Source organism: Pseudomonas sp. Irchel s3b2 (genome assembly GCF_900187445.1).
Lineage (GTDB): Bacteria > Pseudomonadota > Gammaproteobacteria > Pseudomonadales > Pseudomonadaceae > Aquipseudomonas.
Window position 1 is genome coordinate 1 of sequence record NZ_FYEB01000018.1, and the last position, 54,778, is coordinate 54,778.

The window sequence follows — 54,778 nt, forward strand, 5'->3', positions numbered from 1 at the left end:
AAGGCCAGTTTGAAGTGAACCTCGAAGACGACATCGTCGCCGCGTGCCTGATGTGCCGCGACGGCCAAGTCATCCGCAAAAACGCCTAAGCAGGGATTCAGACGATGGAAGAGCTTATCTCCCCCGGTATCTACAACCTGATCATCTTCGTGCTGGCGATTTATGTCGGTTATCACGTGGTCTGGAACGTGACACCTGCACTGCACACGCCGTTGATGGCGGTGACCAACGCCATTTCGGCGATTGTGATCGTCGGCGCCATGCTGGCGGCGGCGCTGACCGTGACCCCATTGGGCAAGACCATGGGCACCCTGGCCGTCGCACTGGCAGCGGTCAACGTGTTCGGTGGCTTCCTGGTCACCCGTCGCATGCTTGAGATGTTCAAGAAAAAAGCCCCGAAAGCCGTAAAAGAAGAGGCGCCCAAGTAATGAGCATGAATTTGGTAACGACGCTCTACCTGATCGCGTCGATCTGCTTCATCCAGGCCCTCAAAGGCCTGTCGCACCCCACCACGTCGCGGCGCGGCAATGTCTACGGCATGCTCGGCATGGCGTTGGCGATCCTCACTACCGTGGGCCTCATCTATAAGCTGGGCGCTGAGCTTGCTACTGCCGGTATCGGTTACGTCATCGTGGGTCTGCTGGTCGGCGGCACTGCCGGCTCGATCATGGCCAAGCGCGTTGAAATGACCAAGATGCCGGAACTGGTCGCTTTCATGCACAGCATGATCGGTATGGCCGCAGTGTTCATCGCTATTGCGGCGGTGGTCGAGCCGCAATCCCTCGGCATCGTTAAAAACCTGGGCGATTCGATTCCGGCGGGCAACCGTCTAGAGCTGTTCCTCGGCGCGGCCATCGGTGCAATCACCTTCTCCGGTTCGGTGATCGCGTTTGGCAAGCTGTCGGGCAAGTACAAGTTCCGTCTGTTCCAGGGCGCACCAGTACAGTTCAGCGGTCAGCACAAGCTGAACCTGCTGCTGGGCCTGGCGACGCTGGCACTCGGCATTACTTTCATGCTGACCGGCAGTCTCAGCGCTTTCGCGCTGATGCTGGCTCTGGCCTTCGTGATGGGCGTGCTGATCATCATCCCGATCGGCGGCGCAGACATGCCCGTCGTGGTGTCGATGCTCAACAGCTACTCCGGCTGGGCAGCGGCGGGTATCGGCTTCTCGCTGAACAACTCGATGCTGATCATTGCCGGCTCGCTGGTGGGCTCGAGCGGTGCGATCCTCTCGTACATCATGTGCAAGGCGATGAACCGCTCGTTCTTCAACGTGCTGCTCGGCGGTTTCGGCAACACGGCAGATGCCGCTGGCCCGGCAGGCTCCAAAGAAGCTCGCCCGGTGAAATCCGGTTCGGCTGACGACGCCACCTTCCTGCTGACCAACGCCGACACCGTGATCATCGTTCCGGGCTATGGCCTGGCGGTGGCTCGCGCGCAGCATGCCTTGAAAGAGCTGACCGAGAAGCTGAGCCACCGCGGCGTGACCGTGAAGTATGCCATCCACCCGGTTGCGGGTAGGATGCCTGGTCACATGAACGTGTTGCTGGCCGAGGCCGAAGTGCCTTACGACCAAGTATTCGAGATGGAAGACATCAACTCCGAGTTCGGCCAGGCCGACGTGGTGCTGGTACTCGGCGCCAACGACGTGGTCAACCCGGCGGCCAAGAACGATCCGAAATCGCCGATTGCCGGCATGCCGATTCTCGAAGCGTTCAAAGCCAAGACCATCATCGTCAACAAGCGCTCGATGGCCAGCGGCTATGCCGGTCTGGACAACGAGCTGTTCTACCTGGACAAGACCATGATGGTTTTCGGCGATGCCAAGAAAGTCATCGAAGACATGGTTAAAGCCGTCGAGTAAAACCCTTCGGCAACCTGAACGCCCCGACTCGTCGGGGCGTTTTTGTTTGTGGCTGTTACCGATCCTGTAACGGTGTTTTGCTTGAAAGGCCCAGAATAGACGCCTCAAATGCGACCTTGGTAGCGGGACGGAGGCTCATCAAATTCACTAGACTGCGCACCTTGCTTCCGTTGCCCCGAGAAAACAATTATGTACCGTGACCGTATTCGCTTGCCTTCGTTGTTGGACAAGGTGATGAGCGCCGCCGACGCTGCCGCTCTGATTCAGGACGGCATGACCGTCGGCATGAGCGGCTTTACCCGAGCCGGCGAAGCCAAGGCCGTACCTCATGCACTGGCCGAGCGCGCCAAGGTCACGCCGCTGAAAATCACCCTGATGACCGGTGCCAGCCTGGGCAACGACCTCGACAAACAACTGACTGAAGCCGGCGTACTGTCGCGACGCATGCCGTTCCAGGTGGACAGCACCCTGCGCAAGGCGATCAATGCCGGCGAAGTCATGTTCATCGACCAGCACCTGTCGGAAACCGTAGAGCTGCTGCGTAACCAACAACTCAAGCTACCGGACATCGCGGTGATCGAAGCCGTGGCAATCACCGAGCAGGGCCATATCGTGCCGACCACCTCGGTAGGCAACTCGGCCAGCTTTGCGATTTTCGCCAAGCACGTGATCGTCGAGATCAACCTGGCTCACAACCCGAATCTCGAAGGTCTGCACGACATCTATATCCCGACCTACCGGCCGACCCGCACGCCTATTCCGCTGGTGAAGGTCGACGACCGCATCGGCAGCACCGCCATCCCGATACCGGCAGAAAAAATCGTCGCGATCGTGATCACTAACCAGTCCGACTCTCCATCCACTGTCTTGCCACCCGACAGCGACACACAGGCCATCGCTGACCACCTGATCGATTTCTTCAAGCAAGAAGTGGCTGCTGGGCGCATGACCAACAAGCTCGGCCCGCTGCAAGCCGGTATTGGCACTATCGCCAATTCGGTGATGTGCGGCTTGATCGACTCGCCGTTCGAAGAACTGACCATGTACTCCGAAGTGCTGCAGGATTCGACTTTCGATCTGATCGATGCTGGCAAGCTGAGCTTTGCTTCGGGCAGTTCGATCACCCTGTCGAGCCGGCGCAATGCCGATGTATTCGGGAACCTGGAGCACTATAAGGACAAGCTGGTGCTGCGCCCTCAGGAAATCTCGAACCATCCCGAAGTGGTGCGGCGCTTGGGCATTATTGGCGTCAACACTGCCCTGGAATTCGACCTGTACGGCAACGTCAACTCCACCCACGTCTGCGGCACGCGGATGATGAATGGCATCGGCGGCTCCGGCGATTTCGCGCGCAATGCGCACCTGGCGATCTTTGTCACCAAGTCGATCGCCAAGGGTGGCGCGATTTCCAGCGTGGTCCCCATGGTCAGCCACGTCGACCACACAGAACATGACGTCGACATTCTCGTGACCGAGATAGGTTTGGCCGACCTGCGTGGCCTGGCACCGCGTGAGCGCGCCCGGGTCATCATCGACAACTGCGTTCACCCGGACTATCGACCAGCCTTGAATGACTACTTCACTGCCGCTTGCGCAGTCGGCGGGCATACCCCGCACATTCTTCACGATGCCCTGAGTTGGCACATAAACCTGGAAGAAACCGGGCGCATGCTGGCGGAGTAATTGATACAGATTGCAGCTGACGCAAACACAGTTTCGTCAGCTCGCGGTGATAACACTCCACCACGCAAAAAACTGTACTGCTGTACCGGTCTTTTCCTACGGCATCTGCCTACCTTTTTCGTTGAAATGATCAAAAACGCACCTAATCAGTGCGAACAGGTACAGTTGCCTCAATTTCGACCAGTACACCGCCATTTAACAGTTAACTGGTCTCTCACAATACAGGTGAACTGTATCTACAGAGACTGGCCAAACGAGAGGATCATTGGCATCAGTTAAACCACTACCTAATCCCGCCATAAGCGGAAGGATGAAAACCATGGAACGTACACTCAGTTCCGAACTGTTCTTCGAAGACACCGCTGCAAAAACCCAGGCTTCCATGCCCCTGCGCGTTCTCGCCAACCTGATGCTGTGGCAGCGCCGCATTACCAGCCGCCATCAACTGGCTCGTCTGGATTCGCGTCTGCTGGCTGACGCCGGGATTAGCGAAGCACAACGCTACGAAGAGCTGAGCAAGCCGTTCTGGCGCTAAGTTAGCGTCGCTGGCTCTGATCCTCCGGATCCACCGCCAGCACCCCGAATTGAACAAACAAAACCCGTCGTGGGAAACCACGACGGGTTTTGTCATTTTGGAGCTTCAATTGAGTCGTACAGACGAGACAGTCACAATATAGGTACAGATTCAAAATAACCAATATTTAACCAGTACAATTTTATTGGACTGTTCTAATCGATATGCACAGGCCTAATATCCAGATAGAACGTGGCGAACGCTTTACAACAGGCGTCTGATCCTGTGCCACTTCTCAATCGGTTTATCCAAAGGAGCTTCTCTATGTCCCGTCTTCGTCTGCTCAGCGCTGCCGCCTTGCTTATCGTGGCTGCCAATGCCCATGCCACCAGTTTCATCGTGACCACCGATTCCATTGTTGGTGGGCTGAAGTCCTCTTCCGACGCTACTTCGGACATCTCGTCTTCCTTTCGCGACGACAAAATCGTCCGTGCTGCTCGTGACGATGCCGCCAGCTTCGTCGCTAGTGAAGGTGCCATTCGCGGTGTGAAACTGGAAAGCGCACTCGACCACATCCGCCAGCAGACTCCACAACTGAATGCGACCGACGCACAGCTGGCCCAGGCCATCCTGACGATCTAAGCGACAGCTTTGACGCGGGACACGCCCGTCGTGTCCCAATGTTTCGGCGCTGGCTCTAGCCCGGGCATTGCGCTAGCCTTGGGACTCGCTTTCAGCTATCGAGTCTCATGCGTTTTCTTTCCAGTCTTTCGATCACTGTGGTTTTTCTTGCGGCTTGCTGGTCGGGTTCGGCCCATGCCTTCGATGCTTTCAACTTGTCTACGCAAGGCACCGTAGCCAGTGGTTATGCCACCAGCATGGTGACCTCCGCGCCCTTCGACCATAAACTGCTGATCGCCGCCCGGGATGACGCTGCCGCGTTCATTGCCAGTGACGGCCAACTGCGAGGAGCGCAACTGGAGTCCGCCTTGATTTACCTGCGCCGGACCCAGCCGAAACTTCATGCCAGCGACCTTGAACTGGCACAGGCAATTCTCGTCCAATAGTTATCCCTTGTTCCTCCGGAGTCGTTCCATGCGTAGCCCGCTGATTGCTGCCACCCTTGGCCTGCTGTTGTTGGCCGACGTGGCCCAGGCGCACACCCTGGTAGCCACCAGTAACATCATTATTCGTGCCTCCGAGCGCACGCTCGATTTCACTTCCGACACCACCACGTCCATTCGCGATTCGAAGATTGTCCGTGAAGCTCATGACGATGCGGCCAGTTTCGTCGCCAGCGACGGTGAAATCCGTGGCGCACACCTGGAAGCGGCCTTCGACACCTTGCGCACCCGCGTACCGGAAGCCCGCGACGCCAGTGATCAGGTTCTCGCCGAAGCCATCCTCGCACTGTGAAGTCCCTAGGCGTCTGGTTGCTGGCCGGGGTCGTGTTGCTGCTTGGCAACACGGCTCAGGCCGGCCTGCAATTACGGCTCAAGACCGACGGTCTGAGTCCCGCGCAACAACAGGCTAGTCAGGCGCTGCTCGATGAAGCCATGCAGGCGTTACCGCCGCGTTTCATCGAGCAACTGGACCGGCGCATTGATGTCGGCTGGACCGACGACATGCCGAGCGATGCTTATGGTCAGGCGTCGCTGGTGTCCGAGCTCGACCTGAATCGCAATCTGCTCGCCAGCCTCACCAACGGCAGCGCCGCGACCCAAAAAACGTATCGTCCCCACGGCACCGTGCGCCGGGAAATGCTCGCCACAGTGTTGCACGAGCTCACCCACATTTATGACCGTGCGCGCCTCTGGCCAGCCGCCGAGCGCACGCTGATCCAGCGTTGCAAGCAACGCAACAGCAGCTCCGGGCTGATAGGCATCCCCGATCAATGCCGTGGGCAGACGGAGCGACGCTGGACCCTCAGCGATGACCCTCGTCTGCTGGATTTGGCCGGCTGGCCGCAATACGTCGGCCGGCGTGGCGAGCGCGAACAGCACAACCGGCAGATTGCCCGCAGCCCGGACATTTACGAGACGAGCAGCCCGAAGGAGTTCGTCGCGGTCAACATGGAGTACTTCCTCCTCGACCCAAGCTATGCCTGCCGTCGTCCTGCGCTGTATCGCTACTACAAAGAACATTTCGGCTGGGCGCCCGCCGCCAAAGACACGTGCACCCAATCATTTGCCTTCCTCAATGCGGGTAACGATTTCGCCAAGCAGCCCTTGGGTCAGGTCGATCCGGAACGGGTTTACGCTGTTGATTATCTGCTGGCTGAAGCCAACCAGAACTGGGTCAGCCGCTGGGGCCACAGCATGTTGCGACTGGTGATCTGCGCACCAGGTCGGCCTCGTGGGCCGGATTGTCGACTGGATCTGGATCAGCATCTGGTGCTGTCCTACCGCGCCTTTGTCGGTGACGTACAGCTGTCGAGCTGGGATGGGCTGGTGGGCAAATACCCGTCGCGCCTGTTTGTCTTGCCATTGGCCCAAGTGATCGACGAATACACCAAGACTGAATTGCGCAGCCTGGCCTCGGTGCCGCTGAACCTGTCGCGCAACGAAATCGAAAACGTGGTGGAACACGCCGCTGAGATGCATTGGGGTTACGACGGCAACTATTTTTTCCTGTCCAACAACTGCGCGGTAGAAGGCCTGAAATTACTGCGCAGCAGCACCAACAATGCGCAATTGGTCGGCCTCGACAGCATCATGCCCAACGGCTTGCTGGAAGTGCTCAAAGGCCGCGGGCTGGCAGACACCAGCGTGCTCGACGACCCTCGTGAAGCGTTGCGCCTGGGCTATCGCTTCGACTCCTTCCGCGAGCGTTATCAAGCGATGTTCGATGTGCTGAAGAAGCACTTGCCGATCAAGCAGGACAAGGTCGAGGACTGGCTATCCTTGAAAGCTGAAGAGCGCCGCAAATGGATTGACCAGGCTGACTTGCGCACCAGCGCGGCGTTGCTGCTGCTGGAGCAGGCCAGTTTCCGTCAGCAGATGGTGTTGGCCCAGGACGAAGTGAAGCAACGCTATCTGGGCGCTCGGGAATTGAACAAGGGTGGTATGGACAAGGCCAATGCCACCTTGCAGCAGATTCTCGCCAATAGCGGCTTCCTCAGCCGCCCGGCGGAACTGCTCGGCACCACTGGGGGATATGGTTTGCCGCAACCGAACGAGTGGACGCGTCTGGAGTCGGAAAGCAACCTGCGCCAGAAGCAGCTGCAGGCGCTGACCGGGGATCTCGACAAGGAAGTGAGAGCGTTGCTCGAACCGAGTCGTGCCGCCGAGATGGCCGCCAACGAAGCCAACCTGAAGCAGGTTGGCGAACATTTGCGCAAGTTGCACAAGGCTGCGGGTGGGTTGGAATTGCCCTGAAGCATAAGACCCCGAGAGAGCAAAATCCTCTGTGGCGAGGGAGCTTGCTCCCGTTCGACGGCGAAGCTGGCGCGATAGGGTGCCTGGTCGATTTTGGGGCCGCTTCGCGCCCCAGCGGGAGCGAGCTCCCTCGCCACAGTGGGTCGCCTGATTGCTTAGCTGTGGGTCAATACAAAACCCCATCAAGAATCTCATAAACAATCCCGGTGCCTACGGCGATCAGCACCATATCGCCGCCCGCACGACGCCACTCATAACCCGGGTAATACGGCAGCCGGCCCAACGCGCGGTTATCCAGGCGTTCGCCGTAATAGCCGTGAGGCAACGGCCGGCCACGAACCAGATGAACGCCTGGAGGTGGCGGCGCACCGCGTACGAAATAACCATGGTTATCGTGGATGGTCTGGCGCACCGGGCCGAAGTCCCGGGGTGGACCGCCGCGACGATTATCCTGCGGGCCACGGTGATCGTCGCCACGATTGTCACCGCGGTTATCGTAATGGCCCTGCTGCGGCCCGCCGCGATCGTGATCGTCGCGCTGATCGGCGCTCACATGCAGCAACGGGGTCGCACTGAGCATCAGCACGCCCAGGCTGGCAATTAGACGTTTCGGCATTTTCATCAGATCTTTCCTCACAGCCATACAGCAAAAAGGGCTTCAGAACGTAGTCCTGAAGCCCTCGGTCTTGCTGTTTAGTCTGTGCCGCGAAGCTCTAATTCCTCTGTATCAGGATCTTTACCTTCAGCTGACCCGCGCTTTACGTACGCCGTCAGACAAGGCTGCGCACAGGCTGAGTACACCCTCCACAGCCTGATCCGGCGTCGAGGCATTGGCGATGTGATCGATCAGTGCCGACCCCACCACCACACCGTCAGCCAGACGCGCGATGGATGCTGCCTGCTCCGGTGTACGAATACCAAAACCGATGCTGATCGGCAGATCGGTATGGCGACGCAGACGGGTGACGGCTTCTTCGACATGTTCCAGAGTCGCCGCGCCCGCACCGGTCACACCCGCCACCGACACGTAGTAAACAAAGCCGGAACTGCCGTTCAATACAGTCGGCAAGCGCACGTCATCAGTCGTCGGAGTGGTCAGACGGATGAAGTCCAGCCCCGCCGCCTGTGCCGGGTCGCACAGCTCGGCGTTATGCTCCGGCGGCATGTCGACCACGATCAGGCCATCGACACCGGCCTCTTTGGCTTCAGCGATGAAGCGAGGTACGCCGTACATGTGAATCGGGTTGAAGTAACCCATCAGCACCAACGGCGTCTCGTTATTGCCTTCGCGGAACTCGCGAACCATTTGCAGGGTTTTCGCCAGGTTCTGTTTGGCGCCCAAGGCACGAATGTTGGCCAGTTGAATCGCCGGGCCATCAGCCATTGGATCGGTGAAGGGCATGCCCAACTCGATCACGTCGGCACCTGCTCCCGGCAAGCCTTTGAGGATCGCCAGAGACGTGTCGTAATTCGGGTCGCCGGCGGTCACGAAGGTCACCAGGGCGGCGCGGTTCTGTTCCTTGAGTTCGGCAAAACGCGTTTGCAGGCGGCTCATCAGTGTTTCTCCTGCTTGGATTGCTCTTGTTGAGAGTGTTCCATGTGGTGCATCACGGTCTGCATGTCTTTGTCGCCACGGCCGGACAGATTGACCACCATCAGGTGATCTTTCGGCAACGTCGGTGCGCGTTTGAACACTTCGGCCAGGGCATGGGCGCTTTCCAGCGCAGGAATAATCCCTTCCAGACGACAGCATTTGTGGAACGCGTCGAGGGCTTCATCGTCGGTCACCGAGGTGTACTGGACGCGGCCGATATCATGTAACCAGGCGTGTTCCGGGCCGATGCCTGGATAGTCGAGGCCGGCGGAAATCGAGTGGGCGTCGATGATCTGGCCGTCGTCGTCCTGCAACAGGAAAGTACGGTTGCCGTGCAGAACACCCGGTACGCCGCCGTTCAGGCTGGCCGCATGCTTACCGGTTTCGATGCCGTAACCGGCGGCTTCGACGCCGATGATCTCGACGCTCTTGTCATCGAGAAACGGGTGGAACAGGCCCATGGCATTGGAACCACCACCGATGCACGCCACCAGGCTGTCTGGTAGACGGCCTTCCTGGGCTTGCAACTGCTCACGGGTTTCCTTGCCGATCACAGCCTGGAAGTCGCGAACCATGGCAGGGTACGGGTGCGGACCGGCGACGGTGCCGATCAGGTAGAAAGTGCTGTCGACGTTGGTCACCCAGTCACGCAGGGCTTCGTTCATCGCGTCTTTAAGGGTACCGGTACCGGCGACCACCGGGATCACTTCGGCGCCCAGCAGCTTCATGCGAAACACGTTGGCTTGCTGACGTTCGATGTCGGTGGTGCCCATGTAGATCACGCAATCGAGACCGAAACGCGCGGCCACGGTGGCGGTCGCCACGCCGTGCATGCCAGCGCCGGTCTCAGCGATGATGCGTTTCTTGCCCATGCGCCGCGCCAGCAGGATCTGGCCGATGCAGTTGTTGATCTTGTGCGCGCCAGTGTGGTTCAGCTCTTCGCGCTTGAGGTAAATCTTCGCGCCGCCACAGAACTCAGTAAGACGCTCGGCGAAATACAGCGGGCTTGGACGTCCGACGTAATCTCGCTGGAAGTAGGCCAATTCTTCTTTGAACGCCGGATCTTCCTTGGCCGCTTCGTATTCACGGGCCAGATCGAGGATCAACGGCATCAGGGTTTCGGCGACGTAACGGCCACCGAACGCGCCGAACAGGCCGTTGGCGTCAGGGCCGTTGCGCAGATTAGTCTGGGTCATGGGGCGCTCCAGTTGTATTCGAGAGGTGACGATGGGGTTCACTCTACCCCTGACATCCGGCACTGAAAACCGATAAGATCGCCGAAACCTGTCAGGAAAACTCACAGATCCCATGAGCCACGACCTTCCGCCGCTGAACGCCCTTCGCGCCTTCGAAGCCACTGCCCGCCTCAACAGCGTCAGTCAGGCCGCCGAACAGCTACACGTCACTCATGGGGCGGTCAGCCGGCAACTCAAGGTACTGGAAGAACACCTCGGCGTGAGTCTGTTCATCAAGGATGGACGCGGCCTGAAACTCACAGATGCCGGCGTTCGTTTGCGCGATGTCAGCGGTGAAGCCTTCGAGCGATTACGCAGCGTTTGCGCCGAATTGACCCAAAGCACCGCCGATGCGCCATTCGTGCTCGGCTGCTCGGGTAGCTTGCTGGCGCGCTGGTTCATTCCGCGTTTGGGGCGGCTCAATGCGGACCTGCCAGATTTGCGTTTGCACCTGTCGGCTGGCGAAGGCGATCTCGATCCACGGCGGCCCGGCCTGGATGCTTTGCTGGTGTTTGCCGAGCCGCCATGGCCGGCGGATATGCAGGTCTACGAATTGGCCAGCGAACGCATCGGCCCGGTCATGAGCCCACGATTCGTCGGCTGCGAAAGGCTGCAGAATGCACCAGCTCACGCGCTGCTGACCGAACCCTTGCTGCACACCACCTCACGTCCGCAAGCCTGGCCGAGCTGGGCACAGCAAAGCGGTCTCGACGCCAAGGCGCTGAAGTATGGTCAAGGGTTCGAGCATTTGTATTACTTGCTGGAGGCGGCAGTGGCCGGGCTGGGTGTGGCCATCGCGCCCGAGCCACTGGTGGCCGAGGATTTGAAGGCCGGTCGCCTGGTTGCGCCATGGGGTTTCTGTGAAACCCCGGCGCAACTGGCGTTGTGGCTACCCAAGCGCGCCGCGGACGGGCGCGCTCGGCAATTGGCGCAATGGCTTAAAAACGAACTGCGCCAGACACCTTAATTACCGCGCTTGCACAGCAGGTAAGCTGCCAGAAGACCCAGCGCACCGACTGCGACGCCGGCTGTAGTCCAAGGGTGTTCCTGGGCGTAGTCGCGAGTCGCGATCCCGGTTTCACGGGTTTTGACCTTGACCTCTTCATAGGCATCGGAGAGCAGATGACGCGAATGTTTCAGCGCGTTTTCGGCGTTGATTTTCAGCGTTTTAAGCGTTTTACGCGACTCGTCCGAGGCGTCGTCCTTCAGGCTTTCCAACGATTTCAGCAGACTCTCGATCTCGGCTTCCATGCTTTGCAATGAGGCTTTGCGTAACGAGGTATTGGCCATGGTGGCTCTCCTGCATTGTTTGAGTTGCGTGTGTTGGTTGGGACTTCAGGGGTTCGAGAAAGTGCAGTAAATCTGAACTTCCATCTGGATTGGTCGACAGAAGAAATAAGAAAAATCACTGCTAGGCTGTATTTCACACCCTTAGGAGAACGCCATGACTGACCATCACACCTACAAGAAAGTCGAGCTGGTTGGCTCATCCACCACCAGCATTGAAGACGCCATCAATAATGCCCTGGCCGAAGCCAACAAAAGCCTGAAGTACATGGAATGGTTTGAAGTGACCGAAACCCGTGGGCACATCAAGGACGGCAAAGCGGCACACTTCCAGGTGACGCTCAAAGTCGGATTCCGGATTGCCAGTAGCTGAGCTTAAGCTAGTCTTCTGAACTTGCGCGCCGGCCGAATGCCATAGGGAATGGCAAAGCGCTACGCGGTGAGTGCGTCCGGCCGATAGCTGGATGCCCTCCCCCTATTGATCCGACCAGGGAGTGCAACCCATGAAGAAGTTTATTTTGGCGCTAGGTCTGTTGAGCCTTGCGGGAACAGCCTTTGCCCAAGGCAAGTCGTGTGATGAGCTTAAAGCCGAAATCGCAGCGAAACTGGATGCCAAGGGTATTGCCAATTACACACTGGAGATCATCGACAAAGGCGCTGCAGCTGACGGAAAAGTCGTCGGCACCTGTGAAAAAGGCTCCAGGCAAATCATCTACAAGCAGGGCTGACCGCCCTCGAAAATGAAAAGCCGACGCAATGGCGTCGGCTTTTTTGTGGGTGCGGTTTGCGTTTCAGCCCTTCATGACCTGCGCCAGCAACTCATAGGAGTGCAGGCGATCGGCATGTTCGTACAGGTCACAGGTAAAAATCAGCTCATCGGCCTGAGTCTGTTCGATCAGCACTTCCAGCTTGGCGCGAATCTTCTGTGGGCTGCCGACCATGGCCAGGCCAAGGAAATCACCGACCGCTTCTTTCTCATGGGGCAGCCACAGGCCGTCCATGGTCTTCACTGGCGGGCGTTGCACCAGGCTCTGGCCACGCATCAACGCGAGAATCCGCTGATAGACCGAAGTGGCCAGGTAATCAGCCTGCTCATCGGTGTCCGCGGCCACCAGTGGCACGCCGAGCATCACATAAGGCTTATCCAAAACCGCGGAAGGCTTGAAGTGGTTGCGGTAAACGCGAATCGCCTCATGCATGAAGCGCGGTGCGAAATGTGAGGCGAAGGCGTAGGGCAAACCGCGCTCACCGGCCAGTTGGGCACTGAACAGGCTCGAACCCAGTAACCAGATCGGGACGTTGGTGCCGGTACCCGGCATGGCAATGATCCGCTGGTCCGGCGTGCGTGGACCGAGGTAGCGCATCAGTTCGGCCACGTCTTCCGGGAAGTCGTCGGCACTGCCGGAGCGCTCACGACGCAAGGCGCGGGCGGTCATCTGATCGGAGCCGGGGGCGCGCCCCAGGCCCAGGTCGATCCGCCCCGGGTACAGACTTTCAAGGGTGCCGAACTGCTCGGCGATCACCAGTGGCGCGTGATTGGGCAACATCACGCCACCCGAACCGACACGAATGGTCGAAGTGCCGCCAGCCAAATAGCCCAGCAGGACCGAGGTCGCCGAACTGGCGATCCCGTCCATGTTGTGGTGCTCGGCAACCCAGAAGCGGTTGTAGCCGAATTTTTCGACGTGCTGCGCCAGATCCAGGGAATTGTGCAGGGACTGGGCCGCACTGCCGTTCTCCCGAACGGGCACTAGATCGAGGGTCGAAAACTTGATATCAGACAGTCGTTTCATAAACCTGCTTCTCCAATGGGTAAGCAGGTTTTTTCACGAACGAAAACCTGCCGAGTCTATAAGCGTGTTCTCTGCAATGAGGGCATATACCCGAGTTTCAATAGAAGACACCAAATTCCTACACAATTAGAGGACTGATCGGATGAGGTGAACTTTGCCTGACGGTCTATCCTCAGAACCCTGGTAACCGAAAACCACGAAGGCGCGACGTTTCGCGCCGGATCTTGAGGAGGCAGACATGGCTATCACAAAGAAAGCATCGGCTCATTGGGAAGGTGATCTGAAAACCGGTATCGGCTCGATTTCCACCGAAACCGGTGTCCTTAGAGAAGCGCCCTACGGCTTCAAGGCCCGTTTCGAAGGGGGTAAAGGCACCAATCCGGAAGAGCTGATCGGCGCGGCTCACGCGGGCTGTTTCTCCATGGCGTTTTCAATGATTCTCGGCGAGGCCAACCTTAAGGCTGACAGTATCGACACCAATGCCGAAGTCACCTTGGACCAGGTAGACGGTGGCTTTGCAATCACAGCGGTAAAACTGATTCTCAAGGCGAAAATCCCCGGCGCGACCCAAGCGCAATTCGAGGAACTGAGCAACAAGGCCAAAGAAGGCTGCCCGGTGTCCAAAGTGCTGAATGCGAAAATCAGCCTGGATGCGACGTTGGTCAGCTGATAATGGGTTGATACGTTAGCGGGTAAAAGATCGCAGCCTTCGCGGGCTCCCTTCCGCAGGTTGCGGTCTTTTTTTGCCCTGAAACATAACCTGACAGACAAAATTGTGGTCGAATAAATGACAGCAGCTTCAGCGCATCACCATGCGCGCTGCCTCAAGGGAGCTTCAACCATGAAACGTTTTGCCTTGGCAGTTATCTGTTGCACGCTGGCCACATCGGCCCTCGCGGCACCGAAATCCTGTGAGGAACTCAAGGCCGAGATCGAAGCCAAGATCCAGGCCAATAACGTCACGTCCTACACCCTGGAAATCGTCACCAATGACGAAGTGCACGATCAGAACATGGTCGTCGGCTCATGCGAAGGCGGCACCAAGAAAATCATCTACCAAAAAAATGACCGCTGATCTGCCTCACATAACGCAGTTGGCCAATCGATCTTCAGCAACGATTTCCCGCTTGGCGTTGTACAGCCGGGCGCTGGGGGTGAACGCTATAGAACGCGCTTCCAGCAGATAACGCTGTCCGGCCTCGAAATGGTCGTAGTTGATGGTCAAGTAGCAAAGTCGCTCCAGCGGAGCACTCATCAATCCCGAACCACCACCCATCACTTCAAAATCGAAACGGACTCTCAGCTCATGGCTACCCGGGGTGACCTGGAAGTAACGCCCATCGCTCAGCCGCTGGTTATCCAGCCGATCGGCCATCAGCAATTTACCGCCAGGGCTTGGTGTAGCGAAGTCGACCCAGGCCATCTGCGGATCGACCGCCGGCAACGGACTCGCGCAACCGGCAAAGGCGCCAGCAGCGAGTAACAGCAACAACCTGCGCATGATGAATATCCCAAGGACGGGTCATTCAGCATAGCGCTGATCAGGTGCGCTGGCAGCCTGCCGGTGTGCCCTGCCCAATCACTTTGCGCTGTTGATCATAGAGCTTGGCCCACGGCCGAAAGCCGATATTCCCCGCTTGCAGCTGATACCGCTGACCGGCGTTGAAGTCCTTGAATTTCACATTCAACTGACAGTCGCGCCATAGTGGCTCGGCGTCGGGGCCAATGTTGGTCGGCTGGACAGCAAACAAGTAGCGAACTGTCAGCTCATGGCTACCGGGCTGCACCTCGAAGTAACGCTTGTCGATGGAAGCCTTGTCATCGACTTCTACCGCTTGCAGCGCGGTGTCTTCCTGCCGTGAATCCAGATCGATCCATGCCTGCGAAGGATCAGGGGTGGGCAATCCAGCACAACCGGCCAGCATCAGCAGGCCTCCCGTCAGCATCAACTTGCGCATAGCGGAGCTCCAATAGGCGGGATAGTCTTGCGGGCAGACTTTCCAGGGATGATTCATTTTGATCAGGCCGCGTCCAAGCCTCGGGTTACTTGATCGCGTTTTACGCATTTTGTTTCCGGGTGTGTTTCTTTTGTTGCTCAATGGCTGCGCCAGCGTCAGCTATTACGGCCAATTGGCCAGTGGTCAGCTGCAGTTGTTGCGGGCACGGGAGCCGGTTTCCAGTGTGATTGCCGATCGCGGCCGCGATCAGCAATTGCGCGCGCATCTGGCCCAATCACAAAAGGCCCGAACATTCGCCAGCCAACGTCTGCACCTGCCGGACAACCAGAGCTACCGCCTGTACGCCGACATCGGCCGACCGTTTGTAGTCTGGAACGTCTTTGCCACGCCGGAGTTTTCGCTGAAGCCACAGAGCCATTGCTTCCCCGTCGCCGGCTGCGTCGCCTATCGCGGGTATTACAGCCAGAGCGCTGCCCGCGGTGAGGCCGCGTTGCAACGATTGCAAGGTATGGACGTGTCAATTGGCGGCGTCGAGGCCTATTCGACGCTCGGTTGGTTCAACGACCCGATCATGAGCTCGATGATGGGTTGGGGCGACGAACGGTTGGCGACGCTGATTTTTCACGAACTCGCCCATCAACGTTTTTATGTGAAAGACGACACCGAGTTCAACGAGTCCTTCGCCACCTTCGTCGAGCAGGAAGGCACTCGGCAATGGCGTGCATTCCGAGGCATGCCACCGGACAACGGAGCTTTGGAGCAGCAACGCGATCAGTTCATCCAATTGGTTCTGGACGCCCGCAAGAGGCTGGAACGGCTTTACGCCCTGCCACTGCCTGCCGAGCAAATGCGCGAGCGGAAAGCGGCAGAGTTCGAACAATTGCGCCGTGAATACCGCACGCTACGCGACAGCCAATGGGCTGGGAACAAACGCTACGATGCCTGGATCAACACCCCGATGAACAATGCTCGACTGCTCCCGTTTGGTTTGTATGACCAGTGGGTGCCGGCGTTTGCCGCGTTGTTCGGGCAGGTCGATGGGGATTGGGTGAGGTTTTATGCGGCGGTGGAGAGGTTGGGCGCGTTGCCGGTTGAGGATCGTAAGGCGGCGTTGAAGGTGTTGGCGGGATCAAAGAGCCCTGGCGGCTGAGCGGGCCTCTTCGCGGGCAAGCCTCGCTCCTACAGATGATCGAAGCCCCCCTGTAGGAGCGAGGCTTGCCCGCGAAGGCGTCTTTGAATGTCACAACCAAATTGCATCCCACAACGGATAGTCCCCAATCTTCTCTACCAGTCCCGCTCGCAACGGATTGGCGACGATGTATCGAGCAACTGCCTGCAAATCTTCTTCCTTGCGAATGGCGCGATCATGATAGCCATGCTGCCAAACCGGACCTTGACGTCGAATCGAGCGATTGACCGTCACTGCAATCCGGGATTTGGTACGGGCCATCAATGTAGGTAGTTGAGTATTTTGTAACTCAATCAGCCAATGAAAATGATCAGGCATCACTACCCAGGCTAACGATGTTGCAAACCCTTCTCGCTCAGCCGTTCTAAAAGCATCGACCACCAGACGCCCATTCTTGAAGTTGCGAAACAACGGTTCTCGATTCAAAACCACCGCAGTCACCAGGTAAATCTGCCCGGACTCCGAATATCGCCAGGTGCGCAATCGATGAGCATGTTTGAGCTCTGGCAATGATGATCCTCCTTGATCGTGGCCGGAGTGTTAAGGCTAGGACGATAAGAAGGGATTGGAGTGATGACTTTTACTCAGGATGTGTCTGGGGGGACGCCTTCGCGGGCAAGCCTCGCTCCTACAGGGGCCTTCGATCATCTGTAGGAGCGAGGCTTGCCCGCGAAGGCAATTCAACTAACGCTGCAAAAACGCCTGATGCAACTCATCCAGCGTCTCGAAGTGATACGCCGGTGCTTCTGCGCTCAACTCCTCTCGGCTGCCAAACCCATAACCCACCGCCGCCGCATCCAGTCCATTGCTGCGAGCGCCGATCAGATCGTGTTTACGATCGCCAATCATCAGGGTATTGGCCGGGTCCAGGCCTTCTTCGCTCATCAAGTGCGCAATCAGCTCGACCTTGTTGGTCCGCGTGCCGTCCAGCTCACTGCCGTAAATCACTTTGAAATGCTTGGCGAAGTCGAAGTGCCGGGCGATTTCCCGGGCGAAAACCCACGGCTTGGAGGTCGCGATGTACAGCTGTCGCCCTTGCCCGCCGAGGGTTTCCAGCAGCGGCGTGACGCCGTCGAACATGCGGTTCTCATACAGGCCGGTGACCTTGAAGCGCTCGCGATAGAAGTTCACCGCTTCCCAGGCCTTGGGCTCGTCGAAGTCGTAGAACTGCATGAATGCCTGCAACAGCGGCGGGCCAATGAAATGCTCGAGCCTGGTCAGGTCCGGCTCATCGATCCCCAGTTTGCTCAGGGCGAACTGGATGGAGCGGGTGATGCCTTCGCGCGGATCGGTCAGCGTGCCATCGAGGTCGAACAGTACGGTTTGGTAATGCATGAAAATTCCTGAGCAATAGCGAGACACTTTCCGTTATCAAGCGAATTAGAGCTGGTCGTAGCCTTCGGCCAGATGCAGGTCCTTGAGCTTCACGTAGTTCGCCGCACTGTAGGTGAAGAAGGCTTTTTCCTTGTCAGTCAGCGGCCGGATCTGTTTCACCGGGCTACCGACATAGAGGAAACCGCTTTCCAGGCGCTTGCCCGGGGGGACCAGGCTGCCAGCGCCGATGATCACATCGTCCTCGACCACCGCACCGTCCATGACGATGCTGCCCATGCCGATCAGAATCCGGTTGCCCACGGCGCAACCATGAAGCATGACTTTATGCGCGATGGTCACATCGTCGCCGATCAGCAGCGGGAAGCCATCAGGATTGAACGGCCCGGCGTGGGTAATGTGCAGCACGCAGCCGTCCTGCACGCTGGTGCGCGCACCGATCCGGATGCGATGCATGTCGCCGCGGATCACTGTCAGCGGCCAGACGGAGCTGTCTTCGCCGACTTCGACGTCGCCGATCACCACTGCCGAGCCGTCGACAAAGGCGCCTTTGCCCAGCAACGGCGTGTGGTTCTGATACTTGCGAAGGGTCACGATAGGCTCTCTCTCTTTTGCTGATAGCTGCGGTCGGCGTCGATTGTAATTAAGATGTGGCTTTGTTTCTTCCAGCATGTTTCTTCCCGCATGTTTTCCAGCCAAGGTGCCAACCGTGAGCGTGAACAACCCTCTTCTGCAGTCCTACGACCTGCCGCCGTTCTCGGCGATCCGTGCCGAACACGTGCAACCGGCCATTGAAAAGATCCTGGCTGACAACCGCGCCGCCATTGTCGACATCCTCAAAACCCAGGGCAAACAACCGACCTGGGCCGGCCTGGTGCTGGCGATGGATGAGCTCAATGATCGTCTGGGCGCCGCCTGGAGCCCGGTCAGCCATCTCAATGCCGTGTGCAACAGTGCCGAGTTGCGCGAAGCCTACGAGTCCTGCCTGCCGGCCTTGAGCGCCTACGCCACCGAGCTGGGCCAGAACCGTGAACTGTTCCAGGCCTATGAAGCGCTGGCCAACAGCCCTGAGGCTGCCGGTTTCGACGTGGCGCAGAAAACGATCCTGGAACACGCCCTGCGTGACTTCCGTCTGTCGGGTATCGACCTGCCTGCGCCTGAGCAAAAGCGTTACGCCGACGTGCAGAGCAAACTGTCGGAGCTGGGCAGCCGCTTCTCAAATCAATTGCTCGACGCCACCCAGGCCTGGACCAAGCATGTCACCGACGAAGCCGCCCTCGCCGGTCTGACCGAGTCGGCCAAGGCGCAAATGGCCGCCGCCGCACAAGCCAAAGACCTCGACGGCTGGCTGATCACCCTGGAATTCCCGAGTTACTACGCGGTGATGACCTACGCCCACGACCGCGCCCTGCGTGAAGAACTCTACGCCGCTTATTGCACCCGTGCGTCGGACCAAGGCCCGAATGCCGGTCAGAATGATAACGGCCCGGTCATGGAAGAGATCCTCGACCTGCGTCAGGAGCTGGCAAAACTGTTGGGCTTCACCAGCTTCTCGGAGCTGAGCCTGGCCACCAAAATGGCCGAGTCCAATGATCAGGTGCTGAGTTTCTTGCGCGACCTGGCAAAACGCAGCAAGCCGTTCGCTGCCCAGGATCTGCAACAGCTCAAGGCCTATGCTGCCGAACAGGGTTGCCCGGACCTGCAAAGCTGGGACAGCGGTTTCTACGGTGAAAAACTTCGCGAACAGCGCTACAGCGTCGCCCAGGAAACCCTTCGCGCGTACTTCCCGATCGACAAGGTTCTGGGTGGGTTGTTCAGTATCGTCCAGCGCCTATACGGCATCGAGATCGCCGAGCTGAAAGGCTTCGACACCTGGCATACGGACGTCCGCCTGTTCGAAATCAAGGAAAACGGCCAGCACGTCGGTCGTTTCTTCTTCGACCTGTATGCCCGCGCCAACAAGCGCGGCGGTGCCTGGATGGACGGCGCTCGCGATCATCGCCGCACAATCAATGGCGTGCTGCAAAGCCCGGTGGCGAATCTGGTGTGCAACTTCACTCCGGCTGATAGCGGCAAACCGGCCCTGTTGACCCATGACGAAGTGACCACCCTGTTCCACGAATTCGGTCACGGCCTGCATCACCTGCTGACCCGCGTCGAGCACGCGGGCGTGTCCGGCATCAATGGCGTGGCCTGGGATGCGGTCGAGCTGCCAAGCCAGTTCATGGAAAACTGGTGCTGGGAACCGGAAGGTCTGGCGCTGATTTCCGGTCACTACGAAACCGGCGAACCGTTGCCTCAGGATCTGCTGGAGAAAATGCTCGCAGCGAAGAACTTCCAGTCCGGGCTGATGATGGTCCGCCAGTTGGAGTTCTCGTTGTTCGACTTCGAATTGCACGCGACCCACGGCGACGGTCGCAGCGTGCTGCAAGTGCTCGAAGGCGTGCGCGACGAAGTCTCGGTCATGCGTCCGCCGGCCTACAACCGCTTCCCCAACAGCTTCGCTCACATCTTCGCCGGCGGTTATGCGGCGGGTTACTACAGCTATAAGTGGGCAGAAGTATTGTCGGCCGATGCCTTCTCGAAATTCGAAGAAGACGGCGTGCTCAATGCCGAGACCGGTCGTGCCTTCCGTGAAGCGATCCTGGCGCGGGGTGGTTCCCAAGAGCCAATGGTGCTGTTCGTCGACTTCCGTGGCCGTGCACCTTCGATTGACGCACTCTTGCGCCACAGCGGCCTGAGTGAGGACGCGGCAGCATGAGTGAGGGACCTGTGATTACCAAAAAACGCTTTATCGCCGGGGCGGTCTGCCCGGCCTGCAGCGAGCCGGACAAGTTGATGATGTGGAGCGAAGACGCAGTTCCGCATCGCGAGTGCGTGGCCTGCGGTTATTCCGACACGCTGAATGAACAAGGCCTGTCGGTGCCTAAGGAATTGGGTACGCGAGTCAATACTTCGGCACTGAAAGTGCCGGATGCCAAGGTTCAGGCCGTGCAGTTTTTCCCGAACCCCAAGTTGAAGAAAAAGCCTGACTGACCGAAGCGTGTGCTGAAATCACCTTCCATTGCGCAATGCAGTGGGAGGTGGCGCTACTCGGCATGGCCCGTCTTGAACCAGCGGCTCTTCATCGAACACATGGCTACTGGGTGACCGCTCAGGGAAAAGCCTGGATATTCGCATTCAGATTCAGCCCGGAACGGTCAAAGGTCGGTGAGCCGGTTGTCAAATAATCGTGGATCCAGTGATTTGCGCACTAAGCCAGACTGGATTTTATTTATTTAACATCAACTTTCTTACAGGCCTTGATCAAGGATTGACAATACTGACGTACGCTTTGGCCAAGGCCAAAAGTTTGGTCTTATCGTCGGCATCAATGTCACCGTCGCCATCCACATCTTTACTCATATTGCCGAGACGAAAAGACTGCCCCCCATCATTCGAAGACGCAATGATCATGGTGGAATCAAGCAGATTCACCGTTTTTACAGACTTATCAGCATCCCAGCTGTCCTCTTTCAATGCGAACTGCATCGATACAAGTACTTCATTGGGATCGACAATGGTGGGGCCAAGCTTTTGCAGAAAAATGCCACGACGATTAAAAAACGACATAATTAATTCCTTTTAAAGTAATGTTCCTGTTTATTCTTGCAGCGACAAAATAATACCGACACTTTCATTTTATCAGCGAGCGCTTATATGTATCCGTTAGTTGCCTGCTGGTATTGCCCATTCCTAAAAAACGAATAGGTGCCGAACGGCACTGGTCGGCCGAACCGTCTGGATATACTGTATGTACATACAGCTATCAGGATTATCCAATGCACACGCCATTGCCACCTCGCGGCCGCGGCACCGCGACCAACCTGCACAACCGCTTCGCACCGAGCCGCTCGGTAGCCGAAGATGACGGCTGGTATCAGGAAGCGCCCGTCACCCAAGGCACTGAAGTGCGCATCGAGACGGCGAAAACCATCATCACCCGTAACAATTCGCCGGATTTGCCCTTTGATCGTTCGATCAATCCCTATCGTGGCTGCGAACACGGCTGCATCTATTGCTATGCGCGGCCCAGCCATGCCTATTGGGACCTGTCACCGGGGCTGGACTTCGAAACCAAGCTGATCGCCAAGACCAACGCCGCCGATGTGCTGGAAGAGCAGCTGTCCAAGCGCGGCTATCAATGCGCGCCGATCAACCTGGGCTCCAACACCGACCCTTATCAGCCCATCGAGCGCGAACACAAAATCACCCGCAAAACCCTGGAAGTGCTGCTGCGTTACCGCCACCCGGTGACGATCATCACTAAAGGCTCGCTGATTCTTCGCGATCTGGACTTGCTGGCCGAACTCGCCGAGCAAAGGCTGGTGGCAGTGATGATCAGCCTGACCACGCTGGATGACGAACTCAAACGCATCCTCGAACCGCGCGCGGCGGCGCCCAAGGCACGACTGCGAGCGATCCGGGTGATGCGCGAAGCCGGGATTCCGGTGGGTGTTTTGTGTTCACCGATGATTCCAATGATCAACGACAGCGAACTCGAAAGCCTGCTCACCGAAGCCCATGCGGCCGGAGCACAAAGCGCGGCCTACATGATGTTGCGCTTGCCGCTGGAAGTGGCGCCGCTGTTCGAAGAGTGGCTGGCCGCCCACTATCCTCAACGTGCAGCTCATGTGTTGAGCCTGATCCGCCAAAGCCGTGGTGGCGAGCTCTACGACAGCCGGTTTGGCGCACGAATGCGCGGTGAAGGGCCATTTGCCGACCTGTTGGCGCAACGCTTCGCCAAAACCATCAAGCGCCTGGGGCTCGATCGTCGGAAAGATTTCAATCTGAATTGCGAAGCCTTTTGTCCGCCGGGTCGCCAAATGTCGTTGATTTAAGGACAATTAGCCCTATGGTTGAGTAGAGGAAATGATACAGCGCGTTTAGGCTGGTCACGTTTCTTGTGACCTGGAACACTCGTTCTAGAGCGTTTTAATTCAGTTTGAGTTAAGTTTCGACGGCTACCTTGTTCATCGAGTGACTGACGGGTCTGGCTTTTCGACCTGGATGTTTTTTATACAGCCACTGGCTTCATACCGGACAAAACGGGAAAATTCCCTGACTCCGCCAAAGAGGATGAATCATGAGTGACAAGGATAAACAGCCTTTGGCTGCGTCGGCTTCAGCCCAACCCGAGGCGGAAACCGCCGATGCAGCGCTGCAGCATATCGTTGACGGCTTTTTGCACTTTCATCACGAGATCTTTCCGCAGCAGGAAGAACTCTTCAAAAAACTCGCCACGGCCCAGCGGCCTCGGGCGATGTTCATCGCGTGTGCCGATTCACGCATCGTTCCCGAACTGATTACCCAAAGTGCCCCCGGCGACCTGTTCGTGACCCGTAACGTCGGCAACGTCGTGCCGCCTTACGGGCAAATGAATGGTGGTGTTTCCACAGCCATCGAATACGCGGTGCTGGCCCTCGGTGTGCATCACATCATCATCTGCGGGCACTCCGACTGCGGCGCAATGCGCGCGGTACTCAACCCGCAGAGCCTGGAAAAGATGCCGACGGTCAAGGCCTGGTTACGGCATGCCGAAGTGGCAAAAACCATGGTCCAGGACAACTGCAACTGCATTGACGAAAACGAAAGCATGCACATCCTCACTGAAGAGAATGTGATCGCTCAGTTGCAGCATTTGCGCACGCACCCGTCGGTGGCCTCGCGTATGGCCAACGGTCAATTGTTTATCCATGGTTGGGTTTACAACATCGAAACCAGCGAAATCAAAGCTTACGATGCGGATCAGGGTTGCTTCCTGCCGCTCGATGGCAGTCATCCGATTCCGGTGGCGACGCCCAAAGCGCGCTTCTAAATCCTCCTAAAAAACCCTGTGTGGTTTCAGTGCCGGCCGCAGCTCAGCGGCCCGGCCTCGCCACGCCTGAAGAAAATTTCGGGAGTCCACCATGCGTGCTGCTCAATTAAAAGCTGTTCTGCCACGGGAGCTATTGGCTTCGGTGGTTGTGTTTCTGGTCGCCCTGCCCTTGTGCATGGGTATCGCCATCGCCTCGGGGCTGCCGCCGGCCAAAGGCTTGATCACCGGCATCATCGGTGGTCTGGTGGTCGGCTGGCTTGCCGGTTCACCGCTGCAAGTCAGCGGCCCGGCGGCGGGTCTGGCGGTATTGGTGTTCGAACTGGTGCGCCAGCATGGTATCGCCATGCTCGGGCCGATCCTGCTGCTGGCGGGCTTTCTGCAATTGGTGGCTGGACGCCTGAAGCTGGGTTGCTGGTTTCGGGTCACGGCGCCCGCGGTGGTGTACGGCATGCTCGCCGGGATTGGGGTGCTGATCGTGCTGTCGCAGGTGCATGTGATGCTCGATGCCGTGCCCAAGCCTTCGGGGCTGGATAATCTGGCGGCCTTCCCCGCTGCAGTGATTCAGGCTTTGCCTTCGTTTGGCTGGCAAGCAGGTTTGCTCGGACTGTCGACCATTGCCGTGATGTGGTTGTGGGAAAAACTGCGTCCGCATTCCCTGCGGTTCGTTCCCGGAGCATTGCTCGGGGTTGGCCTGGCAACGGTCGCCAGCCTGGTGCTTGCATTGCAGGTCAAACGCGTGGAAGTCCCGGCCAACCTGGCGGAGGCCATCGATTGGTTGCGTCCGTCGGACCTGCTCAACCTGGCTGACCCGGCGCTGCTGATCGCGGCCTTCGCCGTGGCCTTTATCGCCAGCGCCGAAACCCTGCTCTCGGCCGCCGCAGTGGACCGCATGCACAGTGGACAACGCTCGGACTTCGACCGCGAACTGTCAGCACAAGGCGTCGGTAATATGCTCTGTGGCTTGCTCGGTGCGCTGCCGATGACCGGGGTGATCGTGCGCAGTTCGGCCAACGTTCAGGCCGGCGCCACCACCCGACTGTCGACGGTGTTCCACGGTCTGTGGTTGCTGGCTTTCGTGCTGCTGCTATCGAGCGTGCTGCAAAGCATTCCAGTGGCGAGCCTGGCGGGCGTCCTGGTTTACACCGGTTTCAAACTGGTGGACCTCAAGGCCTTTCGCGGCCTGGGCCGTTATGGCCGGATGCCGATGTTCACTTATGCGGCGACCGCACTGGCAATCATCTTCACCGACCTGCTGACCGGCGTGCTGATCGGCTTCGGCCTGACGCTGGCCAAACTGGCCTGGAAAGCTTCGCGCCTGAAAATCAGCCTGATCGATCTTCCAGCGGACGGCGAAATGGAACTGCGACTGGTGGGGGCGGCGACTTTCCTCAAGGTACCGGCGCTGACCCAAGTGCTGGGGAGCATTCCCGCAGGTGCAACGGTGCATGTGCCGCTCAATAACCTGAGCTATATCGATCACTCGTGCCTTGAGTTGCTGGAGGAATGGGGCCGGGCCAATGCGGCCAAGGGTTCGAAGCTACTGATTGAAGCGCGAGGGTTGAAGCGCAGGCTTGAAGGACGGTTGCGCACCACAACCGGAGTCGGTTCAGCCGCTTAAGCCACTTATAGGAGCGAGGGCTTGCCCGCGAAGGCGGCGTGTCAGTCGACATCAATGTTGAATGTCACGCCGCCTTCGCGGGCAAGCCTCACTCCTACAGGTATTGCATAGACTTACGCGGCTGGCTGATCCAGCTCAAGCCCCACGCCCAATTGGCGCGACAGGCACGGCCAGCGCTTCCACGCGGCGCCGGTGTCCGGGCTGTTGAGTTTCTCGCGGTAGGCTTCTACCGACTCCAGCGCGAAACTTTCATCGTTAAGCATCTCGTCCACAGCGTGATGCACCGCCTCATCCAGTTGATTGGCAAATTCCTCGCCGATCAATTGGTGGGCAATCAGGTTGGCAACAGTCATGTCCAAGGGGATCAATGGCTGGCCAAAATGCTTGATGTACAGATCGTTGACCTCTTCGACCAACCGATGCGCCAGGTAAGCTTCATCCAGCAGGCCGTCCAGGCCGATATGACCGGCCATGATCGCCGGCGGCTGGAGGAAGAACTGCTCGGCGATTTTCAATACCGGTTTGATCTGCGATTCGATGCCCGCTTCCCTCGCGACTTCATTGGCTGCGTCCAGCAGGTCCGGTACTTGTTCTATATACGCGGCCACAAAACGCGTCATCACGCCGTTGGCATCGATATCCGGCAATTGGATGGCGGAATGAAGGTGCGGCAGTTGGGTTTCCAGTTGACGAGTTAACAGGCCGGTCTCGGCCTCATGTTGTTGGGCTTTTTGGATCTGCTCGCGCAATGCGGCGGTGTTCATGAAAACTCCAGGAAACAAAGGCAATGAAATAGGGAAGACATAACTTAGCTGGCTTACGAAAAAGGCTAAGACGCATTTGTCATAATTATTTCATCCTTGAGACTTCAAAGTTATATCCATTTGCCACCACTCGTCTGCATCCTTCTCCATTCGCGACCTGGAACGCAAGTCCAACCTGTTTCGGTTGATTTACGCCATCGCGTTGCGAGGTGGCAGTCGCTGTCTATACTCGGTTTTGAATGGAGTTAGCTGATGACGCCCGACTGCATATGCAGCAAGGCTCGGCGATTCAAGTTCGTAGTCTGAAAAAGCCGCTCCCTTGCCGCAGGTGAAAGCCGGCGGGATAAAAAGAACTATAAGGGGAACCCGCAATGATGCGACATCCACATGTCTGGATGGGCCTCCTGTTGTGGTCGATTTTCAGTCAGGCGCAAGCGGCCTGGACTGTGAATATGGCGCCTGGAGCGACTGAAATCAGTCACGCAGTATTCGATCTGCACATGACCATTTTCTGGATCTGTGTAGTGATCGGCATCATCGTCTTCGGCGCCATGTTCTGGTCGATGATGGTCCACCGCCGCTCTACCGGGCAGGTGGCCGCCAAATTTCATGAAAGCACCACCGTCGAAATTCTCTGGACCATCGTGCCCCTGCTTATTCTGGTGGCCATGGCGGTCCCCGCAACCGCCACCCTGATCAAGATGTACGACAACACTGAGCCGGATATCGATATCCAGGTCACCGGCTACCAGTGGAAGTGGCACTACAAATACCTGGGTCAGGACGTCGAATTCTTCAGCAACCTGACCACCCCTGCCGATCAGATCCACAACAAGGAAGCCAAGGGCGAGCATTACCTGCTGGAGGTCGACAAGCCGCTGGTGCTGCCGATCGGTGCCAAGGTGCGCTTTCTGGTGACCTCCGCCGACGTCATCCACTCCTGGTGGGTGCCGGCCTTCGCGGTCAAGCGCGATGCGATTCCGGGCTTCGTCAATGAATCCTGGACCCGTGTCGAAAAGCCCGGCATCTACCGTGGCCAGTGCGCCGAGTTGTGCGGCAAGGACCACGGTTTCATGCCGATCGTGGTCGAGGTCAAGGAAAAGGCCGATTACGAAACCTGGCTGGGCGAACGCAAGGCGGAAGCTGCGCAGCTCAAAGAGCTGACCAGCAAGGAATGGACTCTCGACGAGCTCAAGGAACGCGGTGACAAGGTCTATCACACCACCTGCGTGGCCTGTCACCAGGCTGAAGGCCAAGGTCTGCCGCCGATGTTCCCGGCACTCAAGGGCTCGAAAATCGCCACCGGGCCGATCAAGGATCACCTGAACATCGTCTTCCACGGCAAGCCCGGCACTTCCATGGCGGCGTTCGGCAAACAGCTGTCGGAAGTCGATATCGCGGCGGTCGTGACCTATGAGCGTAACGCCTGGGGCAACAACAAAGGCGACATGGTCACCCCTAAAGAAGTGCTGGAGCTGAAACAGGCGGAAAGCCAATGACCCGGTCTATTGCGTACGTAAGGAACCGCTCGGGGCATGACGCCCCGGCCCGCCCAGCCCATCCGTTTGCAGGAGACAGGACATGACAGCTGTAGTCGATGACCATGTTCATACCGGCACCGCCCACGCCCACGGCCCCGCCAAAGGCCTGATGCGCTGGGTGCTGACTACCAACCACAAGGATATCGGCACGCTGTACCTGTGGTTTGCGTTCTCCATGTTCCTGCTGGGCGGCTCGTTCGCCATGGTGATCCGGGCCGAACTGTTCCAGCCGGGACTGCAAATCGTCCAGCCGGAATTTTTCAACCAGATGACCACCATGCACGGCCTGGTGATGGTGTTCGGTGCGGTGATGCCGGCCTTCGTCGGCCTCGCCAACTGGATGATCCCGTTGATGGTTGGCGCGCCGGACATGGCCCTGCCACGGATGAACAACTTCAGCTTCTGGCTGTTGCCGGCAGCGTTTCTGCTGCTGGTATCGACCCTGTTCACCCCCGGTGGCGGGCCAAACTTCGGCTGGACCTTCTATGCACCGCTGTCGACGACCTACGCACCGGAAAGCGTGACGTTCTTCATCTTCGCCATCCATTTGATGGGGATCAGTTCGATCATGGGGGCGATCAACGTGATCGCGACCATCCTCAACCTGCGCGCCCCCGGCATGACGTTGATGAAAATGCCGCTGTTCGTCTGGACCTGGCTGATCACCGCATTCCTGCTGATCGCGGTGATGCCGGTATTGGCCGGCTGCGTGACCATGATGCTGATGGACATCCACTTCGGCACCAGCTTCTTCAGTGCCGCCGGTGGCGGTGACCCGGTACTGTTCCAGCATGTGTTCTGGTTCTTCGGTCACCCCGAGGTGTACATCATGATCCTGCCGGCCTTCGGTGCCGTCAGCTCGATCATTCCGGCCTTTTCGCGCAAGCCACTGTTTGGCTACACCTCGATGGTCTACGCCACGGCGAGTATTGCGTTCCTGTCGTTCATCGTCTGGGCGCACCACATGTTCGTGGTCGGCATTCCGCTGGTGGGCGAGTTGTTCTTCATGTACGCCACGCTGCTGATCGCGGTGCCCACCGGGGTCAAGGTGTTCAACTGGGCCAGCACCATGTGGCAAGGCTCGCTGACCTTCGAGACGCCGATGCTGTTCGCCGTGGCGTTCGTCATCCTGTTCTCCATTGGCGGGTTCTCCGGTTTGATGCTGGCCATCGCACCGGCGGACTTCCAGTACCAGGACACTTACTTCGTGGTCGCGCACTTCCACTACGTGCTGGTGCCGGGGGCGATCTTCGGGATCTTCGCCTCGGCCTACTACTGGATGCCGAAATGGACCGGCCACATGTACGACGAAACCCTCGGCAAGCTGCACTTCTGGCTCTCGTTCATCGGCATGAACCTGGCGTTCTTCCCGATGCACTTCGTGGGCCTGGCGGGCATGCCGCGGCGGATTCCGGACTACAACCTGCAATTCGCCGACTTCAACATGGTGTCGTCGATCGGTGCGTTCATGTTCGGGGCCACGCAGATCTTCTTCCTGTTCATCGTGATCAAGACCATTCGTGGCGGCGAGCCGGCACCGGCCAAACCGTGGGATGGCGCCGAAGGCCTGGAATGGAGCATTCCATCGCCCGCGCCGTATCACACCTTCACCACGCCGCCGGAAGTGAAATGAACGCACACCCCGTAGGAGCTGGCTTGCCAGCGAAGGCAGCGATTCGGTGTGTCAGACATACCGCTTTCGCTGGCAAGCCAGCTCCTACAGGGTTCAGTGTGGAGGGCTTGCATCGTGGCTGATTCGATTTCGACGAAGAAACTGGTCACCCGCCTGTTGCTGGTGGTGGTGGCGATGTTTGTTTTCGGCTTTGCCCTGGTGCCGATCTACGACGTGATGTGCCAGGCGTTCGGCATCAATGGCAAAACCTCCGGGCAGTATGAAGGCGAGCAAACGGTCGACGTCTCGCGGCAGGTTCGCGTGCAGTTTCTGTCGACCAACTCCGCCGACATGACGTGGGATTTCTATCCCAAGGACGATGAACTGGTCGCTCACCCGGGGGCGGTGAACGAGATGATTTTTATCGCCCACAACCCGACCGATCGGCCGATGAGCGCCCAGGCGGTTCCGAGCATCGCACCCAGCAACGCAGCCGCGTACTTCCACAAGACCGAATGTTTCTGCTTTACCCAGCAAGTGCTTCAGCCCGGTCAACGCATCGAGATGCCGGTACGGTTCATCGTTGACCGCGACATGCCCAAGGAAGTGAAGCACCTGACGCTGTCCTACACGCTGTTCGATATCACCGCACGTCATCCGCCCGTGGCTGTTGCAGCAAGTACCGGCGGCTAGGCGTTAAAGCGTGCCCGATAAGGAGAACAATAAATGGCAACTCACGAACATTATTACGTTCCAGCCCAGAGCAAATGGCCGATCATCGCCACGGTCGGCATGTTCGTCACGGTGTTCGGCCTGGGCACCTGGTTCAATGACCTGAAGGCTGCGCGGCCGGAATCCCACGGCCCGCTGATCTTTTTCGTTGGCAGCCTGTTGCTGGCCTACATGCTGTTCGGCTGGTTCGGTACGGTGATCAAGGAAAGTCGCCAAGGGTTGTACAGTGCACAGATGGACCGCTCGTTCCGCTGGGGCATGAGCTGGTTCATTTTCTCGGAGGTGATGTTCTTCATCGCCTTTTTCGGTGCGCTGTTTTATGTGCGCAACATCACGGGCCCGGCATTGGGTGGTGAAGGCACTAAAGGCCTCGCCCACATGCTGTGGCCGACGTTCGAATTCACCTGGCCGCTGCTGAACAATCCGGACCCGAAACTCTTTCCTCCACCCAAGGAAGTCATCAGCCCCTGGGGCCTGCCGCTGCTCAATACCGTGCTGCTGGTGAGTTCCAGCGTCACCGTGACCATTGCTCACCACGCCTTGAAGAAAGGCCATCGCGGCGCACTGAAAATCTGGCTGGCGCTGACCGTGTTGCTCGGTTGCGCGTTCCTCGGTTTCCAGGCCGAAGAGTACATCCACGCTTACCACGAACTGGGCCTGACTCTGGGTTCCGGCATCTACGGCGCAACGTTCTTCATGCTCACCGGTTTCCACGGGGCCCATGTGACCATCGGCACCATCATTCTGTTCGTGATGCTGATGCGGATCATGCGCGGGCACTTCGATGCCGACCACCAATTCGCCTTCGAGGCGGCGAGCTGGTACTGGCACTTCGTGGACGTGGTGTGGATCGGGTTGTTCGTTTTCGTCTACGTGCTGTAGGAGCGAGCTTGCTCGCGAAGGTATGTCAGACACGTTGAATTCGACTGATACACCTTCGCGAGCAAGCTCGCACCTACAGCTACCAAGGCACGTGAGACACCAACTGGCCGCTGAAAAAACCCCAGGCGATCAAGCCGACAGTGGTGGCGGCCAGCGCAACACGAACACTCAAGGCGATGACCAGGCGATTCGAGTGGCTGTCGTCCTTGACCAGAAAAAACAGGCCGCTGAACAGGCTGACAACCGTGGCAATCAGCATCAGGACGATGGCTGCTTTGAGCATGGTGACACTCCGGGGGACAGGCGATGCATTTGAGTATAGCTATCGCGATTACCGACTTTCTGGCGATGCCATGAAACGCTTCCGGCCGGGCCTCGTGCCGACCTTGGTGGTCGCGGTGCTGCTGCCCTTGCTGGTGTCACTCGGGTTCTGGCAGTTGAGCCGGGGCGCGGAGAAAAGCGCGCTGCTGCAAAGCTACGCCGAGCGCCGGGCGGCCGAACCGATGGCCAGCACCGAACTGCAACACACCCAAGATCCGGCCTTCCGCCGGGTTCGCCTGCATGGCCAGTTCGATGCCGAACACAGCCTGCTGCTGGACAACCGTCAGCGCGACGGCAAGGTCGGGGTCGAGTTGCTGCAACCGTTTCAGGACCGGGCAACCGGGCTGTGGCTGCTGGTCAATCGCGGCTGGTTGCCGTGGCCGGATCGGCGCACACCACCGTCATTCACCACGCCGACTCAGCCAATGAGCCTCGACGCCTGGGTCTACGTATCCCCCGGTGCAACGTTCCAATTGCACGCCGACCCAAACGCCACGACCTGGCCACAACTGATCACCGCCGTTGAGCCGGCCAGGCTCTGGGCGGTGCTTGATCGTGACGGTTTCGCCTACGAATTACGCGCGCAAAGCGGTCCCGCGACCTACCAGGCCGATTGGCCGGTGGTGGCCATGGGGCCGGAAAAACACGTGGCTTATGCCGTGCAGTGGTTCGCCCTGTCGATCGCCCTGCTCGGCCTTTACCTCTATCTCGGCTGGCACAACGCAAAGGAGAACAATAATGGGAGCGGCCATGAATCCACCCGGCATGTCTGAGGCGAAAACGCCGGTAAATCGGCGGCGCGGGCGCTTACAGTTGCTACTGATCCTATTGGGAGTGGTGGGTCCGATGATCCTCGCCACCGGCATGTACAAATTGCAGTTCTGGGTACCCGAGGGCCGCAGTTATCACGGTGAACTGATCGGCAACGGCCAGACCCGCGCCGACATCGGCGTGCAGGCGCAAGAAGACCGCTGGCAGTTACTGGTGACAGCGCCCAGGGATTGTTCGGTGGACTGCCAGCAGTTGGTGTATCTGGCGCGCCAGATCCAGATCGGCCTCGGTCGCGAGGCCTCCCGCGCCAGCCATGCGCTGGCCATCGCGCAGCCGCTGAACAGCGATTACGAGACTAAACTTCAACGCGAGTACCCGCAGTTGCAGCGCTATTCGCTGGACCCGCCGACCTACATCAAAGGCGCTAAGAGCAATGACACGCCGCACCTGTGGATCATCGACCCTCACGGCAACCTGGTGCTGCGCTACGACCCGACGGTGAAGGGCAAGGACCTGCTCAACGACCTGCGCCATTTGCTGAAACTGTCGAACATCGGATAAGGGCATCGTCATGGCCAAACCTGGATTTCGCCTCGCGCTGTTTGCCACCTTGCTGGCACTGATTGTGGTGTTGCTCGGCGCCTACACACGCCTGACCCACGCTGGCCTCGGCTGCCCGGACTGGCCCGGCTGCTACGGCTTTATCAGCGTGCCGAACAGCGAAGCCCAATTGGCCCATGCCGAACTGCATTTTCCCGACGCGCCGGTAGAAGCCCACAAAGGCTGGAATGAGATGCTTCATCGCTACTTTGCCGGCACGTTGGGGCTGTTGATCACGGTGCTGGCGGGCCGCGCCTGGACCCATCGTCATCACCCGGGGCAGCCGGTGAAATTACCGTTGTTCTTGCTGGCGGTGGTGTTCGCTCAAGCGGCGTTCGGCATGTGGACGGTGACGCTCAAGCTCTGGCCGCAAGTGGTCACCGGGCATTTGCTCGGCGGCTTTGCGACGTTGAGTCTGTTGTTTCTGCTGACCTTGCGCCTGTCCGGCGTGTTGCCGGCGCTGACCGTGCCTCGACGTTTGCAGCACTGGGCGACCGCCGGCTTGTTGCTGGTGATCCTGCAAATTGCCCTTGGTGGCTGGGTCAGCTCCAATTACGCGGCGGTGGCCTGCATCGACTTTCCGACCTGCCACGGACAATGGCTGCCACCGACTGATTTCGCCAACGGCTTTCACCTGACCCAACACATCGGCCCCAATTACCTGGGCGGGCAACTGGACAGCGATGCCCGCACCGCGATTCACCTGACTCACCGCATCGGCGCATTACTGGTCACCTTCGTTCTGCTCGGTCTGGCCTGGCAACTGAAGGTCGTCGGCATGACGCGCTTGGCCGCCATGGTGTTGATCGCCCTTGCCGCACAAATCACCCTGGGCATCAGCAACGTGCTGTTTCATCTACCTCTGCCGGTGGCTGTCGCCCACAACGCGGGGGGCGCGGCGCTGTTGCTGACGATGGTGCTGGTCAATTACCACGCGCGGACCAGTCTGGTTCGGGTCAAGCAGCCGACACGCTGGCGCTTCAGCCCGCGTAAACATTCAACCGGGCCCATAACAATAAAAGGAGAGATGCCATGGCGATTCTGATCGGCGAACGTCACAGCCAAGCCATCTGGCGGGATTACCTGGAACTGACCAAGCCCAAAGTGGTGGTGCTGATGCTCATCACCTCGCTGGTCGGCATGTTCCTCGCGACCCGCGCCGGGGTGCCGTGGACGGTGCTGGTGTTCGGCAATCTGGGGATCGCCTTGTGTGCCGGCGGTGCGGCAGCGGTGAACCATGTGGTGGACCGACGGATCGATGCGGTGATGGCGCGCACCCACAAACGTCCCTTGGCTGAAGGCCGGATTTCGCCGGCCGCCGCGCTGACCTTTGCCCTCGTGCTGGCGATACTCGGTCAGGCTTTGTTGCTGGCCTTCACCAATCCGCTGACCGCGTGGCTGACCCTCGCCTCGCTGCTTGGCTATGCGGTGGTCTATACCGGCTTCCTGAAACGCGCGACGCCGCAGAACATCGTCATTGGTGGCCTCGCCGGTGCGGCCCCGCCGCTGCTTGGCTGGACCGCCGCCACCGGCCATGTCAGCGCCGAACCGTTGCTGCTGGTGCTGATCATCTTCGCCTGGACCCCGCCGCACTTCTGGGCATTGGCGATTCATCGCAAAGAGGAATACGCCAAGGCTGACATTCCAATGCTGCCGGTGACCCATGGCGAGCACTACACCAAAGTCCACATCCTGCTTTATACCTTTGCGCTACTGGCCGTCAGCCTGATGCCCTACGTGATCCACATGAGCGGCGTGCTCTACCTGATTTGTGCCCTTGTACTGGGCGCGAGGTTTCTGCAATGGGCCGTGGTGCTGTACCGTGGCACTCGGCCGCACGCGGCGATCAACACGTTCAAGTACTCTATTTACTACTTGTTCCTGCTGTTTATCGCGCTGCTCGTAGACCACTACTTACTGTTGAACCTATGACTCGAACCCAGAAAACCGTCTTCATTCTCGTCGCCTTGATCGCGCTGATCCTGGGCCTGACCATCAATAAAGTACTGACCGGAAAAAACCAGGGCGACCCGACGGCACTGATCGATGCGGGAATCATCCTGTTGCCCCAAAGCCGTAACCTGCCGGACGTGAAGATGACCGATCAGGACGGTAAGCCTGTGGCGGTCAACGAGCTCAAAGGCAAGTGGAGCTTGCTGTTCTTCGGCTACACCTTCTGCCCGGACATCTGCCCGACCACCCTCGCCCAGCTGCGGCAGATCAAGAGCGAACTGCCAGCGGATTCGGTGGACAAGTTGCAGATCGTTCTGGTCAGCGTCGACCCGAATCGCGACACACCCAAGCAACTCAAGCAGTACCTGGGCTACTTCGATCCACAGTTCATCGGGCTGACCGCATCTTCGGTGGAAGACATTCAGAAACTGGCCAATGCGGTGAGTATTCCGTTCATTCCGGCGGACACCAGCAAGCCGAACTACACCGTCGACCACAGCGGCAACCTGGCAGTGATCGGCCCGGATGGGACTCAGCGCGGGTTCATTCGTGCACCGTTGAACAATCAGAAGCTGGTGGCGCAGTTGCCGGTGATGCTCAAGCGCGAATAACCAACACCACCCTGTAGGAGCCCGGCTTGCCGGCGAAGGCGATCTCATGGACGCCTTCGCCGGCAAGCCGGGCTCCTACAGGGTTGGTATTTCAGGCATAAAAAAACGGGGACGCAATCAATGCGTCCCCGTTTTTCTTATTGCGTCAGATCAGAACGCCGGCAATACCGCGCCTTTGTACTTCTCGAGAATGAAGGCTTTCACTTCCGGGCTATGCAGCGCAGCAACCAGTTTCTGCATCGCTGCGTTGTTCTTGTCGTCCGGACGGGCAACGAGGATGTTCACGTACGGCGAGTCGCTGCCTTCGATGACCAGCGCATCCTTGGATGGATCGAGCTTGGCTTCCAGCGCGTAGTTGGTGTTGATCAGCGCCAGGTCGACCTGAGTCAGCACGCGCGGGATGGTCGCGGCTTCCAGTTCGCGGAATTTCAGGTCCTTGGTGTTTTCGGTGATGTCCTTAACGGTCGACAGGATGTTGTTGGAATCCTTCAACTTGATCAGGCCAGCCTTTGCCAGCAGCAACAGTGCACGACCGCCGTTGGTGGCGTCGTTCGGGATCACCACGTTGGCGCCGCCCGGCAGCTCGGTCAGCGTTTTGTGTTTGCTGGAGTAAGCGCCCAGCGGTTCCAGGTGCACACCGGCAACGCTGACGAGGTTGGTGCCCTTGGCCTTGTTGAACTCATCAAGGTACGGCTGGTGCTGGAAGAAGTTGGCGTCCAGACGCTTCTCGGCCACCTGTACGTTCGGCTGGATGTAGTCGGTGAAGACCTTGACCTTCAGGTCCACGCCTTCTTTGGCCAGGGCCGGTTTAACGAACTCGAGGATTTCCGCGTGAGGCACCGGAGTGGCCGCGACGGTCAGGATGTCGGCAGCGTGTGCGGAAAAGGCTGCAACGGCAGCGAACGCGACGAGTAGTTTTTTCATTCAGCTAACTCCTTGTGAGGCGCCCGTTTGGCGCCTGCCAGCGAATGGCCGGCTCATGACTTATTTACGTGAGAAATGGACAACCAATTTGTCGCCAACGGTTTGCAGCACTTGAACCAGCATCAGCAGCAACACCACCGTCACAACCATCACATCCGTCTGGAAACGCTGGTAACCGAAACGTATCGCCAGGTCGCCCAGGCCGCCAGCGCCGACCACACCGGCCATTGCCGTGTAGGACACCAGTGTAATCGCTGTCACCGTAATCGCCGCGAAGATGCCCGGGCGTGCTTCTGGAAGCAAGGCATTGGTGATGATCTGACGTGTCGTCGCGCCCATGGCTTGGGTCGCCTCAATGATGCCGCGATCCACTTCACGCAGGGCGGTTTCAACCAGTCGCGCGAAGAACGGCGTGGCGCCCACTACCAAGGGTGGAATCGCACCGGCGACACCCAGGGAGGTGCCTGTGATCAACACGGTGAACGGAATCATCACGATCAGCAAAATGATGAACGGCAGCGAACGCAGAATGTTCACCATCAGCGACAACATCGCGTAGACGCCTTTGGCTTCCAGCAACTGGCGCGGGCTGCACAGGAACAACAACACGCCCAGCGGCAGACCCAACAGCACGGTGAACAACAGCGAACCGCCGAGCATCAGCAGGGTGTCGCAGGTAGCCAGCCAGATTTCGTACCAGTCGATATTGGAAAAGAAACTCATCAGGACGTCCATCAGCGCAGCACCTCCATGTGGACGTCAGCTGCGGTGAAGTGGGCAAACGCCGCTTCCATGTCGCCACCGGTGACGGCCAGGGTCAATTGCCCATAAGGGACGTCTTTGATGCGATCGATGCGACCGGCCAGGATGCTGTAGTCCACGCCCGTTTCCCGGGCGACGGTACCCAGCAACGGCGCGTAGGTCGCTTCGCCCTGGAAGGTCAGACGCACAATGCGCCCCGGTACGTGGGCGAAGTCATCGCGCTGTTCGCTTTCGTCGATTTGCTCGTCTTCCTGCACGAAGCGCTTGGTGGTCGGGTGCTTGGGATGCAGGAACACCTCGGCCACCGAACCTTGCTCGACGATCTTGCCGGCATCCATCACTGCCACCTGATCGCAGACCCGACGGATCACATCCATTTCGTGGGTGATCAGGACGATAGTCAGTTTCAACTCGCGGTTGATCTCGGCCAGCAATTGCAGGACCGACGCCGTGGTTTGCGGGTCCAGGGCACTGGTGGCTTCATCGCACAGCAAGACTTTCGGTTTGGTTGCCAGGGCGCGGGCGATGCCGACACGCTGCTTCTGACCACCGGACAATTGCGCCGGGTACTTTTTCGCATGGTCAGACAGACCGACCCGCGCCAGCAACTCCGCCACACGCCGGTCGATTTCGCTACGGGACAGTTCACCGGCGAGGGTCAGCGGCAGCGCGACGTTGTCGGCCACAGTCTTGGACGCCAGCAGGTTGAAGTGCTGGAAAATCATCCCGACCTGCTGACGGAAACGCCGCAGGCTATTGGCGTCTAGCGCGGTGACTTCTTCGCCATCGACGATGATCTTGCCGCCACTGGAGTTCTCCAGGCGGTTGATCAGACGCAGCAGGGTACTTTTTCCCGCGCCGGAATGGCCGATCAGGCCAAAGACCTGCCCATTCTCAATCGTCAGATTGGTTGGATGCAGGGCGGGAATATCCTTACCGGCGACGCGGTAAGTTTTGTGGACGTTTTGAAACTCGATCACGTAGCGAACCTTGTGGGGCGCGTTAGAAAGGGATCAGCGGTTAGCCGGGCGCGCATTTTAGCCTGTCCGTATAGAGGTTCTTAGCATTTATTTCGCATCCAACCAGCGATTTGGCAATAACGCGATCAAAGGTAGGGGAGCCTAAGGCCAAGGCGATTCCTGCTGGAGGATCTTTTTCGAATGGGAGGACGCCTTCGCGGGCAAGCCTCGCTCCTACGGGTTTAGCGTCGTTCGTTGATTAAGGAAACGATACCAACCTGTAGGAGCGAGGCTTGCCCGCGAAGCTTTTAAGGCTTACGCGGACTCAAAACCATTTGCGCCGGAATGTTGCGCAGAATCTGCTTCTCCAGCTTCAGATCAAACTCCGAATCCAGTTTCTTCACCCGTTTTGTCAGCAGCGTGGCCAGCCATGGGTAATCCTGGGTGCGCGGCGCCTGAATGCTCACGTCGCATTGATAATTCACTACATCGGCGGCGATGGCATCCAGTTGACGACGAAGCTTGCTCATATCGGTGAGGTTCAACGCCACCGTAGTGCTTTCAGCCGTCGGGTCGATGACTTTGGCCTGAGGTTTGGCTTCGGCAGCCTTGAGGGCCGCTTCGGCTTGATCCAGTTCAGCCTTGCGCGCATGAACAATGGCGCTGTTAACGCCGCCGGTCAGCGCCGGAGCCTTGGGCATCAATACCCGGGCACGGCTGAGGGCAGTGGCCGCGGCATTCACATCACCTTTTTGCAACACGATCTGGCTACGCAGCAAATAGGCTTCAGCCAATTGCCGCTGGTATTGCTCGAGGGATTGATCGTTGGGTGACTCGGCCTGCAAGGCTGCCAATTGTCCTTCGGCCGTGGCCAGCTCGCTGCTGGCCAGGCTTTGTTCCAGCTGTGCGATGGCCGTGGCCCGCGCATCGGGATCCTCGGTGGCCGCCGGTGGCGTGCTTTGGCAAGCGCCCAGCAGCAGCGAAAATGCGACAAGGAGCAGATAACGGGAGGCGAACGGCTTCATTCCTGCGACTCTCTATTTGCGCAAAAAACGAGCAAGTCTACACCCCTCGACGGGGCAGGACAAAACTCAGCAGAAACAGCGCGGCGGCCGTCACCACAATCGACGGGCCGGCCGGGGTGTCCTTGAACCAGGACAACGCCAGCCCGCCACACACCGCGAGCATGCCCAGCAGGCTCGCGCCCAATGCCATCTGCTCCGGCGAGCGGGCGTGACGCTGTGCCGCAGCCGCCGGAATAATCAGTAACGAAGTAATCAGTAACACGCCGACGATTTTCATCGCCACCGCGATCACTACTGCGATCAGCAACATCAGGGCCAGGCGCAACGCCGCCACTGGTAAACCTTCCACCTTGGCCAGTTCTTCGTGCACCGTGATCGCGAGCAAGGGTCGCCACAGCGTGACCAGCAATGCCAGCACCGCCGCGCTACCGCCGAGGATCCAGACCAGATCGGTCGGGCTGATCGCCAGCAAGTCGCCGAACAGATAAGCCATCAGGTCGATCCGCACTTCATGCATGAAGCTTAGTACCACCAGCCCCAGGGAGAGCGTGCTCGGTGCGAGAATTCCCAAAAGCGTGTCGGATGCCAGCGGCTGACGTTGTTGCAGCGTCACCAGCAATACCGCCAGCAACAAGCAGCCTACAGTGACGGCAACGGTCGGGCTGACATCCAGCAGAAAACCCAGCGCCACACCGAGCAGTGCGGCGTGGGACAGGGTGTCGCCGAAATAGGCCATGCGCCGCCAGACCACGAACGAACCCAGCGGGCCCGCGACCAGCGCCAGGGCCAGACCTGCAAGCAGGGCGAAGAGCAGAAAATCAGCCATGCTTGCAGCTATCTCCATGAACGTGGGTAGTGGCCGACGGGGCCGCGCTGACCACCGAACCATGCAAATCGTGGGCATGGTCGTGATGGTGGTGATAAATAGCCAGGCTTTGTGCGTTTTTTCCGAACAGTTCGACGAATGCCGGATCGCCGCTGACCTGTTCAGGATGCCCGGAACAGCAGACGTGGCGGTTCAGGCACACCACCTGGTCGGTGGTGCTCATCACCAGATGCAAATCGTGAGAAACCATCAATACGCCGCAACCATGACGGTCGCGCAAGCGTGTAATCAAGCTGTAGAGCTCTGCTTGACCGGCCACATCGACGCCTTGCACCGGCTCATCAAGCACCAGCAATTCCGGCTCGCGCAGCAATGCCCGCGCCAGCAGTACACGCTGCATTTCGCCACCGGACACACTTTGCACCGGGCTATCGATCACCTGTTCGGCACCGACTTCCTTGAGGGCGGCCAAGGCCCGAGCGCGATCCACGCCCGGCACTAGACGCAAGAAGCGCAGCACCGACAGCGGAAGGGTCGGATCGACGTGAAGTTTTTGCGGCATGTAACCGACCCGCAGTTTCGGCTTGCGCCACACACTGCCGCTGTCCGGCTTCAACAGGCCAAGCACCGCGCGTACCAGCGTGGTTTTGCCGGCACCGTTGGGGCCGATCAGGGTGACGATCTGCCCCGGCTCGACGCTCAGCTCGATGTTGTCCAGCACGTTTTGCCCGGCAAAGGTGACGGCTACCTGCTCAAGGCGAATCAGCGCGTTGCTCATCAAGCCCCCTGGCAACCCGAGCAGAGACCAATGACTTCAACGGTCTGGGCCTCGACGATAAATCCGACATCCCTGGCGCTGCCGATGATCGCGTCGCTGATGGATTTCTGTTCGAGTTCGATCGCGGCGTGGCATTCGCGGCAGATCAGGAACTGGCCTTGGTGAGCGTGTTCCGGGTGATTGCAGCCGACGAAGGCGTTCAGCGAAGAGATCCGGTGTACCAGGCCGTTTTCCAGCAGGAAATCCAGCGCGCGGTACACGGTTGGAGGCGCGGCGCGGCGGCCGTCCTGCTCACTGAGCACCGCCAGAATGTCATAGGCACCCAACGGTTTGTGGCTTTGCCAGACCAGTTCCAGCACTCGCCGGCGCAAAGCGGTCAGTCGCAGCCCCTGACGTGCGCACAAGGCATCGGCCTCAGACAATGCGCTATGCACGCAATGAGAGTGGTCGTGGGGACGGCTGGCGATCGGTGTTTTAGGCATGAGCGGCGACGAGTTTTGTGAGAGACGTTATTATGTTACCCGTTCTCGCCTCTTCGAGTGGTCATCGTGTCCCGACTTTTTTCTACGTTTGTCGCATTTGTCGCAAGTTTTCTGCTGATCGGCTCAGCCCAAGCCGAAGTCAAAGTGCTCACCAGCATCAAGCCCCTGCAGCTGATCGCCGCTGCGGTACAGGACGGTATAGCGGTTCCGGAAGTCTTGCTGCCGCCCGGCGCTTCGCCCCATAACTATGCCTTGCGCCCTTCCGACGTACGGAAAGTGCAATCGGTGGAGCTGGTGTACTGGATCGGCCCGGACATGGAAGGTTTCCTGCCTCGCGTGCTGAAAGGTCGTACGCTGCCCAGTATCGCGGTGCAGGATTTGCCTGGCCTGAAACTGCGACATTTCGCCGAAAATAACCACTCTGACGCCGAAGAAGCGGACGAGCATGATCACGATCACCGCCCCGGCAACCTGGATGCGCATTTGTGGTTGTCACCGATCAATGCCCGCGTGATCGCCACCAAAATGGCCACCGATCTGAGTGCTGTAGATCCAGCCAATGCGGCGCGCTACCAGAGCAATCTCAAGGCGTTCGATGAGCGTCTCGATGCTTTGGACCTGCGCCTGAAGGCTCGCCTGGCAGGTATCGCGGGCAAGCCTTACTTCGTGTTCCACGAAGCCTTCGACTACTTCGAAGACGCTTACGGCCTCAAGCACACCGGCGTGTTCAGTGTCGCTGCCGAAGTGCAGCCCGGTGCCCAGCACGTGGCAGCGATGCGCACGCGGTTGCAGGAAGTCGGCAAGACCTGCGTGTTCAGCGAACCACCGTTGCGCCCGCGCCTGGCAGAAACCCTGGTGGCCGGGCTGCCGGTGAAACTGGCGGAACTGGATGCATTGGGCGGGTACACGCCAGCGACCGCTCAGGGGTATGAGCAGTTGCTGGAAAAGCTGGGGAATGATTTGGCGGGGTGTTTGGAGTCGTTGTAAACAGAAAGTTTGGTGGTGAATTGTTCGCGGGCAAGCCTCGCTCCTACAAGGATTGCACACATCCTGTAGGAGCGAGGCTTGCCCGCGAAGCTTTTAAAGGGCGAACGGCAACGGCGTACTGACCTTCTGCCGCTGCGCCAACCGCAGCTGAAATTCCATCGGATCGTGAATCAAAACATCCTGCCCGGCGAAAGACTCCGCGGCGATCAACCGCGACAACCAGAACCGTACGCACGCCACCCGCAGCATGGTCGGCCATAGCTCGGCTTCGGCAGCGGTAAACGGTCGCAGCGCGGCATAAGCGCCCAACAATGCCCGCGCCCGAGCGCCATCAATCTGCCCTTGCTCATCCGAACACCAATCGTTCAAGGCAATTGCCACGTCATAGAGCATCGGCCCCGAACAGGCGTTGTAGAAGTCAATCAACCCGGTCAGGTGCGTGCCTTCGAACATCGCGTTGTCGCGGAACAAGTCCGCGTGGATATTGGCCCGCGGTAGTGCCAGAATTTTCGTCTTCTGCTGCGTGATTTCATCCAGAGCCCGTTGCAGCAGATCGCTTTGCTCGGCATTCAGGTGCGAGAGCAACTGCGTGCCCTCCTCCAGCATCCAGTCCAGGCCGCGATCGGTTTTACGTTTGATCATGTTGGCCTGGGTCGCCAGATGCAGATGAGCCAGCAGCTCGCCGACCTGAGCGCAATGCTGCGCGTTGGCGTCCTTGATGTGCTTGCCCGCCAGACGTGGCTGCAACAGCGCAGGTTTACCGGCCAGTTCGCGCAACGCGACGCCGTCGGTGGTGCGCAACGCATAAGGCACTGGAAGATCAGCGTCGTGCAGTACATCGAGCAATTCGATGAAAAACGGCATCTCCTGCACCGGGCCGCGCTCGACCAGAGTCAGGACAAATTCGCCCTGCTCCAGGCTGATAAAGAAATTGGTGTTTTCGCTACCGGCGGCGATCCCCTGGAAATCAAGCAGGCGGCCAAGCCCGTAAGGGGCGAGAAAGGTTTCCAGCTCGGGCCGAGCCAGGGGAGTGAACACAGACATGGTTAAAACTGCCAGTACGGGCGCTGCGACTGCCTGCGCCAATTTAAATTAGGAGCGGTTTACCACTCGAATATTTTCCACGACGGAATCAGCATATCCGGCTGATCCGAGCGAATGAAGTTACCGTCCGAACCATCAGCGCGCACCAGGAAATACGGTTTACCGACTTTCGGGGTCACCTTGATGGCATACAAAAAGCCATTTTGCCGATATTCCTGAATCGTTTTATCGCCTTCCGTGCGGATCGTTACATCCGGGTCCGCCGAGGGCGCGTCGTCCGCCGCCATGACAGCCAATGGAGTGATTGCAAACAAGCCAGCCAGCAACAAGCGATTTAGTGTGCGCATGATAACCTTGTCCCTTTGTCGTCAACGGTCCCGCTATTCTAGCGCCGGACCCGCCGAAAAGGTTGATCCTGCTCATGAGCCAAGCCCCCCTCGTCCTGGTGGACGGTTCTTCTTATCTGTACCGCGCCTTTCACGCGCTGCCACCGCTGACCACGTCCAAAGGCCTGCCGACCGGAGCGGTCAAAGGCGTATTGAACATGCTCAAAAGCCTGCGCAAGCAGTACCCGGACAGCCCGTTCGCCGTGGTATTCGACGCCAAGGGCGGGACGTTCCGCGACGCAATGTTTGCCGAATACAAGGCCAATCGCCCAAGCATGCCCGACGACATGCGGGTCCAGATCGAGCCGCTGCATGCCAGCGTCAAGGCCCTGGGCTTTCCATTGCTATGCGTGGACAACGTTGAAGCGGACGACGTGATCGGCACCCTGGCGCGCAGCAGTGCGGCCGCCGACCGCCCGGTGGTGATCTCCACCGGTGACAAGGACATGGCGCAACTGGTCGACGGGCACATTACCTTGGTCAATACGATGACCGGTAGCGCGCTGGACGTGGAAGGCGTGAAGGAGAAATTCGGCGTCGCTCCCGAGCAGATCATCGATTATCTGGCACTGATGGGCGATTCGTCCGACAACATTCCGGGCGTTCCGGGTATCGGTCCCAAGACCGCTTCCGGCCTGCTGGTCGGCGTGAACGGCGGCCTGACCGAGCTCTATGCGCAGCTCGACATCGTCCCGACCCTGCCGATTCGCGGCGCCAAAACCCTGCCGGCCAAGCTCGAAGAGCATAAGGAGATGGCGTTCCTCTCCTATCAACTGGCAACCATCAAGATCGACGTGCCGCTGGACATCGGTCTCGATGACCTGCAAATGGGCAAGCCGGATCACGACAAGCTCGCCGAGCTCTACACCCTGCTGGAATTCAAGAGCTGGTTCGAAGAGAACCAGCGCGATGCCAAGCGCTCGGGTCAGGACATTGTCGAGGTCGTCCAGGAACAGCCGGGCGCCATTGAAGCGAAGTACGAAACCATCCTCGACCAACCGCGTTTCGAGGCCTGGCTGGACAAACTCGACAAGGCGCCGTTGATCGCCTTCGTCACCGAAACCAACGGCAACGATGCCCAACATGCACAACTGGTGGGTCTATCCTTTTCCGTCGCGGCCAACGAAGCGGCCTACGTTCCGCTGACTCATTCCTACATGGGTGTGCCGGAACAGCTGGATCGCAACACGGTGCTGCTGGCGCTGAAGCCGCTGCTGGAAAACCCGAACAAACTGAAAGTCGGCCAGCACGCCAAGTTCGAGACCAATATCCTCGCCAATTGCGCTATCGGTGGTGATCAGAGCAACGGGATTGTTGTTCGGGGTATTGCCTACGACACCATGCTCGAGTCTTACGTACTGGACTCGACGGCCACCCGCCACGACATGGACAGCCTGGCACTCAAGTACCTGGGCCAAAGCAAGACCGACATTCAAGAGATTGCCGGCAAAGGCGTCAAACAGCTGAGCTTCGACCAGATATCTCTTGAGCTCGCTGGCCCCTATGCCGCCGAAGACGCCGACGTCACTTTCCGCCTGCATCTGGCATTGCAGGAAAAACTGGCAACGACGCCAAGCCTGGGCAAAGTGCTCAACGACATTGAAATGCCGCTGATGCCGGTTCTGGCCCGAATCGAGCGCCAGGGCGCGCTCGTGGACGCCAACCTGCTGGGCATCCAGAGCGTCGAGTTGGGCGAGAAACTGGTCGCCCTTGAGCGTGAGGCTTTCGCCATTGCCGGTGAAGAATTCAACCTGGGTTCGCCGAAGCAACTGGGCGTGATCCTCTACGAAAAGCTCGGCTTGCCCGTACTCAGCAAGACCGCCAAGGGCCAGGCCTCGACGGCCGAAGCGGTATTGGCCGAGTTGGCGGAACAGGACTACCCGCTGCCCAAGGTACTGATGCAGTACCGCTCACTGAGCAAGCTCAAAAGCACCTACACCGACCGTTTGCCAGAGCAGATCAATGCTCGCACCGGGCGCATTCATACGTCTTACCAGCAAGCGGTCGCCGCCACCGGACGTTTGTCGTCCATCGACCCGAACCTGCAGAATATTCCGATCCGTACCGCCGAAGGTCGTCGAATTCGTCAGGCGTTCGTCGCACCGAAAGGCTACAAGCTGCTGGCGGCGGACTATTCGCAAATCGAACTGCGGATCATGGCGCATCTGGCCAAGGACGAAGGCTTGCTGCACGCCTTCCGCAACAACCTCGATGTACACCGGGCAACGGCCGCAGAGGTGTTTGGTGTGGAGCTGGACGCGGTCACCAACGATCAGCGTCGTAGCGCGAAAGCCATCAACTTCGGTTTGATCTACGGCATGAGTGCGTTTGGCCTGGCCAAGCAGATCGGCGTTGACCGTAAACAATCCCAGGCCTACATCGACCGCTATTTCGCCCGTTATCCCGGCGTACTGGCATACATGGAGCGCACGCGCGCCCAAGCCGCCGAGCAAGGTTTCGTCGAGACCATTTTCGGTCGTCGTCTCTACCTGCCGGAAATCAATGCGAAAAACCAGGCTCTGCGCAAAGCTGCCGAGCGCACGGCGATCAACGCCCCGATGCAAGGCACCGCGGCGGACATCATCAAGAAAGCCATGGTAGCGGTGGATAACTGGCTGACATCGTCAGGCCTGGACGCCAAAGTCATCCTGCAGGTGCACGATGAATTGGTGCTTGAGGTACGTGAGGATCTGATTGACCAGGTACGTGAAGAGATTCGCGTGCACATGAGCAATGCCGCCCAACTGGATGTACCGCTCCTGGTCGAGGTGGGTATAGGCAACAACTGGGATGAGGCGCACTGAACCGCCTGAACACTCGTGCCTGCGGCCTTATGCCGCAACACAAAATAACGAAGGGCTATAGTGCGGAAAATTAAGTCGATTATTTCCAAAGGTTTTTGAAAATAGTCTGAACTAAATCCGTGAACCGTCACTCAGAGATACTGAATGGCTGGTGAAGCCCTTCGATGCTCCTATGTTGTGTTAAGTGTTGGCAGATATCTGGACCCCGCCCTAGCGGTCCGGAAACTTGAACCCCGGAACTTCTCCCTCCCCATACGAAGTCCGGGGTTTTTTTTGCCTGCTGATTTGTCTGGAGAGCTTTATTCGGCAGCCTCAGCGCCTTTGTCCGCCAGCTCCATCCAGCCCGCCAGTACAGTGTAGGCGTCTTCCAGCCCCATGCGTTTGGGTGCCGAAAACAGCTGGATAGTGATCGTATCGCCCCAGCCCTTGCGGATTTCCGACTGAACCTTGAGCAGCGTGTTCTTCGCCGCGCCGTAGGTCAGCTTGTCTGCCTTGGTCAGCAAAATATGCATCGGCATGCCACTGGCGACGGCCCAATCGAGCATCAGCAGGTCGAAATCGGTCATTGGATGACGGATGTCCATCATCAGAATCAAACCTTTCAAACTCTCGCGACCGCCCAGATAGGCTTCCAGGTGACGCTGCCAGTGCATCTTCAACGGGATCGGCACTTTCGCGTAACCGTAGCCCGGCAGGTCGACCAGACGGCGTTCATCGTCTAGCTTGAAGAAGTTCAACAGCTGTGTGCGACCCGGAGTTTTCGAGGTCCGCGCCAGGCTGGCGTGTGTCAGGGTATTCAACGCGCTGGACTTGCCGGCGTTGGAACGCCCGGCGAAGGCCACTTCAAAGCCTTCGTCGTCGGGGCATTGGTCGACTTTGGCGGCGCTGAGCATGAAGGTGGACTGTTGGCACAGGCCGAGGATGGGATTCTTGAGTTGCATGGGATTTCCGATGTGGGCGGCGCCGGGAATGGACGCGGCAAGCAGTGTCGTTTCCGTTTCAGTGACGCCAGTATATAATGCCGCAGATTTTGTGTGCGCTTTGTCCCAGCGTAGGATGAAGTTCACGAGAGCGATTGACCTTGATTGCGCACTAGAACGCAGCACGCTCTCAACCCTGAAAAGGTCGTTTTATGACGAAATGGCTGCTAGCTGCCGGTATCTTGATGCCGCTTTACAGCGCTCAGGCTACACAGGATCCGGAAGCTGTGTACAACCGTGTTTGTGGTGCCTGTCATTCCGGCCAACTACCTATGGCGCCCAAAAAGGGCGATCAGGAAGCCTGGACGCCGAGGTTGGCGAAAGGTATGGAGACGCTGGTGCAACACGTGACCCAGGGTTTCAAGGCGATGCCGCCGCGTGGTTTGTGCATGGACTGCAGTGCCGAGGATTACCGAGCCATCATCCAGTGGATGAGCGAGTAAACCCGGTCCATAACTCTTTAACCCTTAGCCGTAGTTGGATTAGCTGATGAACAAATTGATCGTGAGTCTGCTGTTGACCGTGGGGATCTCCGGCATTGCCCATGCTGCAGGTGATGCGACTGCTGGTCAGGCGAAAGCCGCAGTATGTGGCGCCTGTCATGGCCCGGATGGCAATAGCATGGCGCCTAACTTTCCGAAACTGGCAGGTCAGGGCGAGCGTTATCTGAACAAGCAGCTGCACGACATCAAGTCCGGCAAACGCACGGTGCTGGAAATGACCGGCCTGCTGACCAATCTGAGTGATCAGGACCTGGCTGATATCTCCGCCTATTTCGCCAGCCAGAAAGGCAGCGTTGGCGCCGCCGACCCGAAAGTCGTGGCTCGCGGTGAAGCACTGTTCCGTGGAGGCGATCTGGCCAAGGGCCTGCCAGCCTGCACCGGCTGCCACTCTCCAGATGGCAAGGGCAACGCTGCTGCCGGCTTCCCGCATCTGGGCGGCCAGCATGCCCAGTACGTCGGCAAGCAACTGACCGACTTCAGAAAAGAAGAAGGCGGCCGGACCAACGACGGCGATACCAAACCGATGCAGAGCATCGCTAAAAAGCTGAGCGACGAAGATATCGCCGCAGTCTCCAGCTATATTCAAGGCTTGCACTGAGGTCTGTGATCGAGCGTTGTGAGGGGTGTACATCTCTTGCAACGTTAACACTCGATTAATCCGTCGATGCAAACATAAAAAGGGTAGCTTTGGCTGCCCTTTTTTGTGGCCGCTGCCGTTACACTACAAACTCAAGCCCGCCAGGATCTGTCTGAAAACAGGTCGTGCGAGGCGACCCAATTGTCCAGGAGTAAAGCATGCGTAATCTGATCATCAGCGCCGCGCTCGTCGCTGCCAGCCTGTTCGGCATGACTGCCCAAGCCGCCGAAAAACCTGAAGCGCCCTATGTCGAGCTGAGCACTCCGGTCCCGGTGGCCGTGCCTGGCAAGATCGAAGTGGTGGAGCTGTTCTGGTACGGCTGCCCGCACTGCTATGCCTTCGAACCCGTTGTTAATCCATGGGCTGAAAAGCTGCCTTCCGACGTGAACTTCGTGCGCATTCCGGCCATGTTTGGCGGCCCTTGGGACGCACACGGCCAGATGTTCCTGACCCTTGAAGCCATGGGTGTCGAGAACAAGGTTCACGCAGCAGTTTTCGAAGCGATTCAGAAAGAACACAAGAAACTGACTGACAAAGAAGACATGGCCGACTTTCTGGCGACCCAAGGTGTAGACAAGGATAAGTTCCTGGCCACCTTCGACTCCTTCGCCATCAAGGGCCAGATCAACAAAGCCAAAGAACTTGCCAAGAAATATGAAATCACCGGCGTGCCTACCATGGTCGTCAACGGCAAATATCGCTTTGACATCGGCTCTGCCGGCGGTGCCGAACAAGCGCTGAAACTGGCCGACCAACTGGTCGCCAAAGAGCGAGCGGCGACCAAGGCCGTCGCCAACTAAGCGCGGCACCTGCCATGCGCCGCTGGGGAACTGAACGCATCGTTGGCCTGCATCATCCGCAGGTCAACGAGCATCACCTGGAATCGACGGGGTTGCCCGTGGACAGCCGTCTGCGTTTGCTCAGTTTCAATATCCAGGTCGGCATCAGTACCGAGCGCTATCGGCACTATCTGACCCGCGGCTGGCAGCATCTGTTACCGCATACCGGGCGTGCCGACAACCTGCAAAAAATCGGTAATCTGCTGGGCGACTTCGATCTGGTCGCCTTGCAGGAAGCCGATGGCGGCAGCCTGCGATCAGGCTACGTCAATCAGGTCGAACACCTGGCGCAGCTCGGCGCTTTCCCCTACTGGTATCAACAACTCAATCGCAATCTCGGTCATCTCGGCCAGCACAGCAATGGCGTGCTCAGCCGCCTGCGCCCGTGGGCGATTGAAGATCATCCTCTGCCAGGGCCCAAGGGTCGCGGGGCGATTCTGGTGCGCTTCGGCGAAGGTCCGGAGGCGCTTGTGGTGGTAATGATGCATCTGGCGCTGGGCGCTCGCACCCGTAGCCTGCAACTGGCCTACATCCGCGAATTGATCGGCGGCTTTAAACACCAGGTGCTGATGGGCGACATGAATACCCATGCCAGTGACTTGCTGCAAAACTCCCCGTTGCGTGATTTGGGCCTGCTCGCGCCGCAACTGGAAGCGACCTTCCCCAGCTGGCGCCCACAGCGTTGCCTGGACCATATTCTGCTCAGCCCCACCCTGACCCTTGAAAAGGTCGAAGTGCTGGCACAACCCATTTCCGATCACCTGCCGGTCGCGGTAGAGATTCGTCTGCCGGGTTCGCTCACGGTCGATGCATTACCCGCGTTGAGTCCTGCCTGAATGAGCGACGAAACACAGCGCTGGAAAGAGAAATACCTCAAAAGCATCGAACAACAGGAAAAGCTGGAACGTCGATGGGACGCCCGGCTCGACCTGCTGCGTCGTGGGCTGGTGCGCAGTACCCTGGCCGCAGAAGGTACCGATCGCGCCGTTGACCAATGCATGAAGGAAATGCGCGAAGTCGTACGCACCGATGACATGGACGCCGGCCTGGCGGCCTTACTGCCGCGCCTGGAAAAAGCCGTGCTCGACTCCGAGCAACGCCGGGAAACCCGGGTCGATCAAGTCAGTGCCGCCCTGGCGGCGCTGGTCTCTCAGCTGCAAGCATTGCCTTTGCCCCGGGAAGTGAGCCGGCCGCTGAAAAATTTCGCTAAACAACTGGACGGACGCGTAGGCCAGGCCCGCGAAATTCCGTTGCTGCTCAGCGAGCTGAGCGGCTTGCAAGGCAAAGCCTTGAACCTGCTGGAGACCCCTGCCGAACCTGATCGTCCAGGTTTTCTGCAGCGCCTGTTCAGTAGGGAAACGGAGGAGACCGCGCCACAACTCGTCGCCGCCGAATCGCAAATGCCTGCCCCGCAACCTGTCGAACCGGTTGCAGCATCGGCCGAGCCCCCACAAGCGATGGCCAATCTCACGCCAGCCGCCGTTAAACCGCTAGTGGCGTTGCCAACCGTAGAAGCCGCCCTGCCCGCATCTGCACGTCCTGAGCCAGCGCACATTCAGGCGCCAACAGCAATGACATCTGCAACTGAAGTCGTGGCGTTTGACCCGCCCGTCTTTGAACCAGAAGCCACGAGCAGCCAGGTTCCGGAGTTACAACCCCGTCCGAATATCGAGCAACCCCAAGAGCCGGCTCCATCTATCGCCCTACCGGCCATACAGGCTCCGTCGGCAATCAATCCCGATGAACTGACACCGGAGCCCATCGATTCAGAGCCTTCCGAGCACGATATTCTGTATGCCCTGCCGGACTCACCGGAGCCGTCCTACAGCTCTGTCGCCAAGCACATCGAAGATACGCTGCTGGGCCTTCTCGATGACCTGGCATTGCCCGAGCGCTATCGTCCACAAGCCGAGGCGATGCGCGATCGTCTTCAAAGCGGCTTGAACTGGTACGAACTGCTGCCCATCCTCGATGACCTGGCAACGTTAATGCTGGCAATTACCGACAGCGGCCAGCACGAATTCGAGGCGTACCTGCAGCAACTCAACGAACGCCTCGAGTCATTTCAGAGCAACCTGCAAGCGGCGAGCGACGGCCACGCTGACAACCGCTCGGCCGCGCGGGAAATGGACACGCAAATTCGCGAGCAAGTCGATGGCTTGCAAAGCAGCATGCAAGAAGCGGCGGACCTTGATGACCTCAAGCATGTGCTGGAAAACCACCTCGAAGGCTTGCTCGGCACCATGGACCAGCACCAGAAACAGCGCGACGAGCGTGAGCAGGAAGTAGCCGCCCGCTTGCAAAGTCTGGCCGAAAGGGTTGCCCATATGGAGGAGGAAGCCCTGGGCTACCGCGAACATCTCGAAGAGCAGCGTCAGAAGGCGCTGATCGATCCATTGACCGGCCTGCCGAATCGAGCGGCCTGGGGCGAACGCCTGGAGCATGAAATCGGCCAATGGCAACAACAGGGCAATACCTTGTTGCTGGCAATGCTCGACCTCGATCATTTCAAACGCATCAATGACAACTATGGTCATCTGGCAGGCGACAAGGTGCTGAAAATCATCGCCAGCGTGCTACGCAAGCGTCTGCGCGGGACTGATTTCATTGCCCGGTTCGGCGGTGAGGAGTTTGTACTGTTGATGCCTGCCACACTACCTATGGTCGGCGCGAAACTGCTGGAAACCTTGCGCGCATCGATCGAAGCCTGCCCGTTTCACTTCAAGGGCAAGCGAGTCACCATTACCATTTCCATGGGACTGACCGCCTTCAGACCAGGCGAACATAGCGATCTTGTGCTTAAAAGAGCTGATCAGGCGTTATACCGGGCGAAAAATACCGGACGAAATCGAGTTGAACTGGGCTAACGGGCCAATTGTTCCATTTTGTTTAAAGGAGTGTTTTTTGCCGTTAGCGCCGCAAGGCAATACGTTACACTGTTGCATTATTGTCTTTGCGTGTACTGTCTCCTGCCATGAAATGTCTTATTTTTATTGCGTCGCTGCTTCTATTAGCCGGTTGTGCCAGCGGCCCACGAATCGATACCAGCCACTCTTCAGCCAATCACGACAGCCGTATTCAGTTCGTGGTGATGCATTACACGTCCGCATCCCTGGAGAACTCGTTGCAATTGCTGACCCATGGCGAGGTCAGCAGCCACTACCTGATTAGCGACGACAAGCGCGCCACTATTTATAAGCTCATGGATGAAAATGTCCGGGCCTGGCACGCAGGCGAAAGCGAATGGCAGGGCCGGACCTGGCTGAACTCCAGTTCCATTGGCATCGAAATCGTTAATCAGGGCTTTGAGGACACCCCGACCGGGCGTCTCTGGTATCCCTATAGCGAAGCCCAGATTGAGTCGATGATCTTCCTGCTCAAGGACATCAGCAAGCGCCAAGGCATCAGCCCCCGCCATATCATCGGCCATAGCGACATCGCACCGATGCGCAAGCTTGACCCTGGCCCACTGTTCCCCTGGAAGCGCCTGGCTGCCGAAGGCTTGGGGATCTGGCCGAACGAGCAGGCCGTGGCGCGGCAACAAGCGCAGTTCGCCGTGCAATTGCCAAGTATCAGTTGGTTTCAGGCACAGCTTGCCCGCGTGGGATACGCCACGCCGCAAACCGGCGAACTGGATGCAGCGACACGCAATGTGCTGGCGGCCTTTCAACTGCATTTTCGCCCTTCCCGTTTCGACGGCACACCGGACGCACAAACCGCGGCGCTTCTTCAGGTGTTGAACCAGACAAAATAATGACGCCCGCCCGACGGTCAGCGCTTTTTCCTGATCAGCAGCTATAACTCATTGGTAATTCTTCGGATATTCCATGATGCCTGCTGCTCGGGAGAGACTGCATAGCTGGTTCTATCGCCCTTGGTTTTTGGCGATGCTGGCGACTGCCTTGAGCGCAACGATTCTAACGGTCGGCAGTTTGTTCGTGGCGATGAATCAAGTCGAGCACAACGAAAGCCAGGAAATGAATGCCCAAGGTGAGCGCTTCCTGGCCCGCCTGGAGCAACTGTTCGGACAACTGCGCGAAAGCCTCGATGACCTGCAAGCCCAGCCGCTGCGAAGTTGCGATGACGAAATGATCGCTACCCTGCAGCAGGTCAGCTTCAATTACCGCTTCGTTTATGAAGCCGTTTATATGGACACTTCGCGAACCTGCTCCAACCGGCCCCGCCAGGAAGGGGTATCGCTGATCCGACCGCCGGACATCAAGGGCCCCACCTACAGCTATTGGCTGAACACCACCACCGAACCCGATGAGAACCGCGCCGCACTGATGCTTGGGCGTGGCAATTTCCGGGTGGCGACATCGCGCGGGCATTTGACCGACATGGTCGATCTGTCTCCCGGGAGTAGCCTGTTGGTGGTGCTCGACCACGGCAGCCGGGCGGTTCCGGTACTCGGTGTCGAGCAGGCCTGGCCCCCGGCGGAACCCTGGCCGCCGAAAAGCCGCGATGCGTTGCAAGTTACTCATACCCACCTGATTTACCAAATGCCCAATAACACACCCGACTACCAACTGGTACTGATCACCCCTCGCACCGGAATGCATGTACCCGCGGTATGGTGGTGGCTACTGCCGGCCAGCCTGGCGCTGAGTGCTTGTGTCGGCATTTTGGTGTTTCTGCTAGTACGCCAGCGGCAATCGCTGGATGCCGAACTGCAAGGCGCCATTCGGCGAGGCGAGTTGCAGGTGTTGTATCAACCGATCTTCGACCTCGACAGCCGCAACTGCGTCGGTGCCGAAGCCCTGCTGCGCTGGCGAAGGCCGGACGGTACGCTGACCAGTCCCGACCTGTTCATTCCGATGGCGGAGAATACTGGCCAGATCCGCCAGATGACTGACTTCGTATTGCAGCGCCTGCTGGAACAGCTCGGGCAACTGTTGCGGTCCAATCCGCAACTGTACATTTCGGTCAACCTGGCGGCCTGCGATGTCATGGTGCCGCGTATTGGTCAGGTAATGGCGCGCCTGTTGAGCCTGCACCGAGTGGCGGCCAGGCAGATTGCCTTTGAAGTGACCGAGCGCGGTTTGGTGGATGTGGTGGTGGCCAGAGAAAACCTGCAAGCCCTGCGGGATGTCGGGCATCAGGTGCTGATCGACGACTTTGGCACCGGCTATTGCAGCCTTGCCTACCTGCAAACCCTACCGGTGGACTGCCTGAAAATCGACAAGGCATTTATCGACGCGCTGGGCCATGATGCCGCCAGCAGCGGCGTGGCACCGCACATCATTCGCATGGCTCAGGCCCTGCAACTCAAGGTCATTGCAGAAGGCATCGAACATGAAGCCCAAGTGCTGTTTCTGAGCAGTGAAGGGGTGAAGTTCGGTCAAGGCTGGCTGTTCTCCCACGCACTGAGCGCCGTACAGTTCATCGAACTGATTACCCGTGGCCGCCGACTGACCACGCGACGTCTGGATGACGACGCCTGAGATGGGTCAGGCTTATACCACCAGCGCCATGTAGAACTGCGTACCCTGTCCAGGCCGGGAGTAGACACCCATCCGCCCGCCATGCAGCTGCACGATTTCCTTGCACAGCGCCAGACCGAGCCCGGCCCCGCCCTTTTTGCGGCCAACCTGGACAAAGGGTTCGAAGATCCGTCCCTGCTGGCCGTAGGCAATGCCTTCGCCGTTGTCCTCGACACTGATAATCATCCGCTCCCCATGCCGCCTGGCCTGCAAACGTATCAGCCCGTCACGGGAGGTATGGCGCAAGGCGTTGTCGATCAGGTTGTCGAGC

62 protein-coding genes (1 of these 62 cut by a window edge) are annotated in these 54,778 nt (G+C 58.7%); 38 read left to right on the forward strand and 24 right to left on the reverse strand.

What is annotated here, in order from left to right; translation table 11 throughout:
- The 9 genes from CKW20_RS30025 to CKW20_RS25635 form a co-directional block, all read left to right on the forward strand.
- Positions 1-89: hypothetical protein (locus CKW20_RS30025; protein WP_256585110.1), on the forward strand; the 89-nt coding region annotated here is incomplete at its 5' end.
- 15 nt (positions 90-104) lie between these two features.
- On the forward strand, positions 105-428 hold the full coding sequence (locus CKW20_RS25600; protein ID WP_003187010.1) for an NAD(P) transhydrogenase subunit alpha: 324 nt from the start codon (positions 105-107) through the stop codon (positions 426-428).
- Positions 428-1,864, forward strand: a complete 1,437-nt coding sequence (locus CKW20_RS25605; RefSeq protein ID WP_095055372.1) for an NAD(P)(+) transhydrogenase (Re/Si-specific) subunit beta — start codon at positions 428-430, stop codon at positions 1,862-1,864. Before CKW20_RS25600 ends, CKW20_RS25605 begins: the two co-directional genes overlap by 1 nt.
- 189 nt (positions 1,865-2,053) lie before the next feature.
- On the forward strand, positions 2,054-3,547 hold the full coding sequence (locus CKW20_RS25610; RefSeq protein WP_095055373.1) for an acetyl-CoA hydrolase/transferase family protein: 1,494 nt from the start codon (positions 2,054-2,056) through the stop codon (positions 3,545-3,547).
- A gap of 319 nt (positions 3,548-3,866) precedes the next feature.
- Positions 3,867-4,082, forward strand: coding sequence for a DUF1127 domain-containing protein (locus CKW20_RS25615; RefSeq protein ID WP_095055374.1), 216 nt, complete (start codon positions 3,867-3,869; stop codon positions 4,080-4,082).
- Positions 4,083-4,385: 303 nt separating this feature from the next.
- Positions 4,386-4,703, forward strand: a complete 318-nt coding sequence (locus tag CKW20_RS25620) for a DUF2388 domain-containing protein (protein ID WP_095055375.1) — start codon at positions 4,386-4,388, stop codon at positions 4,701-4,703.
- A gap of 107 nt (positions 4,704-4,810) precedes the next feature.
- Positions 4,811-5,128: a DUF2388 domain-containing protein gene (locus CKW20_RS25625; protein ID WP_095055376.1), complete on the forward strand. Its 318-nt coding sequence runs from the start codon at positions 4,811-4,813 to the stop codon at positions 5,126-5,128.
- 28 nt (positions 5,129-5,156) lie between these two features.
- A complete protein-coding gene (locus CKW20_RS25630) occupies positions 5,157-5,477 on the forward strand; it encodes a DUF2388 domain-containing protein (RefSeq protein ID WP_095055377.1) in 321 nt (106 codons plus the stop codon).
- Complete coding sequence (locus CKW20_RS25635) at positions 5,474-7,438, forward strand: DUF4105 domain-containing protein (RefSeq protein WP_095055378.1); 1,965 nt, start codon at positions 5,474-5,476, stop codon at positions 7,436-7,438. Before CKW20_RS25630 ends, CKW20_RS25635 begins: the two co-directional genes overlap by 4 nt.
- Before the next feature lie 166 nt (positions 7,439-7,604).
- On the opposite strand, the gene CKW20_RS25640 is transcribed toward CKW20_RS25635, so the two are convergent.
- The 3 genes from CKW20_RS25640 to trpB all read right to left on the reverse strand — a co-directional run bounded on the left by CKW20_RS25640 (position 7,605) and on the right by trpB (position 10,228).
- Complete coding sequence (locus CKW20_RS25640; protein ID WP_095055379.1) at positions 7,605-8,060, reverse strand: anti-virulence regulator CigR family protein; 456 nt, start codon at positions 8,058-8,060, stop codon at positions 7,605-7,607.
- Between the two features lie 120 nt (positions 8,061-8,180).
- A complete protein-coding gene (trpA, locus tag CKW20_RS25645; RefSeq protein WP_095055380.1) occupies positions 8,181-8,993 on the reverse strand; it encodes a tryptophan synthase subunit alpha in 813 nt (270 codons plus the stop codon).
- Positions 8,993-10,228, reverse strand: coding sequence for a tryptophan synthase subunit beta (gene trpB / locus CKW20_RS25650; RefSeq protein ID WP_007902766.1), 1,236 nt, complete (start codon positions 10,226-10,228; stop codon positions 8,993-8,995). Before trpB ends, trpA begins: the two co-directional genes overlap by 1 nt.
- Before the next feature lie 112 nt (positions 10,229-10,340).
- On the opposite strand from trpB, the gene CKW20_RS25655 reads away from it, so the two are divergent.
- Positions 10,341-11,234, forward strand: coding sequence for a LysR family transcriptional regulator (locus CKW20_RS25655; RefSeq protein WP_095055381.1), 894 nt, complete (start codon positions 10,341-10,343; stop codon positions 11,232-11,234).
- On the opposite strand, the gene CKW20_RS25660 is transcribed toward CKW20_RS25655, so the two are convergent.
- The gene (locus CKW20_RS25660; RefSeq protein WP_007902771.1) at positions 11,231-11,557 is read right to left on the reverse strand and encodes a YqjD family protein; all 327 of its coding nucleotides are present in this window, start codon (positions 11,555-11,557) and stop codon (positions 11,231-11,233) included. The genes CKW20_RS25655 and CKW20_RS25660 overlap by 4 nt on opposite strands.
- 154 nt (positions 11,558-11,711) lie before the next feature.
- On the opposite strand from CKW20_RS25660, the gene CKW20_RS25665 reads away from it, so the two are divergent.
- Together CKW20_RS25665 and CKW20_RS25670 are read left to right on the forward strand one after the other, a co-directional pair.
- The gene (locus CKW20_RS25665) at positions 11,712-11,927 is read left to right on the forward strand and encodes a dodecin (RefSeq protein ID WP_007902773.1); all 216 of its coding nucleotides are present in this window, start codon (positions 11,712-11,714) and stop codon (positions 11,925-11,927) included.
- Between the two features lie 130 nt (positions 11,928-12,057).
- Positions 12,058-12,282 carry a DUF1161 domain-containing protein gene (locus tag CKW20_RS25670; RefSeq protein WP_095055382.1) on the forward strand — a complete coding sequence of 75 codons (225 nt, stop codon included), beginning with the start codon at positions 12,058-12,060 and terminating at the stop codon, positions 12,280-12,282.
- A 63-nt stretch (positions 12,283-12,345) separates the two neighbouring features.
- Here the strand turns inward: CKW20_RS25670 and CKW20_RS25675 are convergent, their stop codons facing one another.
- The gene (locus CKW20_RS25675; protein WP_095055383.1) at positions 12,346-13,347 is read right to left on the reverse strand and encodes an LLM class flavin-dependent oxidoreductase; all 1,002 of its coding nucleotides are present in this window, start codon (positions 13,345-13,347) and stop codon (positions 12,346-12,348) included.
- Positions 13,348-13,585: 238 nt separating this feature from the next.
- On the opposite strand from CKW20_RS25675, the gene CKW20_RS25680 reads away from it, so the two are divergent.
- Positions 13,586-14,017 carry an OsmC family protein gene (locus tag CKW20_RS25680; protein WP_038980307.1) on the forward strand — a complete coding sequence of 144 codons (432 nt, stop codon included), beginning with the start codon at positions 13,586-13,588 and terminating at the stop codon, positions 14,015-14,017.
- Between the two features lie 171 nt (positions 14,018-14,188).
- The gene (locus CKW20_RS25685) at positions 14,189-14,422 is read left to right on the forward strand and encodes a DUF1161 domain-containing protein (protein WP_030129631.1); all 234 of its coding nucleotides are present in this window, start codon (positions 14,189-14,191) and stop codon (positions 14,420-14,422) included.
- A 6-nt stretch (positions 14,423-14,428) separates the two neighbouring features.
- On the opposite strand, the gene CKW20_RS25690 is transcribed toward CKW20_RS25685, so the two are convergent.
- Both CKW20_RS25690 and CKW20_RS25695 read right to left on the reverse strand, forming a co-directional pair.
- The gene (locus tag CKW20_RS25690; protein ID WP_095055384.1) at positions 14,429-14,848 is read right to left on the reverse strand and encodes a hypothetical protein; all 420 of its coding nucleotides are present in this window, start codon (positions 14,846-14,848) and stop codon (positions 14,429-14,431) included.
- A 40-nt stretch (positions 14,849-14,888) separates the two neighbouring features.
- On the reverse strand, positions 14,889-15,305 hold the full coding sequence (locus CKW20_RS25695) for a hypothetical protein (RefSeq protein ID WP_095055385.1): 417 nt from the start codon (positions 15,303-15,305) through the stop codon (positions 14,889-14,891).
- A 58-nt stretch (positions 15,306-15,363) separates the two neighbouring features.
- Here CKW20_RS25695 and CKW20_RS25700 point away from each other — a divergent pair, with 58 nt between their 5' ends.
- Entirely contained in the window at positions 15,364-16,455 is a 1,092-nt protein-coding gene (locus CKW20_RS25700) for an aminopeptidase (RefSeq protein ID WP_095055386.1), read from the forward strand.
- Between the two features lie 90 nt (positions 16,456-16,545).
- Here the strand turns inward: CKW20_RS25700 and CKW20_RS25705 are convergent, their stop codons facing one another.
- The 3 genes from CKW20_RS25705 to CKW20_RS25715 all read right to left on the reverse strand — a co-directional run bounded on the left by CKW20_RS25705 (position 16,546) and on the right by CKW20_RS25715 (position 18,420).
- Entirely contained in the window at positions 16,546-17,004 is a 459-nt protein-coding gene (locus CKW20_RS25705; RefSeq protein WP_095055387.1) for a transposase, read from the reverse strand.
- A 174-nt stretch (positions 17,005-17,178) separates the two neighbouring features.
- Entirely contained in the window at positions 17,179-17,829 is a 651-nt protein-coding gene (locus CKW20_RS25710) for an HAD family hydrolase (protein WP_095055388.1), read from the reverse strand.
- A gap of 45 nt (positions 17,830-17,874) precedes the next feature.
- A complete protein-coding gene (locus CKW20_RS25715; protein WP_095055389.1) occupies positions 17,875-18,420 on the reverse strand; it encodes a gamma carbonic anhydrase family protein in 546 nt (181 codons plus the stop codon).
- 76 nt (positions 18,421-18,496) lie between these two features.
- On the opposite strand from CKW20_RS25715, the gene prlC reads away from it, so the two are divergent.
- Together prlC and CKW20_RS25725 are read left to right on the forward strand one after the other, a co-directional pair.
- The gene (gene prlC / locus CKW20_RS25720) at positions 18,497-20,587 is read left to right on the forward strand and encodes an oligopeptidase A (RefSeq protein ID WP_176466961.1); all 2,091 of its coding nucleotides are present in this window, start codon (positions 18,497-18,499) and stop codon (positions 20,585-20,587) included.
- Complete coding sequence (locus tag CKW20_RS25725; protein ID WP_095055391.1) at positions 20,584-20,862, forward strand: YheV family putative zinc ribbon protein; 279 nt, start codon at positions 20,584-20,586, stop codon at positions 20,860-20,862. The genes prlC and CKW20_RS25725 overlap by 4 nt, the downstream gene beginning before the upstream one ends.
- 270 nt (positions 20,863-21,132) lie before the next feature.
- Here CKW20_RS25725 and CKW20_RS25730 read toward each other — a convergent pair whose 3' ends face one another.
- Entirely contained in the window at positions 21,133-21,438 is a 306-nt protein-coding gene (locus CKW20_RS25730; protein ID WP_095055392.1) for a hypothetical protein, read from the reverse strand.
- Positions 21,439-21,647: 209 nt separating this feature from the next.
- On the opposite strand from CKW20_RS25730, the gene CKW20_RS25735 reads away from it, so the two are divergent.
- From CKW20_RS25735 to CKW20_RS25745, 3 genes are all read left to right on the forward strand, one after another.
- Positions 21,648-22,706 carry a PA0069 family radical SAM protein gene (locus tag CKW20_RS25735; protein ID WP_095055393.1) on the forward strand — a complete coding sequence of 353 codons (1,059 nt, stop codon included), beginning with the start codon at positions 21,648-21,650 and terminating at the stop codon, positions 22,704-22,706.
- A gap of 245 nt (positions 22,707-22,951) precedes the next feature.
- A complete protein-coding gene (locus CKW20_RS25740) occupies positions 22,952-23,683 on the forward strand; it encodes a carbonic anhydrase (protein ID WP_095055394.1) in 732 nt (243 codons plus the stop codon).
- Between the two features lie 91 nt (positions 23,684-23,774).
- Entirely contained in the window at positions 23,775-25,301 is a 1,527-nt protein-coding gene (locus CKW20_RS25745) for a SulP family inorganic anion transporter (RefSeq protein ID WP_095055395.1), read from the forward strand.
- 113 nt (positions 25,302-25,414) lie between these two features.
- On the opposite strand, the gene CKW20_RS25750 is transcribed toward CKW20_RS25745, so the two are convergent.
- The gene (locus CKW20_RS25750) at positions 25,415-26,065 is read right to left on the reverse strand and encodes a hypothetical protein (protein ID WP_095055396.1); all 651 of its coding nucleotides are present in this window, start codon (positions 26,063-26,065) and stop codon (positions 25,415-25,417) included.
- A gap of 371 nt (positions 26,066-26,436) precedes the next feature.
- On the opposite strand from CKW20_RS25750, the gene coxB reads away from it, so the two are divergent.
- The 4 genes from coxB (at position 26,437) to CKW20_RS25770 (ending at position 30,832) form a co-directional block, all read left to right on the forward strand.
- Positions 26,437-27,564, forward strand: coding sequence for a cytochrome c oxidase subunit II (gene coxB, locus CKW20_RS25755; RefSeq protein WP_095055397.1), 1,128 nt, complete (start codon positions 26,437-26,439; stop codon positions 27,562-27,564).
- An 82-nt stretch (positions 27,565-27,646) separates the two neighbouring features.
- Entirely contained in the window at positions 27,647-29,239 is a 1,593-nt protein-coding gene (gene ctaD, locus CKW20_RS25760) for a cytochrome c oxidase subunit I (RefSeq protein WP_095055398.1), read from the forward strand.
- A gap of 114 nt (positions 29,240-29,353) precedes the next feature.
- The gene (locus CKW20_RS25765) at positions 29,354-29,911 is read left to right on the forward strand and encodes a cytochrome c oxidase assembly protein (RefSeq protein ID WP_095055399.1); all 558 of its coding nucleotides are present in this window, start codon (positions 29,354-29,356) and stop codon (positions 29,909-29,911) included.
- Between the two features lie 33 nt (positions 29,912-29,944).
- A complete protein-coding gene (locus CKW20_RS25770) occupies positions 29,945-30,832 on the forward strand; it encodes a cytochrome c oxidase subunit 3 (RefSeq protein WP_095055400.1) in 888 nt (295 codons plus the stop codon).
- 79 nt (positions 30,833-30,911) lie between these two features.
- On the opposite strand, the gene CKW20_RS25775 is transcribed toward CKW20_RS25770, so the two are convergent.
- Complete coding sequence (locus CKW20_RS25775; RefSeq protein ID WP_030129650.1) at positions 30,912-31,115, reverse strand: twin transmembrane helix small protein; 204 nt, start codon at positions 31,113-31,115, stop codon at positions 30,912-30,914.
- A 70-nt stretch (positions 31,116-31,185) separates the two neighbouring features.
- Here CKW20_RS25775 and CKW20_RS25780 point away from each other — a divergent pair, with 70 nt between their 5' ends.
- Genes CKW20_RS25780 through CKW20_RS25800 form a run of 5 tightly spaced genes read left to right on the forward strand, consistent with a single transcriptional unit; the run spans position 31,186 to position 35,088 of the window.
- Positions 31,186-31,926 (forward strand): SURF1 family protein, encoded by a 741-nt coding sequence (locus tag CKW20_RS25780; RefSeq protein WP_095055401.1) that lies wholly within the window; start codon positions 31,186-31,188, stop codon positions 31,924-31,926.
- Positions 31,892-32,485: a hypothetical protein gene (locus CKW20_RS25785; protein ID WP_095055402.1), complete on the forward strand. Its 594-nt coding sequence runs from the start codon at positions 31,892-31,894 to the stop codon at positions 32,483-32,485. Before CKW20_RS25780 ends, CKW20_RS25785 begins: the two co-directional genes overlap by 35 nt.
- 10 nt (positions 32,486-32,495) lie before the next feature.
- Positions 32,496-33,569: a heme A synthase gene (locus tag CKW20_RS25790; protein WP_095055403.1), complete on the forward strand. Its 1,074-nt coding sequence runs from the start codon at positions 32,496-32,498 to the stop codon at positions 33,567-33,569.
- Positions 33,557-34,456 carry a heme o synthase gene (cyoE, locus tag CKW20_RS25795; protein WP_095055404.1) on the forward strand — a complete coding sequence of 300 codons (900 nt, stop codon included), beginning with the start codon at positions 33,557-33,559 and terminating at the stop codon, positions 34,454-34,456. The genes CKW20_RS25790 and cyoE overlap by 13 nt, the downstream gene beginning before the upstream one ends.
- Complete coding sequence (locus CKW20_RS25800; protein WP_095055405.1) at positions 34,453-35,088, forward strand: SCO family protein; 636 nt, start codon at positions 34,453-34,455, stop codon at positions 35,086-35,088. The genes cyoE and CKW20_RS25800 overlap by 4 nt, the downstream gene beginning before the upstream one ends.
- 150 nt (positions 35,089-35,238) lie before the next feature.
- Here the strand turns inward: CKW20_RS25800 and CKW20_RS25805 are convergent, their stop codons facing one another.
- From CKW20_RS25805 to zur, 7 genes are all read right to left on the reverse strand, one after another.
- A complete protein-coding gene (locus tag CKW20_RS25805; RefSeq protein ID WP_095055406.1) occupies positions 35,239-36,012 on the reverse strand; it encodes a MetQ/NlpA family ABC transporter substrate-binding protein in 774 nt (257 codons plus the stop codon).
- Between the two features lie 60 nt (positions 36,013-36,072).
- Positions 36,073-36,747, reverse strand: a complete 675-nt coding sequence (locus CKW20_RS25810) for a methionine ABC transporter permease (RefSeq protein ID WP_095055407.1) — start codon at positions 36,745-36,747, stop codon at positions 36,073-36,075.
- Positions 36,747-37,754 (reverse strand): methionine ABC transporter ATP-binding protein, encoded by a 1,008-nt coding sequence (locus CKW20_RS25815; protein WP_095055408.1) that lies wholly within the window; start codon positions 37,752-37,754, stop codon positions 36,747-36,749. Before CKW20_RS25815 ends, CKW20_RS25810 begins: the two co-directional genes overlap by 1 nt.
- 287 nt (positions 37,755-38,041) lie before the next feature.
- Positions 38,042-38,758: a PA5502 family lipoprotein gene (locus tag CKW20_RS25820; RefSeq protein WP_095055409.1), complete on the reverse strand. Its 717-nt coding sequence runs from the start codon at positions 38,756-38,758 to the stop codon at positions 38,042-38,044.
- A 37-nt stretch (positions 38,759-38,795) separates the two neighbouring features.
- Positions 38,796-39,584, reverse strand: coding sequence for a zinc ABC transporter permease subunit ZnuB (znuB, locus tag CKW20_RS25825; protein ID WP_095055410.1), 789 nt, complete (start codon positions 39,582-39,584; stop codon positions 38,796-38,798).
- The gene (gene znuC / locus CKW20_RS25830) at positions 39,577-40,362 is read right to left on the reverse strand and encodes a zinc ABC transporter ATP-binding protein ZnuC (protein ID WP_095055411.1); all 786 of its coding nucleotides are present in this window, start codon (positions 40,360-40,362) and stop codon (positions 39,577-39,579) included. The genes znuB and znuC overlap by 8 nt, the downstream gene beginning before the upstream one ends.
- Complete coding sequence (zur, locus tag CKW20_RS25835) at positions 40,362-40,844, reverse strand: zinc uptake transcriptional repressor Zur (protein WP_095055412.1); 483 nt, start codon at positions 40,842-40,844, stop codon at positions 40,362-40,364. The genes znuC and zur overlap by 1 nt, the downstream gene beginning before the upstream one ends.
- 66 nt (positions 40,845-40,910) lie before the next feature.
- On the opposite strand from zur, the gene CKW20_RS25840 reads away from it, so the two are divergent.
- Positions 40,911-41,831, forward strand: coding sequence for a zinc ABC transporter substrate-binding protein ZnuA (locus CKW20_RS25840; protein ID WP_095055413.1), 921 nt, complete (start codon positions 40,911-40,913; stop codon positions 41,829-41,831).
- A gap of 93 nt (positions 41,832-41,924) precedes the next feature.
- On the opposite strand, the gene CKW20_RS25845 is transcribed toward CKW20_RS25840, so the two are convergent.
- Both CKW20_RS25845 and CKW20_RS25850 read right to left on the reverse strand, forming a co-directional pair.
- Complete coding sequence (locus CKW20_RS25845; RefSeq protein WP_095055414.1) at positions 41,925-42,875, reverse strand: homoserine kinase; 951 nt, start codon at positions 42,873-42,875, stop codon at positions 41,925-41,927.
- Between the two features lie 59 nt (positions 42,876-42,934).
- A complete protein-coding gene (locus CKW20_RS25850; RefSeq protein WP_008076254.1) occupies positions 42,935-43,222 on the reverse strand; it encodes a DUF2782 domain-containing protein in 288 nt (95 codons plus the stop codon).
- A gap of 74 nt (positions 43,223-43,296) precedes the next feature.
- Between CKW20_RS25850 and polA the strand changes: the two genes are divergently transcribed.
- Complete coding sequence (polA, locus tag CKW20_RS25855; protein ID WP_095055415.1) at positions 43,297-46,065, forward strand: DNA polymerase I; 2,769 nt, start codon at positions 43,297-43,299, stop codon at positions 46,063-46,065.
- A gap of 299 nt (positions 46,066-46,364) precedes the next feature.
- Here the strand turns inward: polA and yihA are convergent, their stop codons facing one another.
- Positions 46,365-47,006, reverse strand: a complete 642-nt coding sequence (yihA, locus tag CKW20_RS25860) for a ribosome biogenesis GTP-binding protein YihA/YsxC (RefSeq protein ID WP_030127882.1) — start codon at positions 47,004-47,006, stop codon at positions 46,365-46,367.
- Positions 47,007-47,197: 191 nt separating this feature from the next.
- On the opposite strand from yihA, the gene CKW20_RS25865 reads away from it, so the two are divergent.
- The 7 genes from CKW20_RS25865 (at position 47,198) to CKW20_RS25900 (ending at position 54,468) form a co-directional block, all read left to right on the forward strand.
- A complete protein-coding gene (locus CKW20_RS25865) occupies positions 47,198-47,488 on the forward strand; it encodes a cytochrome c5 family protein (protein WP_095055416.1) in 291 nt (96 codons plus the stop codon).
- Between the two features lie 46 nt (positions 47,489-47,534).
- Positions 47,535-48,146: a cytochrome c4 gene (locus tag CKW20_RS25870; RefSeq protein WP_007902879.1), complete on the forward strand. Its 612-nt coding sequence runs from the start codon at positions 47,535-47,537 to the stop codon at positions 48,144-48,146.
- A 197-nt stretch (positions 48,147-48,343) separates the two neighbouring features.
- Positions 48,344-48,985, forward strand: a complete 642-nt coding sequence (gene dsbA / locus CKW20_RS25880; protein WP_095055417.1) for a thiol:disulfide interchange protein DsbA — start codon at positions 48,344-48,346, stop codon at positions 48,983-48,985.
- 14 nt (positions 48,986-48,999) lie between these two features.
- Entirely contained in the window at positions 49,000-49,860 is an 861-nt protein-coding gene (locus CKW20_RS25885) for an endonuclease/exonuclease/phosphatase family protein (protein ID WP_095055418.1), read from the forward strand.
- Entirely contained in the window at positions 49,861-51,891 is a 2,031-nt protein-coding gene (locus tag CKW20_RS25890; protein ID WP_095055419.1) for a GGDEF domain-containing protein, read from the forward strand.
- A 107-nt stretch (positions 51,892-51,998) separates the two neighbouring features.
- A complete protein-coding gene (locus tag CKW20_RS25895) occupies positions 51,999-52,778 on the forward strand; it encodes an N-acetylmuramoyl-L-alanine amidase (protein ID WP_095055420.1) in 780 nt (259 codons plus the stop codon).
- 73 nt (positions 52,779-52,851) lie between these two features.
- Positions 52,852-54,468, forward strand: coding sequence for an EAL domain-containing protein (locus CKW20_RS25900; RefSeq protein WP_095055421.1), 1,617 nt, complete (start codon positions 52,852-52,854; stop codon positions 54,466-54,468).
- 12 nt (positions 54,469-54,480) lie between these two features.
- On the opposite strand, the gene CKW20_RS25905 is transcribed toward CKW20_RS25900, so the two are convergent.
- On the reverse strand, positions 54,481-54,778 hold the final stretch of the coding sequence (locus CKW20_RS25905; RefSeq protein WP_095055422.1) for an ATP-binding protein. 1,493 nt of this gene lie beyond the right edge of the window; the window shows 298 of its 1,791 coding nt (coding positions 1,494-1,791); the start codon falls outside the window, past its right edge; the stop codon is at positions 54,481-54,483.

Bases quoted from the DNA above. Each gene is read 5' to 3' on its own strand.
- CKW20_RS25600 (WP_003187010.1), top strand. From the start codon at position 105: ATGGAAGAGCTTATCTCCCCCGGTATCTACAACCTGATCATCTTCGTG.
- CKW20_RS25605 (WP_095055372.1), top strand. From the start codon at position 428: ATGAGCATGAATTTGGTAACGACGCTCTACCTGATCGCGTCGATCTGC.
- CKW20_RS25610 (WP_095055373.1), top strand. From the start codon at position 2,054: ATGTACCGTGACCGTATTCGCTTGCCTTCGTTGTTGGACAAGGTGATG.
- CKW20_RS25615 (WP_095055374.1), top strand. From the start codon at position 3,867: ATGGAACGTACACTCAGTTCCGAACTGTTCTTCGAAGACACCGCTGCA.
- CKW20_RS25620 (WP_095055375.1), top strand. From the start codon at position 4,386: ATGTCCCGTCTTCGTCTGCTCAGCGCTGCCGCCTTGCTTATCGTGGCT.
- CKW20_RS25625 (WP_095055376.1), top strand. From the start codon at position 4,811: ATGCGTTTTCTTTCCAGTCTTTCGATCACTGTGGTTTTTCTTGCGGCT.
- CKW20_RS25630 (WP_095055377.1), top strand. From the start codon at position 5,157: ATGCGTAGCCCGCTGATTGCTGCCACCCTTGGCCTGCTGTTGTTGGCC.
- CKW20_RS25640 (WP_095055379.1), bottom strand. From the start codon at position 8,060: ATGAAAATGCCGAAACGTCTAATTGCCAGCCTGGGCGTGCTGATGCTC.
- trpA (WP_095055380.1), bottom strand. From the start codon at position 8,993: ATGAGCCGCCTGCAAACGCGTTTTGCCGAACTCAAGGAACAGAACCGC.
- trpB (WP_007902766.1), bottom strand. From the start codon at position 10,228: ATGACCCAGACTAATCTGCGCAACGGCCCTGACGCCAACGGCCTGTTC.
- CKW20_RS25655 (WP_095055381.1), top strand. From the start codon at position 10,341: ATGAGCCACGACCTTCCGCCGCTGAACGCCCTTCGCGCCTTCGAAGCC.
- CKW20_RS25660 (WP_007902771.1), bottom strand. From the start codon at position 11,557: ATGGCCAATACCTCGTTACGCAAAGCCTCATTGCAAAGCATGGAAGCC.
- CKW20_RS25665 (WP_007902773.1), top strand. From the start codon at position 11,712: ATGACTGACCATCACACCTACAAGAAAGTCGAGCTGGTTGGCTCATCC.
- CKW20_RS25670 (WP_095055382.1), top strand. From the start codon at position 12,058: ATGAAGAAGTTTATTTTGGCGCTAGGTCTGTTGAGCCTTGCGGGAACA.
- CKW20_RS25675 (WP_095055383.1), bottom strand. From the start codon at position 13,347: ATGAAACGACTGTCTGATATCAAGTTTTCGACCCTCGATCTAGTGCCC.
- CKW20_RS25680 (WP_038980307.1), top strand. From the start codon at position 13,586: ATGGCTATCACAAAGAAAGCATCGGCTCATTGGGAAGGTGATCTGAAA.
- CKW20_RS25685 (WP_030129631.1), top strand. From the start codon at position 14,189: ATGAAACGTTTTGCCTTGGCAGTTATCTGTTGCACGCTGGCCACATCG.
- CKW20_RS25690 (WP_095055384.1), bottom strand. From the start codon at position 14,848: ATGCGCAGGTTGTTGCTGTTACTCGCTGCTGGCGCCTTTGCCGGTTGC.
- CKW20_RS25695 (WP_095055385.1), bottom strand. From the start codon at position 15,305: ATGCGCAAGTTGATGCTGACGGGAGGCCTGCTGATGCTGGCCGGTTGT.
- CKW20_RS25710 (WP_095055388.1), bottom strand. From the start codon at position 17,829: ATGCATTACCAAACCGTACTGTTCGACCTCGATGGCACGCTGACCGAT.
- prlC (WP_176466961.1), top strand. From the start codon at position 18,497: ATGTTTCTTCCCGCATGTTTTCCAGCCAAGGTGCCAACCGTGAGCGTG.
- CKW20_RS25725 (WP_095055391.1), top strand. From the start codon at position 20,584: ATGAGTGAGGGACCTGTGATTACCAAAAAACGCTTTATCGCCGGGGCG.
- CKW20_RS25730 (WP_095055392.1), bottom strand. From the start codon at position 21,438: ATGTCGTTTTTTAATCGTCGTGGCATTTTTCTGCAAAAGCTTGGCCCC.
- CKW20_RS25735 (WP_095055393.1), top strand. From the start codon at position 21,648: ATGCACACGCCATTGCCACCTCGCGGCCGCGGCACCGCGACCAACCTG.
- CKW20_RS25740 (WP_095055394.1), top strand. From the start codon at position 22,952: ATGAGTGACAAGGATAAACAGCCTTTGGCTGCGTCGGCTTCAGCCCAA.
- CKW20_RS25745 (WP_095055395.1), top strand. From the start codon at position 23,775: ATGCGTGCTGCTCAATTAAAAGCTGTTCTGCCACGGGAGCTATTGGCT.
- CKW20_RS25750 (WP_095055396.1), bottom strand. From the start codon at position 26,065: ATGAACACCGCCGCATTGCGCGAGCAGATCCAAAAAGCCCAACAACAT.
- coxB (WP_095055397.1), top strand. From the start codon at position 26,437: ATGATGCGACATCCACATGTCTGGATGGGCCTCCTGTTGTGGTCGATT.
- ctaD (WP_095055398.1), top strand. From the start codon at position 27,647: ATGACAGCTGTAGTCGATGACCATGTTCATACCGGCACCGCCCACGCC.
- CKW20_RS25770 (WP_095055400.1), top strand. From the start codon at position 29,945: ATGGCAACTCACGAACATTATTACGTTCCAGCCCAGAGCAAATGGCCG.
- CKW20_RS25775 (WP_030129650.1), bottom strand. From the start codon at position 31,115: ATGCTCAAAGCAGCCATCGTCCTGATGCTGATTGCCACGGTTGTCAGC.
- CKW20_RS25780 (WP_095055401.1), top strand. From the start codon at position 31,186: ATGAAACGCTTCCGGCCGGGCCTCGTGCCGACCTTGGTGGTCGCGGTG.
- CKW20_RS25785 (WP_095055402.1), top strand. From the start codon at position 31,892: ATGGGAGCGGCCATGAATCCACCCGGCATGTCTGAGGCGAAAACGCCG.
- CKW20_RS25790 (WP_095055403.1), top strand. From the start codon at position 32,496: ATGGCCAAACCTGGATTTCGCCTCGCGCTGTTTGCCACCTTGCTGGCA.
- cyoE (WP_095055404.1), top strand. From the start codon at position 33,557: ATGGCGATTCTGATCGGCGAACGTCACAGCCAAGCCATCTGGCGGGAT.
- CKW20_RS25800 (WP_095055405.1), top strand. From the start codon at position 34,453: ATGACTCGAACCCAGAAAACCGTCTTCATTCTCGTCGCCTTGATCGCG.
- CKW20_RS25805 (WP_095055406.1), bottom strand. From the start codon at position 36,012: ATGAAAAAACTACTCGTCGCGTTCGCTGCCGTTGCAGCCTTTTCCGCA.
- CKW20_RS25810 (WP_095055407.1), bottom strand. From the start codon at position 36,747: ATGGACGTCCTGATGAGTTTCTTTTCCAATATCGACTGGTACGAAATC.
- CKW20_RS25820 (WP_095055409.1), bottom strand. From the start codon at position 38,758: ATGAAGCCGTTCGCCTCCCGTTATCTGCTCCTTGTCGCATTTTCGCTG.
- znuB (WP_095055410.1), bottom strand. From the start codon at position 39,584: ATGGCTGATTTTCTGCTCTTCGCCCTGCTTGCAGGTCTGGCCCTGGCG.
- znuC (WP_095055411.1), bottom strand. From the start codon at position 40,362: ATGAGCAACGCGCTGATTCGCCTTGAGCAGGTAGCCGTCACCTTTGCC.
- zur (WP_095055412.1), bottom strand. From the start codon at position 40,844: ATGCCTAAAACACCGATCGCCAGCCGTCCCCACGACCACTCTCATTGC.
- CKW20_RS25845 (WP_095055414.1), bottom strand. From the start codon at position 42,875: ATGTCTGTGTTCACTCCCCTGGCTCGGCCCGAGCTGGAAACCTTTCTC.
- CKW20_RS25850 (WP_008076254.1), bottom strand. From the start codon at position 43,222: ATGCGCACACTAAATCGCTTGTTGCTGGCTGGCTTGTTTGCAATCACT.
- polA (WP_095055415.1), top strand. From the start codon at position 43,297: ATGAGCCAAGCCCCCCTCGTCCTGGTGGACGGTTCTTCTTATCTGTAC.
- yihA (WP_030127882.1), bottom strand. From the start codon at position 47,006: ATGCAACTCAAGAATCCCATCCTCGGCCTGTGCCAACAGTCCACCTTC.
- CKW20_RS25865 (WP_095055416.1), top strand. From the start codon at position 47,198: ATGACGAAATGGCTGCTAGCTGCCGGTATCTTGATGCCGCTTTACAGC.
- CKW20_RS25870 (WP_007902879.1), top strand. From the start codon at position 47,535: ATGAACAAATTGATCGTGAGTCTGCTGTTGACCGTGGGGATCTCCGGC.
- dsbA (WP_095055417.1), top strand. From the start codon at position 48,344: ATGCGTAATCTGATCATCAGCGCCGCGCTCGTCGCTGCCAGCCTGTTC.
- CKW20_RS25885 (WP_095055418.1), top strand. From the start codon at position 49,000: ATGCGCCGCTGGGGAACTGAACGCATCGTTGGCCTGCATCATCCGCAG.
- CKW20_RS25890 (WP_095055419.1), top strand. From the start codon at position 49,861: ATGAGCGACGAAACACAGCGCTGGAAAGAGAAATACCTCAAAAGCATC.
- CKW20_RS25895 (WP_095055420.1), top strand. From the start codon at position 51,999: ATGAAATGTCTTATTTTTATTGCGTCGCTGCTTCTATTAGCCGGTTGT.
- CKW20_RS25900 (WP_095055421.1), top strand. From the start codon at position 52,852: ATGATGCCTGCTGCTCGGGAGAGACTGCATAGCTGGTTCTATCGCCCT.